At 46.3% G+C, this 57,671-nt stretch carries 43 protein-coding genes, 1 other RNA gene and 2 pseudogenes (1 of these 46 running past the window's edge); 28 read left to right on the plus strand and 18 right to left on the minus strand.

Features of this window, described 5'->3' with window-relative positions; all coding sequences use genetic code 11:
• From H6F66_RS13815 to H6F66_RS13825, 3 genes and pseudogenes are all read right to left on the minus strand, one after another.
• A pseudogene (locus H6F66_RS13815) lies at positions 1–245 on the minus strand (photosystem II q(b) protein); the annotation flags it as partial.
• 240 nt (positions 246–485) lie between these two features.
• Entirely contained in the window at positions 486–2,066 is a 1,581-nt protein-coding gene (locus H6F66_RS13820; RefSeq protein ID WP_190422168.1) for an MBOAT family protein, read from the minus strand.
• A 55-nt stretch (positions 2,067–2,121) separates the two neighbouring features.
• The gene (locus tag H6F66_RS13825) at positions 2,122–5,226 is read right to left on the minus strand and encodes a DUF1574 family protein (RefSeq protein ID WP_190422170.1); all 3,105 of its coding nucleotides are present in this window, start codon (positions 5,224–5,226) and stop codon (positions 2,122–2,124) included.
• A 503-nt stretch (positions 5,227–5,729) separates the two neighbouring features.
• Between H6F66_RS13825 and H6F66_RS13830 the strand changes: the two genes are divergently transcribed.
• The 3 genes from H6F66_RS13830 to H6F66_RS13840 all read left to right on the plus strand — a co-directional run bounded on the left by H6F66_RS13830 (position 5,730) and on the right by H6F66_RS13840 (position 9,569).
• The gene (locus H6F66_RS13830) at positions 5,730–5,975 is read left to right on the plus strand and encodes a hypothetical protein (protein ID WP_190422250.1); all 246 of its coding nucleotides are present in this window, start codon (positions 5,730–5,732) and stop codon (positions 5,973–5,975) included.
• 168 nt (positions 5,976–6,143) lie between these two features.
• Positions 6,144–9,212 (plus strand): phosphoenolpyruvate carboxylase, encoded by a 3,069-nt coding sequence (gene ppc / locus H6F66_RS13835; RefSeq protein WP_190422172.1) that lies wholly within the window; start codon positions 6,144–6,146, stop codon positions 9,210–9,212.
• A gap of 66 nt (positions 9,213–9,278) precedes the next feature.
• Complete coding sequence (locus H6F66_RS13840; protein WP_190422174.1) at positions 9,279–9,569, plus strand: hypothetical protein; 291 nt, start codon at positions 9,279–9,281, stop codon at positions 9,567–9,569.
• 62 nt (positions 9,570–9,631) lie between these two features.
• Here H6F66_RS13840 and H6F66_RS13845 read toward each other — a convergent pair whose 3' ends face one another.
• Positions 9,632–13,186, minus strand: coding sequence for an NACHT domain-containing protein (locus H6F66_RS13845; protein ID WP_190422176.1), 3,555 nt, complete (start codon positions 13,184–13,186; stop codon positions 9,632–9,634).
• A gap of 168 nt (positions 13,187–13,354) precedes the next feature.
• Between H6F66_RS13845 and H6F66_RS13850 the strand changes: the two genes are divergently transcribed.
• From H6F66_RS13850 to H6F66_RS13870, 5 genes are all read left to right on the plus strand, one after another.
• Positions 13,355–13,627, plus strand: coding sequence for a hypothetical protein (locus H6F66_RS13850; RefSeq protein WP_190422178.1), 273 nt, complete (start codon positions 13,355–13,357; stop codon positions 13,625–13,627).
• Between the two features lie 287 nt (positions 13,628–13,914).
• Positions 13,915–14,607 carry an arylesterase gene (locus tag H6F66_RS13855; RefSeq protein ID WP_190422180.1) on the plus strand — a complete coding sequence of 231 codons (693 nt, stop codon included), beginning with the start codon at positions 13,915–13,917 and terminating at the stop codon, positions 14,605–14,607.
• Positions 14,608–14,903: 296 nt separating this feature from the next.
• Positions 14,904–17,018: a TIGR00300 family protein gene (locus tag H6F66_RS13860; RefSeq protein WP_190422182.1), complete on the plus strand. Its 2,115-nt coding sequence runs from the start codon at positions 14,904–14,906 to the stop codon at positions 17,016–17,018.
• Positions 17,019–17,241: 223 nt separating this feature from the next.
• Positions 17,242–18,036 carry an Rpn family recombination-promoting nuclease/putative transposase gene (locus H6F66_RS13865; protein WP_190422184.1) on the plus strand — a complete coding sequence of 265 codons (795 nt, stop codon included), beginning with the start codon at positions 17,242–17,244 and terminating at the stop codon, positions 18,034–18,036.
• Positions 18,037–18,388: 352 nt separating this feature from the next.
• Complete coding sequence (locus H6F66_RS13870; RefSeq protein ID WP_190422186.1) at positions 18,389–18,826, plus strand: hypothetical protein; 438 nt, start codon at positions 18,389–18,391, stop codon at positions 18,824–18,826.
• A gap of 4 nt (positions 18,827–18,830) precedes the next feature.
• Here the strand turns inward: H6F66_RS13870 and H6F66_RS13875 are convergent, their stop codons facing one another.
• Positions 18,831–20,693: an N-acetylmuramoyl-L-alanine amidase gene (locus tag H6F66_RS13875; RefSeq protein WP_190422188.1), complete on the minus strand. Its 1,863-nt coding sequence runs from the start codon at positions 20,691–20,693 to the stop codon at positions 18,831–18,833.
• Positions 20,694–20,761: 68 nt separating this feature from the next.
• Positions 20,762–21,307, minus strand: coding sequence for a pyridoxamine 5'-phosphate oxidase family protein (locus tag H6F66_RS13880; protein WP_190422190.1), 546 nt, complete (start codon positions 21,305–21,307; stop codon positions 20,762–20,764).
• A 495-nt stretch (positions 21,308–21,802) separates the two neighbouring features.
• Between H6F66_RS13880 and H6F66_RS13885 the strand changes: the two genes are divergently transcribed.
• Positions 21,803–23,482 carry a CTP synthase gene (locus H6F66_RS13885; protein WP_190422192.1) on the plus strand — a complete coding sequence of 560 codons (1,680 nt, stop codon included), beginning with the start codon at positions 21,803–21,805 and terminating at the stop codon, positions 23,480–23,482.
• Positions 23,483–23,600: 118 nt separating this feature from the next.
• Positions 23,601–24,020: a hypothetical protein gene (locus tag H6F66_RS13890; RefSeq protein WP_190422194.1), complete on the plus strand. Its 420-nt coding sequence runs from the start codon at positions 23,601–23,603 to the stop codon at positions 24,018–24,020.
• 42 nt (positions 24,021–24,062) lie between these two features.
• Here the strand turns inward: H6F66_RS13890 and H6F66_RS13895 are convergent, their stop codons facing one another.
• The gene (locus H6F66_RS13895) at positions 24,063–24,956 is read right to left on the minus strand and encodes an ROK family protein (RefSeq protein WP_190422246.1); all 894 of its coding nucleotides are present in this window, start codon (positions 24,954–24,956) and stop codon (positions 24,063–24,065) included.
• Positions 24,957–25,272: 316 nt separating this feature from the next.
• On the opposite strand from H6F66_RS13895, the gene H6F66_RS13900 reads away from it, so the two are divergent.
• Positions 25,273–31,428, plus strand: coding sequence for a filamentous hemagglutinin N-terminal domain-containing protein (locus tag H6F66_RS13900; protein ID WP_190422196.1), 6,156 nt, complete (start codon positions 25,273–25,275; stop codon positions 31,426–31,428).
• A 271-nt stretch (positions 31,429–31,699) separates the two neighbouring features.
• Positions 31,700–31,918, plus strand: coding sequence for a hypothetical protein (locus H6F66_RS28395; protein WP_242019195.1), 219 nt, complete (start codon positions 31,700–31,702; stop codon positions 31,916–31,918).
• Positions 31,919–31,930: 12 nt separating this feature from the next.
• Here the strand turns inward: H6F66_RS28395 and H6F66_RS13905 are convergent.
• Both H6F66_RS13905 and H6F66_RS13910 read right to left on the minus strand, forming a co-directional pair.
• Positions 31,931–32,725, minus strand: a pseudogene (locus H6F66_RS13905) (ADP-ribosylglycohydrolase family protein); the annotation flags it as partial.
• Between the two features lie 62 nt (positions 32,726–32,787).
• Complete coding sequence (locus H6F66_RS13910; protein WP_206755793.1) at positions 32,788–33,132, minus strand: hypothetical protein; 345 nt, start codon at positions 33,130–33,132, stop codon at positions 32,788–32,790.
• Between the two features lie 82 nt (positions 33,133–33,214).
• Between H6F66_RS13910 and H6F66_RS28010 the strand changes: the two genes are divergently transcribed.
• Positions 33,215–33,370: a hypothetical protein gene (locus tag H6F66_RS28010; protein WP_190447881.1), complete on the plus strand. Its 156-nt coding sequence runs from the start codon at positions 33,215–33,217 to the stop codon at positions 33,368–33,370.
• Positions 33,371–33,395: 25 nt separating this feature from the next.
• Here H6F66_RS28010 and H6F66_RS13915 read toward each other — a convergent pair whose 3' ends face one another.
• Together H6F66_RS13915 and trxB are read right to left on the minus strand one after the other, a co-directional pair.
• A complete protein-coding gene (locus H6F66_RS13915; protein ID WP_190422198.1) occupies positions 33,396–34,292 on the minus strand; it encodes an ABC transporter permease in 897 nt (298 codons plus the stop codon).
• 201 nt (positions 34,293–34,493) lie between these two features.
• Entirely contained in the window at positions 34,494–35,876 is a 1,383-nt protein-coding gene (trxB, locus tag H6F66_RS13920; protein WP_190422200.1) for a thioredoxin-disulfide reductase, read from the minus strand.
• A gap of 188 nt (positions 35,877–36,064) precedes the next feature.
• On the opposite strand from trxB, the gene H6F66_RS13925 reads away from it, so the two are divergent.
• The 5 genes from H6F66_RS13925 to H6F66_RS13945 all read left to right on the plus strand — a co-directional run bounded on the left by H6F66_RS13925 (position 36,065) and on the right by H6F66_RS13945 (position 42,001).
• Positions 36,065–37,387 carry a class I SAM-dependent methyltransferase gene (locus H6F66_RS13925; protein WP_190422202.1) on the plus strand — a complete coding sequence of 441 codons (1,323 nt, stop codon included), beginning with the start codon at positions 36,065–36,067 and terminating at the stop codon, positions 37,385–37,387.
• 122 nt (positions 37,388–37,509) lie between these two features.
• A complete protein-coding gene (locus H6F66_RS13930) occupies positions 37,510–38,076 on the plus strand; it encodes a type IV pilin-like G/H family protein (RefSeq protein ID WP_190422204.1) in 567 nt (188 codons plus the stop codon).
• Positions 38,077–38,276: 200 nt separating this feature from the next.
• Complete coding sequence (locus H6F66_RS13935) at positions 38,277–40,508, plus strand: O-linked N-acetylglucosamine transferase, SPINDLY family protein (RefSeq protein WP_190422206.1); 2,232 nt, start codon at positions 38,277–38,279, stop codon at positions 40,506–40,508.
• Positions 40,509–40,544: 36 nt separating this feature from the next.
• Positions 40,545–41,090 carry a methyltransferase domain-containing protein gene (locus H6F66_RS13940; RefSeq protein ID WP_190422208.1) on the plus strand — a complete coding sequence of 182 codons (546 nt, stop codon included), beginning with the start codon at positions 40,545–40,547 and terminating at the stop codon, positions 41,088–41,090.
• Between the two features lie 110 nt (positions 41,091–41,200).
• The gene (locus H6F66_RS13945) at positions 41,201–42,001 is read left to right on the plus strand and encodes a hypothetical protein (protein WP_190422210.1); all 801 of its coding nucleotides are present in this window, start codon (positions 41,201–41,203) and stop codon (positions 41,999–42,001) included.
• A 170-nt stretch (positions 42,002–42,171) separates the two neighbouring features.
• On the opposite strand, the gene H6F66_RS13950 is transcribed toward H6F66_RS13945, so the two are convergent.
• Both H6F66_RS13950 and apcD read right to left on the minus strand, forming a co-directional pair.
• The gene (locus H6F66_RS13950; protein WP_190422212.1) at positions 42,172–42,594 is read right to left on the minus strand and encodes a hypothetical protein; all 423 of its coding nucleotides are present in this window, start codon (positions 42,592–42,594) and stop codon (positions 42,172–42,174) included.
• A 423-nt stretch (positions 42,595–43,017) separates the two neighbouring features.
• Positions 43,018–43,503 carry an allophycocyanin subunit alpha-B gene (apcD, locus tag H6F66_RS13955; protein WP_190422248.1) on the minus strand — a complete coding sequence of 162 codons (486 nt, stop codon included), beginning with the start codon at positions 43,501–43,503 and terminating at the stop codon, positions 43,018–43,020.
• Positions 43,504–43,578: 75 nt separating this feature from the next.
• On the opposite strand from apcD, the gene rlmD reads away from it, so the two are divergent.
• The gene (gene rlmD / locus H6F66_RS13960) at positions 43,579–44,994 is read left to right on the plus strand and encodes a 23S rRNA (uracil(1939)-C(5))-methyltransferase RlmD (protein ID WP_190422214.1); all 1,416 of its coding nucleotides are present in this window, start codon (positions 43,579–43,581) and stop codon (positions 44,992–44,994) included.
• Between the two features lie 430 nt (positions 44,995–45,424).
• On the plus strand, positions 45,425–45,874 hold the full coding sequence (locus tag H6F66_RS13965; RefSeq protein ID WP_190422216.1) for an ATP-binding protein: 450 nt from the start codon (positions 45,425–45,427) through the stop codon (positions 45,872–45,874).
• A 93-nt stretch (positions 45,875–45,967) separates the two neighbouring features.
• Here the strand turns inward: H6F66_RS13965 and H6F66_RS13970 are convergent, their stop codons facing one another.
• Positions 45,968–46,243 (minus strand): DUF6439 family protein, encoded by a 276-nt coding sequence (locus H6F66_RS13970; protein ID WP_190422218.1) that lies wholly within the window; start codon positions 46,241–46,243, stop codon positions 45,968–45,970.
• Positions 46,244–46,386: 143 nt separating this feature from the next.
• Here H6F66_RS13970 and H6F66_RS13975 point away from each other — a divergent pair, with 143 nt between their 5' ends.
• The 4 genes from H6F66_RS13975 to H6F66_RS13985 are packed head-to-tail and all read left to right on the plus strand — an operon-like array spanning position 46,387 to position 48,803.
• Entirely contained in the window at positions 46,387–46,749 is a 363-nt protein-coding gene (locus H6F66_RS13975; RefSeq protein WP_190422220.1) for a DUF2203 domain-containing protein, read from the plus strand.
• Positions 46,750–46,773: 24 nt separating this feature from the next.
• Positions 46,774–48,162 carry an asparagine--tRNA ligase gene (gene asnS, locus H6F66_RS13980; RefSeq protein WP_190422222.1) on the plus strand — a complete coding sequence of 463 codons (1,389 nt, stop codon included), beginning with the start codon at positions 46,774–46,776 and terminating at the stop codon, positions 48,160–48,162.
• A gap of 3 nt (positions 48,163–48,165) precedes the next feature.
• Complete coding sequence (locus H6F66_RS27695) at positions 48,166–48,363, plus strand: hypothetical protein (protein ID WP_199295236.1); 198 nt, start codon at positions 48,166–48,168, stop codon at positions 48,361–48,363.
• Positions 48,364–48,383: 20 nt separating this feature from the next.
• Entirely contained in the window at positions 48,384–48,803 is a 420-nt protein-coding gene (locus H6F66_RS13985; protein ID WP_199295237.1) for a type I restriction endonuclease, read from the plus strand.
• A 183-nt stretch (positions 48,804–48,986) separates the two neighbouring features.
• Here the strand turns inward: H6F66_RS13985 and H6F66_RS13990 are convergent, their stop codons facing one another.
• Entirely contained in the window at positions 48,987–49,697 is a 711-nt protein-coding gene (locus H6F66_RS13990; RefSeq protein WP_190422224.1) for a RibD family protein, read from the minus strand.
• Positions 49,698–49,965: 268 nt separating this feature from the next.
• On the opposite strand from H6F66_RS13990, the gene H6F66_RS13995 reads away from it, so the two are divergent.
• A complete protein-coding gene (locus H6F66_RS13995; protein ID WP_190422226.1) occupies positions 49,966–52,044 on the plus strand; it encodes a hybrid sensor histidine kinase/response regulator in 2,079 nt (692 codons plus the stop codon).
• Between the two features lie 21 nt (positions 52,045–52,065).
• On the opposite strand, the gene H6F66_RS14000 is transcribed toward H6F66_RS13995, so the two are convergent.
• From H6F66_RS14000 to rnpB, 3 genes are all read right to left on the minus strand, one after another.
• On the minus strand, positions 52,066–53,178 hold the full coding sequence (locus H6F66_RS14000; protein ID WP_190422228.1) for a Gfo/Idh/MocA family oxidoreductase: 1,113 nt from the start codon (positions 53,176–53,178) through the stop codon (positions 52,066–52,068).
• A 154-nt stretch (positions 53,179–53,332) separates the two neighbouring features.
• Entirely contained in the window at positions 53,333–54,046 is a 714-nt protein-coding gene (gene rnc / locus H6F66_RS14005) for a ribonuclease III (protein ID WP_190422230.1), read from the minus strand.
• A 103-nt stretch (positions 54,047–54,149) separates the two neighbouring features.
• Positions 54,150–54,545: RNase P RNA component class A (gene rnpB, locus H6F66_RS14010), an RNA gene on the minus strand.
• Positions 54,546–54,730: 185 nt separating this feature from the next.
• On the opposite strand from rnpB, the gene H6F66_RS14015 reads away from it, so the two are divergent.
• The 3 genes from H6F66_RS14015 to H6F66_RS14025 form a co-directional block, all read left to right on the plus strand.
• Positions 54,731–55,609 carry a 6-carboxytetrahydropterin synthase gene (locus H6F66_RS14015; protein WP_190422232.1) on the plus strand — a complete coding sequence of 293 codons (879 nt, stop codon included), beginning with the start codon at positions 54,731–54,733 and terminating at the stop codon, positions 55,607–55,609.
• A 217-nt stretch (positions 55,610–55,826) separates the two neighbouring features.
• Positions 55,827–56,903, plus strand: coding sequence for a tetratricopeptide repeat protein (locus H6F66_RS14020; protein WP_190422234.1), 1,077 nt, complete (start codon positions 55,827–55,829; stop codon positions 56,901–56,903).
• A 362-nt stretch (positions 56,904–57,265) separates the two neighbouring features.
• Positions 57,266–57,671, plus strand: partial view of a CAAD domain-containing protein gene (locus H6F66_RS14025; RefSeq protein WP_347269384.1) — the 5' portion only. Its footprint extends 44 nt past the window's final position; the window shows 406 of its 450 coding nt (coding positions 1–406); its start codon is at positions 57,266–57,268; the stop codon falls past the right edge of the window.

Consider the following 57,671-nt stretch of genomic DNA (forward strand, 5'->3'; position numbering starts at 1 on the left):
ACTGCACCAGAGATGATGTTGTTTCCGTACATCAAGGAACCTGCAACTGGTTCGCGGATACCGTCGATGTCCACTGGGGGAGCGGCGATGAAGGCGATGATGAAGCAGATGGTTGCGGATAGCAGGGTGGGGATCATCAGAACGCCGAACCAGCCTACATACAGGCGGTTGTCGGTCGATGTAACCCATTCGCAGAACCGCTGCCATACGTTGGCGCTTTCGCGACGTTGAATGGTTGTGGTCATTGGTTTATGATTGCGTGATTTAGTTTTGAAGGTTCGTATGAATGAGGCAGGTTTAACCTTGCCTATGTAACTAATAATATTTACATTCCTTAGTATTTGTCCAGTTTTTTTGGTTAAGTATTATAAATAGGTAACGTCAGGTTTACTTATGTGTAGCAGAGCGATCGCTGGTTATGGTAGGACGTGAAGCTGATCGACGGCACATTAAGAGATAGAGGGCGCGATCGCACCCTCTATCTTCTAGAAATCGAAATAAATGTAAGGTAGACCGCCTTGGGGCGCAAATACCCAAACCACGTAGAGACACAGTGGCACCAGCAGCAGCTTCACAGGCCAATTCAGCTGTAACTTTAGACCCCGGTGTACTGTATATACGAAGAACATCAGTGCCACCAGAATCCAAAGCAAAAAAGTCAATTGGGATTGATCCAAACCAATTGCCTCGCCGTAGACCTTGGCGGCAAACTGGGCATCAGCTGGATGACCCCAGAGACGTTGAATTACCAAACCCGATTGTTTCAGATTCGGCAGTCGGAAAAAGACCCAAGACACGAACACCATTGTCTGAGTTAACAGCCATGCAACAACTAGACCAGGAAAGCTTTGCCACCACTTCCTTGCTTTCTCCGACCGATGGGAGTGGTCTTCTGTGAGTCTGTGAACAACCAGGGAGATACCATGAATTGCACCCCAAACGACATATCCCCAGGCGGCACCATGCCAAATCCCGGCAATCAGCATCACAATTAGTAAGTTGAGGCAGGTGCGTCTCAGTCCTTGCCGGGAACCGCCCAAGGGAAAATAAAGGTAATTCCGCAACCAATCGCCGAGAGTAATATGCCAACGCCGCCAAAATTCCGCAATGCTGGTACTGAAGTAGGGAAAGTCAAAATTTTCTGGCAGATGAAATCCCAACAGAATTGCACTGCCACGAGCAATGTCTACATATCCGCTAAAATCTAAATAAAGTTGCAGTCCGTAGGCAGCGATCGCTAACCACAAATCCCCGCTGCCAGCCCGTTCTAAGTTGCCAAAACACAAATCAACAAAAATTCCCAATCTGTCTGCAATGAGTGCTTTTTTTACTGCACCGCAGGCAATCAGCCAGAGTCCTTCTGTAATCTGGTTTAGTGTCGGAAATTGTAGCGTTTTCAGCTGAGCTGAGAATTGATGATAACGAGTAATCGGCCCAGCAATCAACTTGGGAAAAAATAATTTATAGGCGGCAAAATTCAAAAAACGCTCTTGTGCTGGCGCACCGCGATACACATCAATTAAGTAAGCAATGCACTCAAAAGAGAAGAAACTCAAGCCTAAGGGTGCTATTAAGTTAGTGCTGACCCAACTGGCAGTATTTGCCGCAACTGGTAGAGGTGCTCCGGTCAATTGACCGTAAAAGCCTGCCACCGAATTTAATAAAAAAGGTATGTACTTAAAGCTCAATAGCAGTAAAACATTTAGTACAATTCCTAACCATAAAAGCTTCAGTCGCTGGCGATTCCAAAAAGCTTGATCGAACTGCCAATCTTCATTAGGGTCTGTGGCGTAAAGTCCTAATGCTGTATTTTCTCCAATTGCCTTTCCCAGACGGAAGTTAATTAGAGTAATAACCAAAAGCAGGGGAACGTAAGCGACTTGTGGCGATGCTAAAAGTTGCAGCCAGGTTTGCTCTTTTACTAACGTCGGCGCTTGCAGTGAGGTATAGAAAACCAAACTGACAATTAGCAGCGCCCACATTTGCGATTTTTGCTGCTGTAATGACCAATAAATGCCCAGAACGCTGACCAGGAAAAGTGCGTAAGTAAGCGAAATGAATGTCATAGTTTATTAGAAATTAAAAATTAAAAAGCAGTTTTTAATTTTTAATTTTGCCTTTTTAATCTTTTTTTATCCAAGGAATCATTGGGTCTTGAGCAAGCTGATTGGAGACTTCATAGGCACCGTAGCGGTTGAGGTGGCTGGGGTCAGAAAAGTAGTCATGTTTGGTGGGATAAAGCTGGCTTAAGTCTCTGAAAATCAGTCCTTTTTGTAGGGATAGCGATCGCATATATTGCTGAAATGCTTGCTCATGTTCTGTGCGTACTGGGTCTAAGTAATCTTGGGTGAGGGGCAGATTCACAAAAACAATCGGAATTTGCTTATCTTGGCTAAATTTCAGCAGCTTCTCCATCGCTTCGGCTTGGGTGCCGTCCATTTTAAAGCTTTCATAGTCGCTGTCATAGCTGCCGCTGACTCTGGCATACCGCTGATAGTAAGTGGCGGGATTAAACCGAACTGAGAGGGGTAGGAAGCCATCAAAGTCAATGGCGGCTTCACGGGCTTCGGCTTCTTGGGGGGTTTCGGTATCTTTCTCAACGGTTGTTTTCAGCGTTGCTGGTTTCACCCAGGCAGCATACTGATCCCGAAGCCACGCTTTCATCTGGTCGCGCTGGGTATAACCTTGGGAAACTGTTCCCAGCTTTTCATTTAGCCAGCTATTGACTGCTTGGTAACTTTGTGATAAAGAAGCACTTGCGCCTTCTTCGGTTGCGGGCGCGATCGCAGTTTGACCCGGACGGGCAGCAGTTGAACTTTGTTTGGGGAAGGTTCCGGCGAGCAATTGCTTGAATCCTCTGGAAGCAGCGATCGCGCTGAAGGTGGTATCCACGCGACCGCTATTAAATGCCCGCGCCCCATCCGCCCAAATAATTAATTTTGGCAATTGCTCTGAGGTCAAAACTTGGCGCAGTTGAAAGTCTACAACTTGTGCAGTCGCACCGTTGATGCCAAAGTTAAACACCTTAACACCTGGATATCCTTGTGCAGCCAGAGCATCTTCGAGTGCTGTCGGGTCGATACCCCGCATTGCCCTAGAACTACCGACAATTAAAACATCTGGAGGAACGCCTCGGCGTTGGGTCAGCAACTGTTGGTAAAGAGCCAACTTTTCGTCTAACAGACGGTTGTTAAAAGAAGGATTTGGCGATCGCGCAGCTGCCAGAATTGCCACCGATGAAGCATTAGCTCTATTTAACTTACTCACCGTGACACTACTATCACCGTCGCGAGTAAAGCCTTGGGAGTTGAATGCACGGGCGTTCGCGCCGGGGGATTTTTGCAAAGACAGCTTCGGCAAAGTTGCGTCTGTTGTCTGTTGACCTTGGCCTATTTTTCTACCACTAAAAGCGGACGAAGCAAGCTGCGGCTTTGACTTCAGCAATTGAGTCAAAAGCCAATCTGTTTGCACCGTCAGCAATAATCCCAGCACGCCCCAAACCAAGGCAACTTTGAAACCTTGGTAATAATTGTAAATTGAGGTACTGGTTTTACTCGCTGCGGCTGGTGCCAAGTCTTTTATTTCCAAGGTGGGAATAAACAACTGGGAGGCGGACAACATTTGTTGAACCAGCCTGATTAAATTCCCAGATGCGGCAGAAGCAGCAGCTTTTACATCTTCTGTGGTGACATCGGGACGCAGAACTGGTTCGTCTGTGGGAGAGAGAAGTTCTCCCAGATAAGCATCGCTGGCGGCAAATTCTGGGGTAGCTTCTGGCACCAATCGCTTGCGAGCCACAAAATCAGCGCCCATCTGCCATAAGGGGGATGATTTACCAGCGCGACGGCCATATATTCTCACTCCAGCAATTCCCGGAATCGCTAGTTGGCGAACGAACTTAGCAATCGGCGGCCCCACAACCGACTGTTGTGGACAGATGAGGGACTCGCTCATAAAGTGCAACAAATCTTGTTTGCGACGCAGGGATAAACTAATGCCACCTGTTTCTAATCGTTCGTCCAGATCCGGATTCAGTAGGCGTTCCAATAAAAACTGAATTGCCTTCAAGTCGCCATGTTGAGCCAGTTTCAAGGTAGATTCTGTTAAGACTGGTTGCACTGTCGCTGGTAAATTTAGCCAGTCGATCCAAATCGGGGTTTCCTGTTCTGGTACTGACGACAAGCCGTGGGTTTCGACACCATAAACTGTTGCAGCTTGGATGCCTTGCGGTGCCAAAATTTCTAATACAGGCGCGATCGCTCCCATAGCAGTTTGTTTGTCTGGTGCGGTTTCTTCTCCGGCTCCCGTTTTGCTACAGAATAAATGCAGCGTTACATCTTTGAGAACAGCGGAAATTTGCATTCCATCAGGCTGTAACGCTTGATTAAGCAAGCGGGCGATCGCTTGAATGTCTCCCCAACGCGCCCAATCTTTGAGCATTTCTTCTGGGGGAGTTAGATCCACTCGCAGCAGCCAATCGCGGGTTTTTTCTCCCCTCACCTGAGAGCAAATTACTGCATCCAGAAATCCTTCCAGCTTCAAATTCCGCAACTGTTGAGCCACAGGTTGCGCCAGCAATGACTCATCAGGGCTGTAGTCGGACTCACAAAGAACCCAAAGACGGCGGATTGGGGATTGGGGATTGGGGACTGGGGATTGGGAATTGGGGATTGGGGACAAGGAACCCACCTTGTCTACCTCTGTTCCCTTTTCCCGCGCCGGAAGATTCTTGATTGCTACTTTGACACCGACCCCCAGAGGAGTGAGAATTTCGCCCAAATATTGCGCGATCGCTTCTGGTTGACCAGACCGGGCTAGACTGCGATTAGAAACTGTCAACTCATCTTCAGTCGTCGCTTGTGGCTGGTCGCTTGTTTCGACCTTACTGGCAGCAGTTGACTGATGCGGGTTAAGCTCTTGTAGAGGAATTTGCTTTACCCAGTCTGGACGATGGCAACCTAAAGCGCGACCGTAGAAGATTACCTGGTCGATGGGATCTGCTTGTGCGGGAAACCCAGATGCCTCATCTTTAACCTTGAGTGCTTGCACAAACCGACTGACAACTGTCCCCGAAGGCGGGCATTCAGAGCCTTCACAAAGAATATGCAGGTTATTTCCCCGCAGGCGAAATCGGAGGCGCACTTCCGGAAGACCGATAGCGCGGTGAACCCACTGGGCGAGGGAGGATTGACTCCCTGTATGGGCGATCTGATCGGTATCCAACATCACAAACTTGTACCCTGGACTTGCAAATGAAGACGGTAGAGATGAAGCATGAACAATGGCCCTAGCCCTTGTCGTTTAGGGAAGGTTACGGTAGCACTACAGTTGTATATCACCAAATCGGGAAAACTGGATTTAACCCAAAATTTTAAGGTATAATTCACACTTCACACTTCATATTTAATACTTCATACTTTCTACTTCAGCAAGTATTAACAGCCCCGAAAGTCTAAAGGGTCTGTACAATTGCTTCTAGCGCCAATAGTCAAAGCACAAGGCAGACACTCCTTAAGCTACACACGAAAAGCATTGGCAGCGCTTGAGGCGCTATTTCTCAGAAAACAGAAATGGTAAACGCACTTGCTCCATACTAATATTGCGGAGGCGATCGCTCTGATTTTCTGGGGAATAAACTAAAGATATCAGCGCCCCCAAGGTGTTGAAAATCTCACCTTGTTAATCTTATTTTCCCCAAAATCATCTGGAACTCATCTTTAACCCTCCCTATGCAAACTCCCACTAAAAAGGTACAGTCAAGCACAAGAGATGCAGATTCATCGGCACCATCACCGGGAATCTGGTTAAGTTTAGCCACAGTGCCAATGCTACTGGGGATTGTGGGCATCAAAGCTGCCAGCGATTTGCTATCGGCTATAGGTCAAGGTAGCGAGGAAATATTCCGAGGCGATCGCTTGCCAGTTCTCCACTTCCCTGATTCAGAAAAGCACTCACAAGTCGAAATTCTGGAGTAGACCACTGGAAGGAGGAAACCACTTTTTCTCCTTTCCTCCTCCCTATCCCCAATCCCCAATCCCCTATACCTTATTTTCTATTCTCCAGATAGTGTTCAGTGAAACCACTAGCTGAGACAATTACCCCTAAAATTAGTTGATTATTCTTCTTGAGCGAGAATAGACTCTATGAGTTCCCTAGTCCATTTGTCCGACCAGCAATTGACGATCGCTTCCACGTCTAACCTATTTTTGCGCCATCGCCTCAAAGTTGTTGAGGACTTGTGGGAGTCTGTTCTCCAACAAGAATGCGGTCAAGAACTGGTCGATTTGCTAAATCAACTACGTTCGATGTGTTCGCCGGAAGGGCAAGCCACAGAATCTCCAGAGTTGTCAGTTTCGCGCGTGATTGAAAAGCTGGACTTAAACGAAGCCATCAGAGCTTCACGCGCCTTTGCCCTATACTTCCAGCTGATTAACATCGTTGAACAGCACTACGAACAGCGCGATCAACAACTCTCCCGCCGTGCTACTTACAGCGACCCGCCCGGAGGAATAGCGCCGCGTAAAACCCTTAGTCCGCAAGGAGATGGGGACTCAGCAATTTTGTCCAGTGCGGCAATGGAGAAGGAAGCGCAAAACGGCGGACTCGGCGCAGATATGCTGGAAAAAAGCTGGTTTCAGGAGGCAGAGGCGAAACAAAGCAAAGGCACATTCCACTGGTTGTTTCCCCACTTGCGCCAGTTGAATATGCCACCGCAGCAAATCCAGCGACTGATTGACAATCTGGATATTCGGTTAGTATTCACTGCTCACCCCACCGAAATCGTCCGCCACACGATTCGAGGCAAACAGCAGCGCCTTGCGAAAATTTTGCAACAGCTAGATCAGGCAGAAGAAGAATTTCGAGCTTTAGGCTTAAGTTCTTCCTGGGAGGCGGAAGCGTGCGTCGAACAGCTTACGGAAGAAATTCGCCTCTGGTGGCGCACCGACGAACTGCACCAATTTAAGCCGACAGTGCTGGATGAGGTGGATTACACCCTGCATTACTTCCAAGAAGTTTTGTTTGATGCAATTCCCCAACTGTATCAGCGCCTGAAACACGCTTTGAAAGATTCTTTTAAAGGGTTAACTCCTCCGACTAATAACTTCTGCAAGTTCGGTTCTTGGGTAGGGTCAGACCGGGATGGCAACCCTTCTGTAACGCCCTTAGTAACTTGGCAAACAGCTTGCTATCAGCGCGATTTGGTGTTAGAGAAATATGTCCAGTCGTTGCGACAGCTGACGAATCTATTGAGCCTGTCGTTGCACTGGAGCGATGTTTTGCCAGATTTGCTGGATTCCTTGGAGCAGGATCGGTCGCAAATGCCAGAAGTGTACGAGCAACTGGCAATTCGCTATCGGCAAGAACCTTATCGGCTGAAGCTGGCATACATCCAACGGCGGTTGGAAAATACCCGCGATCGCAATCGGCAAATTTCTGATGGATCAAACCTGCATGGGCAAGTTATTGGAAACCAAGACCCCACCATGTACCGCTCAGGAATAGAGTTTTTGGCAGAACTGCGGCTGATAGAGCACAACCTGAAGGAAACAGGTTTATCGTGCCGCGACCTGGAAAATTTGATTTGCCAGGTGGAAATTTATGGGTTTAAGTTGGCAGAACTGGATATGCGCCAGGAAAGCACTCGCCACTCGGACGCAATGAACGAGATTGCCGAGTACCTGCAAATTCTGCCCAAGTCCTACAATGAGATGACGGAAGCAGAGCGATCGCTCTGGTTAGCAACTGAACTGCAAACTAGGCGGCCGCTAATCCCAGCAGAACTGCCGTTTTCTGAGAAAGTTTGCGAGACGATTGAGACTTTCCGAATGCTGCGGCAATTACAGCAGGAGTTTGGCCCGCAAATTTGCCGAACTTACATCATCAGCATGAGTCGCGAAGCTAGCGACATTCTCGAAGTGCTGTTGCTGGCAAAAGAATCAGGTCTATATGACCCCGCCACAGGCTCCAGCAGCATCATGGTAGTGCCGCTGTTTGAAACGGTGGAAGACCTGAAGCGTTCGCCAACAGTCATGGCAAGCCTGTTTGAACTGCCTTTGTATCGCGCTTGCCTTGCCGGAGGCTACAACGGTTTAGAGAATGGGATGGTAACGTCTCTGCAAGAAGTGATGTTGGGTTATTCCGACAGCAACAAAGATTCCGGGTTCTTGAGCAGTAATTGGGAAATTCACAAGGCTCAGAAAATTCTTCAGAAAATCTCTGAGGAATACGGTGTCGCTTTACGCATCTTCCACGGACGCGGCGGCTCGGTAGGTCGTGGTGGTGGGCCAGCATACGAGGCGATATTGGCGCAACCAGGTCACAGTATCAACGGTCGGATCAAAATTACCGAACAGGGGGAAGTTCTAGCTTCTAAATACTCGTTGCCAGAGTTAGCCCTTTACAATCTGGAAGCAGTAACGACGGCTGTAATTCAGGCAAGTTTGTTGCAGACGGGGTTTGATGATATTCAGCCCTGGAATGAAATTATGGAAGAGTTAGCGACGCGATCGCGATCGCATTATCGCGCTCTGATTTACGAGCAACCAGACTTAGTGGATTTCTTCCACCAGGTAACGCCTATCGAAGAAATCAGCCAATTGCAAATCAGCTCTCGCCCAGCCCGTCGTGGTGGTAAAAAAGATTTAGCTAGTCTGCGTGCCATTCCTTGGGTGTTTAGCTGGACGCAAAGCCGCTTCCTGCTACCGAGTTGGTACGGTGTCGGTACAGCGTTGCAAGAGTTCTTGAGCGAGGAGCCAGAGGAAAATCTGAAGCTGCTGCGCTACTTCTACTTCAAATGGCCTTTCTTCAAAATGGTCATTTCCAAGGCAGAAATGACTCTCTCGAAGGTAGACTTGCAGATTGCTCACCACTACGTGCGCGAGTTATCTCGACCGGAAGATCGCGATCGCTTTGAAGCTTTGTATGAACAAATTGCCCAAGAATTTCACCTTACTTGCGATTTAGTTCTCAGCATCACAGGTCATCAAAAGCTTTTGGATGGCGATCCAGTCCTCCAGCGTTCGGTGCAGTTACGCAACGGCACCATCGTCCCCCTAGGCTTCTTGCAAGTCTCTCTGCTCAAACGCCTGCGCCATCATGGGAAACAAGCCGCATCCGGCGTTGTTCACTCTCGTTACAGTAAAGGCGAATTGCTGCGCGGCGCGCTGTTAACTATTAACGGCATCGCCGCCGGAATGCGGAATACAGGTTGATCTAAAAAGGCTAATAGCTAAAAGGCAAAATTCAATATTTTACCTTTTAGCTATTAGCAATTAGCTATGAACAAGCTACCTCAAAACCGAACCCTAATTTGCACATTTATAGCACTGACATCGGGCTTTTTCGGTGCCTACGCGGGCGGACAACTTAGCTGGGCTGCCCACTCCCAACAGTGCGAAAATGGGGCGCGTCATACCTTGCCTATACCGGGCTACAAGCCAGTTTGCAAAGCTTTGGTGATGCCAGGCTCGTTCATGCAAGGCAGCACGACTGGCTTGTGGACTGGGGCAATTTTAGGCGCTTTTATCGCTGGGTTAGCAACTCACAAGAAAGTTGAGGAAAGTGAGTAAGCGATCGCTACTCTTGTTGACACAGATTTTCCTTGGGTGGATGCCAGGTTAGCGATCGCGCTTTATTCTTCCATCATCTTCTCTCTAATCCAACTCACAATATCTGCAACTAAATTCGGCTGACTGGGAGAGAAAGTTTGGAGATTACAAGGCTGTTCGCTCACTACACAAATTCTCCTCGCGTTACGAAATTTGCTCAGAGATGAGAGGAAAGTTTGACTGAAGCTTTGGGGCGGTTCGCCGCTTGTATCTTCGTAAAAAATTAGGAAGATTCCCTGACATTTTAGCTGACAATAAACTTTGAGAGCTTGCATCGTTTCCGGTTCCCCATTCTGACGTTCGGGACAGCCTTGCATTACCATCTCGGCGTAAATTTCTGAGGCGGGGTTATCTGGGTTATCGAATTTGCTGGCATCGATACAAATGAGGTGAATGGTGTCGTTGAGGTTGGAGTTATTAGCGATCGCTGTGTTGAGGAGTTGGAGGAAATTCGCCAAGTCGAAGCTTTGCGTTGAGGAGTTGGAAGCAACAGCAGTGGTTTCTTGACTTTCTGGATGGGTGGAAATTGGATTGCACCAAGCTTGGTAAAAGTCTACGTAAGTCATGTTTTGAGTGCAGTACAAAAGTGTCCAGTAGCAATGTATGTAAAAACCGCGATCATTCTCATAGATGGAATTATTTAAATAACCCTTCAGATTTACAACTGCTTGCCGAAACAAATCTCCTTGAAGAATATTTTGTAAGCTCAAAGCAGTTTGATGATAAAGTCGCTTCTCCCGTTGATGTACTATCTTAATTAAAATATTGAAAGCATCTTGGCTACCTATACCGATCGCTATTAACGCTAATACGGCTTTAAACTTAATTGCATAATGTCTATAATCTAAATTTCTCTGCAATACTTCCTTTAGAACATTAATAGCCTCTAAACTACCCGCTCCAATTTTTGGTAAGCATTCAAGAGCTATAAAAAGGGGATAATAATCAGCTTCTCCATCTTCCATAAGAGATTGGTTTATAATATTAACAACAACCGGAAGTGCTGATAGATTGCCAGTAATTATTTTATCTAATTTAGATATAGTTTCGCAAAAAACTTTTGCATCATTCTCGCTGCTCTGCAATATGTTAATCAATATAGCAATTTCATCTATATCTTTAGGAATTGCTTTTTCTAAAGTATCAGTTATTTCCGTATTTTCTTGCCTATCATTGCTTAGATAAGCTACTAGCTGATTAAACTCTAATTTTACAGATTTTAAGTATTTGAATAAATCATTTTGAGAGGAGTTCACTAGATTATTGATGGCTTGAGTTGCTTGGGAATTGCTAGGTGAAAACTTTAATAAAGTTAAAGCTAATTGCTTAATATTTTCTTCTTCAGTTTGCTTTCCATTATTTTCAGCAACCTTCTTGCGTATCCGCTCCTCTTGACATAAACATAACCATTCACTAATTACAACAATAACGTGGCTGCGATTAGTCTCCCATAACACTGCCCTAGCGTATTTATGGATGGGATAAAAACCGCGATACATCCAAGCTTGCTTATCGATATCGAAGAAACCGAATGTCCACTCGACAATTTGTCTAACAATCTCATCAATACGACTACAACTTTCAAATTCAGTCATTCCTGCTGCTGCTAGAAAATAAGCTCGATATTGATAAAATCCCCAATAGGGCTTGAGGCAATTATCCTCAAATTCTAGCAACACCTTAATAAACTCCTCTTTCGGCTCCCTTTCCACATTCTCTCGCCCCAGCCACAGCAAAATCACCTCTTTCCACTGCGGCTCAAAAATGCGGTAAACATTCCCCGGTAACGGTTGAGGATTGTCATTGTCATGAGTCAAGAAAAAGTGCCAATCAGAAATCGTACACGCTGCGAAATATTCCTGAAACGTGGGATGGAAAAACGCATAAACAGCGCGATCGCTATCTTCTTCCTGTGCTAATGGCAATCCCACCCGGTTCAGCCACCCCAGCTTCAGCGCCCACCAAAACAAGGAAAACTCTTGATTGGGTTCGCCTAAGAAACTCTTGATAAAAGTTTCCCGTAATCGAAAGCGGAAGTCTTTGTTGTCAATCGCTTGCTTTGCCAATTCCCCAAATGCCTGATTTAGTTCTTTTTGCTTCTCAGGAGAAATGGCAAATTCTTGGTTTTCATCCTTCCATATATAGTGTGCCTCGACAAGTCGCTCATAAAGTCCCGCCTTGGTATCTGGCAATTTGCTTCCCTTTTTCCAAGTGCGACACAATAAAGCTAACCTAAGCGGATTTTTGATGAGATCGTTAATGCGTTCTCGGTTGGGTTGTGCTAACTCTTGCAGCAAACCCTTGCATTCTTGGTTATCAGCAAACCAATTCTGAATAAACTCCTTAACCTGCTTCTCATCAAAATCCAAATTGCGATAAACATCAAAATCCCGCAGTGCGTTTTTGTCCGCATCCCAGACATTCAGCCGACAGGTTAGCACCACCCGCACCTTATTTGCCCAACCTTCCGCCAATTGCCGATTAATTGCTGCCAACGAAGAGGCGACAGGCATTTCATCCACCCCATCCAACAGCAACCACACATCGCCACTTTTCACCAATTCCCTAAACGCTGTCTTCCATTCCGGCGGTGCTGCTTCCACTTCATCAGCAGCATGACACAGCCAATCTTCCAATAAAAACTGCCCCAGAGATTTGCTGCCAATATCCGCGAGGCGAATCAAAATCGGCACGCCCAGATTTTGCTTTAATATCCATTTGGCAATTTGGTAGCAAAGGGTAGTTTTCCCCGCACCCGGTTCACCAGTAATTCCCAAGCGCCGCCCCTGACTATTTTTGCTTTGCCCTTGGCGCAAGACTTCTTCAAAAAACTCCTTTGGCTGGTTATAAGTCTTGGTGATTTGTGTCTCTGAGAGTTGGTAAAACCGCGAACCCTCCTCTGGCGATACATCACACCTGTGTCGAATTTCCTCCTTCGGCTTCGGTTCCACCAATCCCAGCGGCACATAGAAGTCAGGCTGATTTCCACAGGTAAGGGGATTATTTAGGAGGCGCTTTTGGTTGTCGAGGCGGGTTTGGCACACTTCGCGCCAGTTGATGTTAGTTGGTGGCGGTGGCGGTTCTTCTGGATTTTGCCCCTTCCACTTCAGCTGAATCTCTGCCAGATTCTCTTTCAAAGACGCTGTTTGGTGCTTCAGCTTCAGAGTGAATTTCCAATAACCTTGGTTCTTTCTCGTATTGTTGGGATCTTCCTCGAATACCCCCAACTCTCTCAAGCAGTCGAAAACAGTTTGAACCGCTTCTGCTTCCCTGTCTTCTCTGCTGCTGCCTTCTCCCTGTTGACGCTGTGGAAATTCTAAACTTTTCCCGGCTTTCTCTACCAGCTTTACTAAAGCTTTCTTCGTGGTGCCGATTTCAACTGTTGTTTCCCTTTTTCCCCGTTTCTGCTTAACTTTCCCCGTCACCCGCAGCTTATTCTCTGAAACCCACTCAACTTGAACTGCTGCCTTTAACTCACAGTCATCTAACTCCCATCCATCCGCAAGAGACAGCAAGGCTTCCAGCAATTTGATTGCATTACTCTTAGCAGGTTCTCGCCAGCCAATGTTTCTTGGCATTACTCAAATGAAAAAAAATATTAAGAACTTTTAGCAGCCCAACCCAGCAAGCTTCCCCAAGCTTGTAACCCGCATTATACAAACATTTCCGGCTGCGCTTGGGGAACGTGCGTGGGGAAAAGCCCAAAAAAACAATTCACCTCGTTAACCCACAAACGGGGTGAATCAGTGATTACGCACTCTGAAAAAGATCAACTTCAGCAGCAGGAAACCGATAAGCAAAAAGACAAAGTTCAGCAACGGGAAGCAGTAGAAAATTTGCATGACAACTTCCTTGCACCACAGCTACAAGCTCAAAGACAGGTTCAGCATCAGTCACAGTCAATACAATACGAGACTGTTGTGCAAACATCTCCCAGCGTGTTATTAGTTTTGCTGTTATGGTTCTTTTGTCTGGGGCTTCACATCCGCTATTTGCGCCGGATGAACAATCAGAAATAGCGCGATCGCACATAGTCGCGATTACAAATCGCCGCTACACAATCAAAACCCGACGAGACCAGGTTAAGAAAGTCCGCGATCGCATCCTTCGTTTGTATACCAATTCAAGGGTTGGGTGCGATACATATATAGGGATGCCATGTCCCTACCAAGATGGGGAGAACGTCAGAACCGCGATATATTCCGCCCAACTGAGAAACGCTATATAGCCCCAAGTTTCAACCTGCGGGTTGGATGAATTTGGCAGAATTAAGAGAGTGCCAAAATAGCTTCTCACTCTCCCAAAAATGAAACACCGCCGATGGTATTGGTTCTTTAGTATGCTGTTTGCTTCGTTTTTCGCCGTTACCAGCTGCGCTAGTCAACCCGAAACTGTCAAAAACCTTAAAGCTGGCGCTGGTACGCAAATCATTGCTTTAGGCGATAGCATCACCGCGGGATATGGCGTGGCGCAAACCGAAGCTTATCCCAGCGTTCTCTCTCGTCAGTTGGGTATACCAATTGTAAATCGCGGTGTCAGCGGCGATACAACTGCAATGGCACTTAGTCGCTTGCAAAAAGATGTGATTTCCGCCCAACCTTGGATAGTTATTGTGGGAATAGGTGGAAATGATTTCTTGGGAAGAATTCCCAAAACTGAGACAGAACAGAATTTGCGGCAAATAGTGACAACAATTCAACAACAAAAAGCAATTGTTGTGTTGTTGGGAATGAACCTTAGTTTACCGGAGCTGGGGTTAGCTAGAGATGAATACAACGAACTTGTCCAGCGCGTTGCTAAAGATACACAAGCGTACTTAATTCCAGACGTGCTGAAGGGAATAATCGATAATCCGCAATATCGCCAAGACGATATTATTCATCCAAACGCAGCCGGACAGAAGCTTTTAGCCGTTCGCGTTGCCCAAGGTTTACAGCCATTATTAGCAGATGCTACTTTTCCGAACGCTTTATTGCAATATCGAAAAAGTAATGAATAATTGATAATTGGCATCTCTTAACTAGGTGAGTGTAATTAAACTTACAACTCCCTCTCCTCAAGGAAAACCCGGTTTTTTAGAAGAACCGGGTTTCTCTATTTTTGGTTTAATTTAACAATGAGTTTTTTTAACCAGTAGCTCCTATTTAGTCGCTAAAGTAATAGAATAGGTAGTTGCCTCTGGAGGCGACTTTCATAGCTCAGAGGCAAAAGTTTTGTAGCAAAATTGACAGAATTGGAGCATGGAAAGTCTGTATCCAATAGTATTTCGCATCTAATCCACCTGAGATTTTTTTTATGAGTTCCCCGATCCGCTTTTTGATGTGCGCTCCCGATCATTACGATGTGGATTATGTGATTAATCCCTGGATGGAGGGCAATATTCACAAGTCGTCACGCGATCGCGCCGTCGAGCAATGGCAAAAGCTTCACTACGTCCTCAAAGACCACGCCATTGTCGATTTGGTTAAACCGCAACCCGGTGTGCCTGATATGGTGTTCACAGCCAACGCTGGGCTAGTTCTGGGAGATACTGTCGTTCTCAGTCGCTTCTTCCACAAAGAGCGACAAGGGGAAGAGCCATACTTTAAAGAGTGGTTCGAGTCGCAGGGCTGCACCGTGCATGAATTGCCCAAAGACTTGCCCTTTGAAGGTGCTGGCGATGCGCTGCTGGATCGGGAAGGGCGCTGGCTGTGGGCGGGGTACGGTTTCCGTTCGGAACTCGACTCGCACCCGTATCTAGCAAAGTGGTTAGATATCGAAGTGCTTTCGCTGCGACTGATGGATGAGCGCTTCTATCACTTGGATACCTGCTTTTGTCCCTTGAATGGCGGCTATCTGCTGTATTATCCCCCTGCGTTTGATTCTTACTCCAACCGCGTCATTGAAATGCGAGTCGCGCCGGAGAAGCGAATTGCGATCGCAGAAGCGGATGCGGTGAATTTCGCCTGCAACGCCGTGAATATTGATAGCGTTGTAGTGATGAATAAGGCGAGTGAAAGCCTGAAAAAACGCCTTACCGATGTTGGTTTCCAGGTAATTGAAACGCCGCTAACGGAATTCTTGAAAGCGGGTGGTGCAGCTAAGTGCTTGACGCTGCGGGTGACGGAACCTGTGCGAACGGAAGTTCATGAAGCTGTCTCCGTGGAAAGCCGCACGGTTCGCATAGAAGGACATTTGCTGGACACTGGCTTAATCAACCGGGCTTTAGATTTAGTTGTGGAAAATGGGGGTAGTTTCCAGGTTCTCAATTTCCAACTGGGAGCACAGCGACAAAGTACCTCAAGTGCTGAGGTGAAGGTGTCGGCTCCTTCCCACGAAGTGATGGAAGCGATTTTATCGCAGTTGATTGATTTGGGGGCGGTGGATCTGCCTCAAGACGAGCGCGATGCAAAACTGGAACCAGTGGTGCAAGCGGGTGTAGCTCCCGATGATTTCTACGTATCAACTATTTATCCGACACAAGTACGGGTAAATGGAGAATGGATCAAGGTGCTGGGACAGCGCATGGATGGCGCGATCGCTATTACCGACACTTCCAACGGGATTGTTGCGCGGTGTAAGCTGCTGCGAGATTTAGAAGTTGGCGATCGCGTAGTTGTCGATGTCGTCGGTATCCGCACCGTGCGTAAAACAGAATCGCGGGAAGTGCGAAATACCCAAGAATTCAGCTTTATGTCTGCTGGCGTTTCCAGCGAACGCCGCGTGGAATTGGTGGTTGAGCAAGTTGCTTGGGAACTTCGCCAAGTCCGCGATCAAGGTGGCAAAGTGGTTGTGACGGCTGGGCCTGTTGTGATTCACACTGGCGGCGGCGAACACTTGGCGCATCTGATTCGCCAAGGTTACGTGCAGGCGTTGCTGGGAGGAAATGCGATCGCAGTCCACGACATCGAACAGTCGATGATGGGAACCTCCCTTGGTGTGGATATGAAACGCGGCGTTTCTGTGCGCGGCGGACACCGCCATCACCTGAAGGTAATTAACATGATTCGTCGTTGTGGCAGCATCGAGAAAGCGGTTGAGCAAGGTGTTGTTACCAGTGGCGTTTTATATGAGTGTGTCCGTGCTGGCGTGCCATTCTCCCTCGCTGGTTCCATCCGCGATGATGGCCCTTTGCCAGATACTCAGACGGATATGATTAAGGCGCAGGAAGAATATGCCCGGTTGTTAGAAGGCGCAGACATGATTCTAATGCTGTCGTCTATGCTTCATTCCATCGGTGTCGGAAATATGACCCCAGCCGGGGTGAAAATGGTCTGCGTCGATATTAACCCAGCAGTGGTGACGAAATTAAGCGATCGCGGTTCTGTGGAATCTGTCGGCGTTGTCACCGATGTGGGTTTATTCCTCAGCTTGTTAGTGCAACAGTTGGATAAGTTGACGAGTCCTTATCAAACTGCTCACACTGTTTAATTTACTTGTGGGGTGGACAATAAAAAGGCAAAAGGAAAATATCAAGACTTCTTTTGCCTTTTTATATCAAATGCGGTTTATTGCTGATAAAAAAAGAACCCCAACCCCTGTTTGCAAGCAAACAGGGGAGCCAGAGCCGCAGGCGATGGACAGGTGGGGTTCTTCTTAATTACGGGTAATCAACCGGATTTGATATTATTGCTCATCTTTATTTCTAAAACTGGTGAAAACCGACTCGATTTTCTATCAACTATTTCAACAGTTTCCCGGCATCTTCTTTGAACTCATCGGACAACCTCCCTCAACAGGCGATGCCTATGAATTCAAATCAGTAGAAGTTAAACAAACTGCCTTTCGCATCGATGGCGTATTTCTACCTGCTGAAGATTTGCCCGACCAGCCTATTTACTTTGTAGAAGTACAATTTCAACGCGATACCAGATTCTATCAGCGTTTTTTTGGCGAAACATTTCTCTACCTTTCTCAATATGAACAATCTAACGATTGGCGGGGAGTAGTTCTGTTTAAAACTAGAAGCCAAGATCCAGGCGTAAAGCCACAGTATCGGGAGTTACTGACAAGTCCGCGAATCAGGCGGATATATTTAAATGAATTAGGGGAAGCGGCAGAACAATCCCTTGGCGTGGGGGTGGTGAAATTAATCGTAGAAACTAGGAAAAAAGCAATTGATACGGCAAGACAGCTATTAAACAAAGCTGGACAGGAAATTGCCGATGCAACCCTGAGAAAGCAAATTATAGAATTGATAGAGACAATAGTCTTGTACAAGTTGCCAAAAATGACTCGTCAGGAGTTAGAAGCTATGTTTGGATTTAGTGAGTTAAAGCAAACGAGAATCTATCAAGAAGCCGTCGAAGAAGGTGAAATGAAAGCCAAGTTAGAATCAGTACCCCGGTTACTGGCAATGGGGTTGACTGTGGAACAGGTGGCTCACGGTTTGGGATTGACAGAGGAACAAGTAAGGCAGGCATTTTCCTCTGAGCAAACTTCTGATTAATGTTGTGCCAAATGAGTCGAGATTTTAGGAAGTGATCGCATTCCCTCCCAAACGCGATCGCTTCCTCATCCTCTCGCTACCCCATTAGTATCACCTACAACAGGCATGATTATTTTTTACACTGCTTTTCAGCCATAACCCGCTTTGCTAGTAAATAAATATGTGCTTCATAAATTGCTTTAAATTTGGCTCTATGTAAATTTTGGTAATTATTAAAATATTTAACCAAAACTTTAATTTTAAATTAATGGAAATACCTACTAATTTAAAGTAGGCAATCGAGGGATTCTACTGAATTAAAATTAATAAATATAGAGGAAAATATAAAAAGTAATTTTATGAAGATCATTGTATGTTAAAGCTTTCTACTCTAACTTTAGCTTTGACCGCAGCCTATGTTTTTTTACCAGGTAAGGTTGGTTTTACTCAAACTCCCGCCCCTGTTAATAACTCCCGCCCTGAGACACCATATTGCTATATGCAAACTCAGGCGGGGTCAACTCTGGATTTAAGCAAATTGTGTGTCTCTAATACTCCTATTCCTAATAGAAGGATTTATACTCCTCCTATTCCTAATAGAAGAATTTATACTCCTCCTATTCCTAATAGAAACATTAATACTGGAGGTGCTGCTGCCAGTAGTGCTAGTGGTTTCAGTAGGAGAGGTGGGATGAATTGTGTAACTGCTGCCAGTTCTGCCAGTGCTTCGAGTAGTGTAAGCCGTGGAGGTGTTACAAGTAGCACCAGTGCTGCCAGCAGTTCCAGCGCTTACAGCTGCGTCGGTTACTGAGTATTCATCGAGTCGCTTTGAACCATTGAGTAATGCCATTTGCGATCGCTTGCGCCATTCTCTGCTGTTCGCTGGGATTCGTAATCCATTCAAATTCCTCTGGATTGCTCATAAAACCGAGTTCTAGCAACACTGACGGTGCGGAGGCGGGACGAGCAAGCGCTAGGTTATTCCAAAAAACACCATAGGAAGGACGACCCCCTTCCTGCACTATGTGGTTATGTAGAAATACCGCTAAATCCTGAGCTTGGGGATGATACCAAAAAGTCCCGAATCCTTTGGTGTTTTGAGGATCGCCATCGTCGGGGAGAGAATTGTAATGGATGGAAAGCGCGATCGCGGGTTTCACTGCATCAATGAGCGCCGTCCGTTGGGGCAACGACAATTCCTTATCCGTCTCGCGGGTAAGATACACAGTAGCCCCCCGTGCAATCAGCTGATTTGCGATCAGCTTCGACACATATAAATTGGCATCTTTTTCCGCATAACCTGTAGGCCCCGCCGCACCCGATTCTTTACCGCCATGTCCGGGATCGAGAAGAATTTTGATCCCAGATAAAGGCTTGCTAGAGGACGCAGAACTCAAGCGAGGCGGATGGCGCAGAGAAAGCACCAAACTCGTCCCCTCGTATCTGACTGTATAACCCCATTGCTGCGCTTGTTTCAGGTTAAAGGTATATTGCACCATTCCCGGCATTACCTGTTCCCAGTCGAGGCGAGAAATCACGGGATCGGGATCGAGGCGAATAATGTCTGTTTGGGCGGTAGTGTTGTAAAGTGTTAATCTCAAAGCGCGATCGCCTTGCTGCACAACTAGCGGTACTGGCACTTGCAAGGGAAAAATCACCTCTGTCGCACCAGGAACCTGACGCGCCCGGATACTGCGAATGAAGGTGCGCGGCGGTACTGCACCTTTAACAATCTGAACTTCCTGACTATTAATCCAACCGCCGTAGTCTAAGCGCACCCATTCCCCTTCTCTACCTGTAACCGTTGCTTGGGTTCCTTTCGGTAGCGGCGTGAGGCGAGAATAATCTGTACTTGGCCCAGTTCTGGCGACACCAGCATCAACAATCACAGAAGCAACCTCTAGATTGGCTGGATTCAAAATCTGCACCTTACCTGGCCCCGTCTGAGTCGTAGAAGCAGGTGTTTTTGTGGTAGTGGGTTTTGGTTTGTCGTTTTCAGCAGGCTTTTGTGTAACCTGTAGGGGTTCTTGGGGAAGAGGAATGGGAAGACCAGGATTTGCTGTTTTTGGATTCATCGTCAATTGAAATTGAGGATGTCCTAAATCTGCTGCTGCTGCTGCTGCTGCACAACCTAGATATTGTCCGGCTCCAGCAATAGCATAAGGTTGATTTTGTTCGGTCAACGCCGCCGAATTTGCTGGTAATTGTACCACCTGCGGCTGTTCCATCAGGGGAATAGTTTGACCGCCCAGCATGACAGAAACATCGCCATTTTCCGGAGCGATCGCGCCAAAACAAATTAGCTCTCCGGGCAGCCTAGCAATATCCACTGTTGGAGTCAGAGAATCTTTCGCAAATCCCAACCCTTTCGGTGGAGTTGGCTGTGTTGAAGTCCGCGTGACTTTTATTTTGACTTCTTGATTCTGATATCGAACCGTCAATAAATTCTCTCCCGGCTTCAGCCCAAAGCTAGGCGCAAAATGCCCCTTTTTACTCCGTACAATAGCCTTTCCATTCACCAAAACCTCGCCTGTCGGTGGAGCCGTGCCTATCAGGAAAATCTTGTCAGATGTGGTTTTGTGGTTAGTTGGAGGATAGGAAATGTGGAGAGATTGTTTCGCCGATGCTGGCGCTGCCATGACCAAACTTAATACAGCAATTCCCAGGATGTTTTTCATTTGTCCTTCTTCCCTAGTTTATTGCTAATGGCTCATTGTCTCTCTTCCATTAGCAAATGACTAATATCTCAATCTTCTAAAAGTTTTGTTTCTAGTCCGTCAATACTTTTTTTATTCTTCGCTTGCCAATATTCAAATATACCCTGTTCTCCTTTTTTATCCGCCCATTCTCGAATAGTTTTTCTTTCTTCTTGCAGTTCATAAACTGGTACGCCATAACCGCAAGATGTTTGCACAGAGTTAATATTTAATACCATTATTTGGCGTTCCCCTAAGATGGGAGTGAAAAAACCATAAAAATGTTCCCATTCTTGATTTCTGGGTAAAATAACTCTCCCCTCACCGTATAAACGCAGAATCATCGGCTTTTCAGAAAAGCTGCAAAACATAATTGTCATTCGACCATTTTCATTAAGATGTGCTGCTGTTTCGTTGCCACTACCAGTTAAATCAAGATAAGCCACTGTCACATTATTAATACAGCGGAAAGTATCTACTCCTTTTGGGGATAGATTAATCCGGCCTTCTTTTGGTGCAGTAGCGGTAAAGAAGATTTTCTGTTCTTCGATAAACTCTCTTAATGATGGATTCAATTCGGTGTAAAATTTAGCCATTTATAATTACAAAATCTATAAGACAGCAATCAAAGTTATCAAATCCTTATTAATTTTAAAACCGCCAAGCATTACCAGCTATCAGTAGTTTAGAATTTCACCAGTCAACTCTTGCGCTTTTGTTACCTTGTAATAGAGATGCTATCCTAGCCTCTGGCTTGGCGTAATCCGCTAACCTGCCATTACCAGAATCCTAGCAGCGATCGCAGGCAAACTCTGGAATAGCGTAAGACAGGGTTTTAACTCTAGGATAGTAGCGATCGCCACTCAGTTGGAACTTGTCCCTATTCCGAGTCATTTGAGCGATTTAAAGGTTTGTAGCAGTTAGCGTTGCGCGTTCCTAAAGGATAAGGTAAATTCAACAAAAGCCAATGCAGCTACCCAAAACAGGATTGCTCACCACTGACAACTGATTGCTACCGACAAACAAGTCGTTAACTCTGTGGCACAATTAACGGGGTGGGTTGCTGATCTGGGTCTTCTTTTTAGCATTTTATGACTAAGTTTGTCTTTGTTACTGGGGGCGTAGTTTCTAGCATCGGCAAAGGGATTGTAGCAGCAAGCTTAGGCCGATTGCTAAAGTCGCGTGACTATTCAGTTTCGATTTTGAAACTAGACCCGTATATTAACGTCGATCCGGGAACGATGAGTCCTTTTCAGCACGGCGAGGTTTTCGTAACGGCAGATGGTGCCGAGACGGATCTAGACTTAGGACACTACGAACGCTTCACGGATACGTCGATGTCTCGCCTGAATAGCGTCACGACGGGATCTATTTATCAGGCGGTGCTGAATAAAGAGCGTCGCGGCGATTATATGGGGGGGACGGTGCAGGTGATTCCCCATATTACCAATGAGATTAAAGATCGTATTCAGCGGGTAGCAAGAAATACTAACCCTGATGTGGTAATTACTGAGATTGGGGGCACGGTGGGGGATATTGAATCGCTGCCGTTTTTGGAAGCGATTCGCCAAATCCGCAAAGATGTGGGACGGCACAACGTACTATATATGCACGTAACGCTGGTGCCGTGGATTCCTTCAGCGGGGGAGATGAAAACTAAGCCGACGCAGCACTCTGTAAAGGAATTGCGATCGATAGGGATACAACCAGATGTTTTGGTTTGTAGATGCGATCGCCTACTCGCACCGGGAATGAAAGAAAAACTCTCGGAATTCTGCGATGTTCCCGTAGAAAGCGTCATTACAGCGATTGATGCCAAGAGTATCTATGAAGTGCCGCTGATTTTAGAACAGGAAGGACTGGCGCAACAGACACTGGAGTTGCTGCAATTAGAAAAACGCCAACCCGAATTGAGCCAGTGGCAAACTCTCGTCAATCGTCTGTATAATCCAACTCATCAGGTAGAGATTGCCATCGTTGGCAAATATGTAAGGCTAACTGATGCCTATCTCTCAGTAGTGGAAGCTTTGCGCCATGCAGCGATCGCTATGGATTGCGAACTTAACGTGCGTTGGGTCAGCGCCGAAAACCTGGAATTAGAAGGTGCTGAACCATACCTCGCCGGGGTAAATGGCATCATCGTCCCCGGTGGTTTTGGTTCGCGGGGTGTCGATGGCAAAATTATCGCCATTGAGTACGCCAGAACCCATCAGATTCCCTTCTTGGGGTTGTGTTTGGGGATGCAATGTTCTGTAATAGAATGGGCGCGGCACCTTGCCGGATTAGAAGATGCCAACAGTGCAGAATTTGATCCTAATGGAACAAATCCAGTAATTAACTTGTTACCGGAACAGCAAGATGTCGTAGATTTGGGAGGAACAATGCGAGTGGGTTTATATCCCTGCCGCCTGACACCCAATACTCTCGCTTTGGGCCTTTATCAAGATGAAGTGGTTTACGAACGGCACAGACATCGGTATGAGTTTAACAATGCTTATCGCAACCTGTTTTTAGAATCAGGTTATGTAATCAGTGGCACCTCACCTGATGGTCGGTTGGTGGAAATCATAGAACTACCCAACCATCCGTTCTTTATTGCCACCCAGTTCCACCCAGAATTCCGCTCTCGACCCAATACGCCTCACCCCCTGTTCCAGGGATTGATTCAAGCAGCGTTAGGTAAGCTTGACCGTGGAATTGCCCATCCTGACGACTCCAGAGAGCAGACCAAGGAAGATGCGACAACCCTCCAAGCAGCTGAGGTATCTTAACTGTTGCTTCAAGTTACAGCGGGACGTATTGCGATCGCAACACGTCCTGCTTTGGCGCGGGAGCTTGAATGGGAGAGTGTTGTCAGTGACAAAACTCACCTTTATGTGAGGAGGCCTTGTGGCGTATTGGATAAAAGTTAGTTATGAGCGAAATGAATATGTAGTTGATCTTGACCGCATCAGTGCTTTTGCTTGCACCCAAAACGGTAAGGTAACGTTTTGGTTGCCTGATAGTGCCATCCCGATTATTATCAACCGGCAAAGTAATGCGGATGGCTATCAACAAGTCATGGACTATGTGCAGCAGGTAAGCTTCCATTCGATAGCGGCATCGTGGATCAAAGTTATTTATGAGCGCAATGAGTATGTAGTCGATCTCAACCGTATCAGCAGCTTTTCCTATTCTCAAAGCGGTAGGATAACGTTTTGGTTGCCTAATTGTGCCATTCCTATCATTATCAATAAGCAAAGCGATCCAGATTCCTATGAGAAAATTCTCGACTACATTAAACGGAAAACTGGACACGCATTCCTTTAAAAAAGGCTAATAGCTAATGGCTAAAAGTAACAAAAAAAGCAATTAGCAATTAGCTTTTCCCCAAGCCAATTTTGCCGCACCCACCATTCCAGCAGAGTTGCCTAACTCAGCTTTCAACAGCTGCAAACCAGCACGAGAACTAGGCAGCACTCGTCGTTCAATTTCTGCCAGAACAGCTGGGAAGAAAAATTCTGCACTAGCACTAACCCCGCCGCCAATCGCGATCGCTTGGGGTGTCAAAACATAAATCAGACTCGCCAACCCAACACCCAAGTCGCGTCCGTAGCTTTCCCAAAATTTCAAAGCTTCTGCGTCGCCTGAAGAAGCCAACTTACCTAGTTCCTCTGGTTCTAAACCAGTGCGGCGGCGAATAGCTGGTACTGATAAATATTGTTCTAAAGAACCTTGATTGCCACTATTACACGCAGGGCCATCTGGGTTCAAGGTAATTAATCCCAACTCGCCAGCAGCACCTTGATTACCGACGAACAGCTTACCATCCAGAATAATCGCACCGCCGACACCAGTTCCCAGTGTCAGCAAAATCATATCGCGGTAGTGACGACCTGCCCCTAACCAAGCTTCTCCTAGACCAGCACAGTTGGCATCATTAGCGAGAACTGTCGGTAAACCAGTTTTTGCCTCTAACCATTCTGCCAGGGGAACATCGTGCCAACCTGTGAGATTAATCGCTACTCTGGCAATTCTACCAGCAGCATCGGCGGGGCCGGGGGTGCCAAGACCAATAGCGATCGCGCATTTTTGGGGATCGAGGCGGGAAATAGCGGATGCGATCGCTTCCATTACCGCTTCCGGTGTCGCAGGTTGCGGTGTCGCCACACTAAAAGACTGCAAGCAAGTCCCATCCTCGCGGAATCTCCCCAACTTAATCGCCGTTCCCCCCAAATCGATACCAATTACTTCCCGATTCACCACAATCGTTCTCACATCCCAAATTTCATCCCATTCCACTATATTGCCGCTATGTGCAACTTTTACCCCACCGAGAGGCAATCCGTATATTCAACCAGTTAACTTTTAAGTTGTAACCAATTTTAAAGTTTCTGAGCCCCCCACTCCAGGTATTAATACGGGTATTTTTTGTCTCAATTGTAAAGTAAGGATGAAGTAAGGGGGAATTTGTATGAAGCTTTGGAGAATTATTTAATTTATGGGCAGTTTTTTCCGGTTAGGACTATGAATATTTCCCAAAAAATTCATACAATAAGCACTTATTTTAAAAGAGGGTGTTATGCTGCCAGCAAGAATTTGCCTCAGCTTATTTCTATCTAGCTTGTTCTCAAAAAACAGCAGAAAAGGGAAAAATTACTTACTTTTGCTGTTAATTTTTAGTTTTTGGTCAAATCAAGCAAAAGCTCAGAATATCACACCTGCACCGGATGGTACAGGAACGGTTGTAACTCCAGAAGGTTCGCGGATCGATATTACAGGCGGTACATTCTCCAGGGATGGCAAGAATCTATTTCACAGTTTCAGTCAGTTTGGTGTGCAAGCTGAACAAATTGCTAACTTTTTATCAAATCCCAGTATCCGCAATATTTTGGGGCGGGTAACAGGAGGCGATCGCTCAATTATTAATGGGCTAATACAGGTAAGTGGCGGTAATTCTAATCTTTATTTAGTTAATCCCACCGGGATAATATTTGGCGCAAATGCTCAATTAAATGTTCCCGCATCTTTCACTGCTACTACCGCCACAGGCATTGGTTTTGGTAATAACAATTGGTTAAATGCCACCGGAGCCAGTAATTATTCTGAGTTAGTAGGAACACCGAGCGATTTTGCCTTTAATGTTAGCGTCCCTGGAAGCATCGTTAACGTTGGGAATTTAACAGTTAGTTCAGGACAGAATCTGGCTTTAGTCGGCGGTAATGTAATTAGTACCGGGGCGCTGACAGCACCAGGAGGAAATATCACCATTGCCGGCGTGCCTGGATCGAGCAATGTGAAAATTTCCCAACCTGGACATCTGTTGAGTTTAGAGATTGACCCTTCAGCGCTTGGTCCAAGTGGGATTAATTCCGCTTCCCTGCCTCAGTTGCTGACAGGAGATGGTGGCAGTGCAGCGACAGGAGTGACAGTTGATAGTAGTAACCAATTGGTACTGACAGCTTCAGGAACCAGAGTACCAATTGACGGAGGCGCACATACACCATTAGCGATCGCTTCTGGCTCCCTAAATGTATCAGGAGCAACTGGCGGCACAGTCCAGGTGCTAGGTGACAAAGTAGGGCTAATCGGTGCCAATATCAACGCCTCCGGCACAGCTGGCGGCGGTACAGTGCTGATTGGCGGAGATTATCAAGGTAAAGGAAGCGCAATAAATGCCTCCAGTACATTTGTCAGCAGTGACTCCGCGATTGATGCTTCGGCATCGCAAAATGGTAACGCTGGTCGTGTCATTGTGTGGGCAAATGAGACGACTCGGTTCTTGGGCAACATCAGCGCCCGTGGCGGCGAAAATTCTGGCAATGGCGGCTTTGTCGAAGTATCCGGCAAGAACAACCTAGAATTTGCTGGAATTGTCGATACTACAGCAACCGCTGGTGAGAAGGGAACGCTGCTACTAGACCCCAAAAATATTCTGATTCAAGCCAACGGCACTGATCCAGTCGCCGGGCAATTATTTACCTCAATCCCGGATGGCACGGCAACTATCAGCGGAGCAAACCTTTCGGCAGCAATTGATTTGAACGATGTCACCTTGCAGGCAAATAATGACATCACCATTAACGATAATATTACTGCCACAACACCAGGCAAAGGTCTAACCTTGCAAGCTGGGCGTTCAATTATTCTTAACTTCAATCGAGTTATTGACCTCAAGGGCGGCAGCTTTATCGCCAAGATTAATGACGAAAATGCCAGCCCAGACCAGCGAGACGTTGGAAATGCCCAGTTTTTTATGAACACTGGCTCGAAGATTTTGACCAACGGCGGCAACGTTACGATTGCTCCTGGGGCGTTCGGAGGCAGTGCCATTGGTTCTGTGTCTATATTCGCATCAACCATCAATTCTGATTCGGGTAACATTTCAATTACTGGTACCGCAAGCCCTGGTGGTAGCGACAACATCGGCATCTTTCTGGAAAAAGGCAGCGTACTTGAAGCAACAGGGGCGGGGAATATTACCCTAATAGGTACTGGCGGTGCTGGGATTGATGACAATCGAGGGATATGGCTTGATGAAGGCTCCAGCGTAAGTTCGGTTAATGGAAATATCAACCTAACTGGCACTGGTCAAGGAACTGGAGAAAGCAACCAGGGAATTTATATTCTCGACAACAGCGCGGTGCGTTCGACCGGGAGAGGGAATATTTCACTCAGAGGTACAGGCTCCAATACCGGGATTAATAACAACAATGACGGCATTGCAATGATCGACGGTGGCTTCGTGGAAGCAACGGCAACCGGGAGTATTACCTTAATAGGCACTAGCGGTACCGGAGGAGACGATAATAACGGGATAAACGTTGCTAACACCAGTATTAAGTCGGCGGATGGCAATATTAGCCTGACAGGAATTGTCAATGGGACTGGAAGCAACAATATAGGTGTTTCTGTTTTCAACAACAGCGCGGTGCGTTCAACCGGAAAAGGAAATATCACCATTACTGGACAAAGTACGGCGACTGGAGTTCAAGAAAATCAAGGTGTTAGAGTTAGTACCTTTAGCCGGGTGGAATCAACCGGAACAGGGAATATTAGTTTGACGGGTACTGCTGCCAATGGTTTAGAAGGGATTGTCGTGAAGACCAACTCTTTTATTAACCAGCCTGGAACAGGTAGTAAAATCACACTGACATCTGATGAAATCCAATTCGACGAGACGAGCCAAATCAGGGGCAAGGGCGTTGTCCAGTTACAGCCGCTTACTCCCGGTTTGGGGATAACTGTCGGTGATGTTACCGCCGATGCACGTTTAAATCTAGACACAGCTAAATTAAACAGGCTGCAAAACGGGTTTTCTCAAATTATTATTGGACGAGATAATGGTAGAGGCGCGATCGCTATCAATTCCCACAGCTTTAGCGATCCGGTAAAGATTCAATCACCAGTAGGAAATAGCACCATCACCTCAACAGGTGCGATCGCAGGTACAGGCGATGCTTCAATTACTCTACTTGCCAAAACTGTCAACGTTAACGGCACTATCGCATCCCCCGCAGGTATTACTCTCACCGCTGATGAAATTAATTTGCGTGGCGGAGCAAATTCTGTCAGCAGCAACAACGCGATCGCCCTACAACCATTAACACCAAGTCTAAACATCACCATCGGGGGAATCGGCAACGATGCCAGCTTAAATCTGAATAATATCGATTTAGCCGCCTTGAAAGATGGTAGCAACATCAACATCGGACTGGTAAATGGTACAGGCACCATCACCGTAGACAGCACTGCCACCTTTAACGGCTCGGTAAATGTTGTCGGAGGTTCCAACCTAGTTGCTGCCAACAGAAGCAACACCTGGAACATCACAGGCACCAATGCTGGCAACCTTAATTACCCTAACGGCTTCAGCTTCGCTAATATTGAGAACCTTACAGGCGGAAACCTCGACGACACCTTTAAGGTAAACAACGGTGGTTCCATCAGTGGCAACATCAACGGATTAAACGCCATCGACACCCTTGACTACTCCGCTTATAGTAGTCCCGTCACCGTGAGATTGGGAACTGGAAACCAAGTCACCGCCACAGGCATTGGTGGCACTGTTATTAACATTGAAACCCTGATTGGCGGTGCTACCCAAAATAACAACTTGATTGGTGCCAACACCGTCAATAACTGGAATATCACAGACACCAACTCAGGCAATATCGGTAGTGTTAACTTCCGTGGTTTCCAAAATCTCACAGGCGGCAGTAACACCGATAACTTCAACCTTGGTACTGGTGGCAGCGTTGTCAATATTAACGGTAATGCTGGCAACAACACCATTATTGGTGCCAATATCAACAACACTTGGAACATCACGGGTAACAACACCGGAAACCTCAATGGTGCCAACACTTACGCCAACATCCAAACCCTCACAGGCGGCAGCGAAACCGACACCTTTAAGATAAATAATGGTGGTTTCTTCAGCGGCAACATCAACGGATTAAACGGCAGCGATGCCCTTGACTACTCCGCTTATAGTAGTCCCGTCACCGTGACCCTGGGAACTGGAAACCAAGTTACTGCCACAGGCATTGGCGGCACTGTCTTCAACATTGAAACCCTAATTGGCGGTACTACAAGTAACAACACTGTAATTGGTGCCAACACTGCCAACAACTGGAATATCACAGACACTAACTCAGGCAATATCGGTAGTGTCAACTTCCGTGGCTTCCAAAATCTCACAGGCGGCACTGATACCGACAACTTCACCCTCAGTCCTGAAGGCAGCGTTGTTACTATTGACGGCACGGCTGGCAATAACACCATTATTGGTGCCAATATCAACAACACCTGGAACATTACGGGTAACAACACCGGAAACCTCAATGGTGCCAACACTTACAGCAATATCCAAACTGTGATCGGCGGCAGCAATGTTGACACCTTTAAGGTAAACAACGGTGTCAACATTGCTGGCATCATTGATGGCAGTGCAGGCGACGACACCATAGATTACTCCGCCAACACCAGTCCTGCCACTTTAACTCTGGCAAATCTAGTCAACATCGAAAATGCCATTGGTAGTGCTGCCAGCGACACAATTATCGCCACTAACACCGCCAACAACTGGAACATCACTGGCACCAACTCAGGCGATGTGAAGGGCTTCAAATTCTCAGATTTTGAGAACCTCACAGGTGGCACTGACACCGACAACTTCACCCTCGGCAATAGAGGCAATGTATCCAGCATTGACGGTAATGCTGGCAACAACACCATTATTGGTGCCAACAAAGTCAACACCTGGAATATTACAGGTAACAACACCGGAAACGTTAATGATGCCAACGCTTACACCAATATCCAAAACCTCACAGGTGGCAACAGCAATGACACTTTCAAATTCAACTCAGGCGCTTACATCAGTGGCAACATTGATGGCGTTAACAAAAAGGACACCCTCGACTACTCCGCCTACAGCAGTCCAGTAGAGGTGACGCTAGGGATTAATAATCAAATAACAGCCACAGGCGTTGGCGGCACCATCCTCAGTATTGAAAACCTGATTGGTGGAACTTCTGGCGATAACAACCTGATTGGTGCAAATACCGTCAATAGCTGGAATATCACTGACACTAATTCCGGCAATATCAGCGACATCACCTTCAGTGGCTTCCAAAAACTCACAGGCGGCAGCGATACCGATAACTTCATAGTTAGCGATCGCGCAAACATTACTGGCACGATTATTGATGGCAGTGCAGGTAACGACACCATAGATTACTCCGCCAGCACCAGTGCCGTCACTCTGACTTTAGAGAATTTAGTCAACGTCGAAAATGGCATCGGTAGCGCTGCTGACAACGACACCATTATCGCTACCAACACCGCCAACAACTGGAACATCACAGGCACCAACTCAGGCGATGCGAACGGCTTCAATTTCTCCAACTTTGAAAATGTCACAGGCGGCAATGACAGCGACACCTTCACTCTTGGCACTGATGGCAGTGTTGCCAAAATTGATGGAAGTGGTGGCAACAATACCTTAGTTGGTGCCAACACCGTCAATAACTGGAACCTGGAAGATACTAACTCAGGCAATGTTAATGATGCTAATCCTTTCACCAATATCCAAAATCTCACAGGTGGCACAGAAACTGACACCTTCAAGGTAAAAGAGGGCGCAACCATCGCCAACAACATCGACGGTAACGCTGGCACCGATACCCTAGATTACTCTACCCACAGCGCCAAAATCACGGTAGATATGGGCGCACGTAAAGCCACAGGCGTCGGCGGCACCATCAGCAACATTGAAGGCAAAGTTGGCGGTACTAATACCGAGAATACCCTAGTCGCCACCGACACCAAAAACGTCTGGAACCTCACCAGTAACAACAGTGGCGAAGTTAACGGTGTCACCTTCTCCAACTTCCAAAACCTGACTGGTGGTAAGCTGACTGATACCTTCAAATTTAGCGATGCCGTACAAATCTCTGGCATCATTGATGGCGGTGCCGGGTTTGATGACCTCGACTACACCGCCTACACTACCCCAGTCACGGTAGATATACCAACGGGTACAGCGACAGGTACAGGCGGCATCAAAAACATCGATCCGCTGCCCACCTCAGACTTTTCCACCGATCTGCAAGGCGAAACACCACCTCCTGTATCGGTAGAAAATCAGCCGGATAACACTCCTGTATTGTGTATGGATGGAAGCCTAGAACAACAGATCCCAGAAACCCAAAATCTGCCCCGTTGTCAGTAATAGCACCCCAACAGCCCTCGCCCCCAATTAAGGCAGGGCTGTTTCATCGCGGGCTGCTTCTCTCTTCCTTGTCTTTCCTCAGCGCAGGCTACGCCAACGTGTCCTTTGCGTCTAACGCTTCGCTTCCCCTTCGGCTGATGCGGTTCATTTTTCCGATCATCTTTGCCTACCCACTCAGGAATCCCAAGAATCAAACAAACCTACGATTAAGGCTATCAAGCCTTATCTAAAAAGTCTGGACTCAATAGGGCGGTAATAATCGGCGGAATCCATGCAAAATCACTACCAGCATAAAGAAGAGATTCCGCAAAAAAAGTATCATAACTGGCAGTGGCAATGCTTTTTGTCCAATACCCCTAGAAGACACATCAGCCAATCTTCTGCCAAGCTTCTCCATCCACTTTACACTTCTCGGCGATTCCCACAAACCATCGAGCCACTGTTGAGGAATGCCTGTTTTCCCTACACCTGCGCCGATGATCCCACCTAAAATTGCTGCTGTTGTGTCTGTATCGCCGCCACAACGGATGATTTATCTAACCCCGACTTGATAATCTTTTGGATATTTAAACCAGGCATGAATCACAACTGGAACTGTGTGATAAACATATCCGCTGACACCTGATTTTAGTCCCAACTGCTCTGCAAATGATTCCGTTGTTTGCTCTCGCGCTGCACTTTCCACAGCTTTTTTGATTAGTTCCAGAAATTCCTTCGCCTCTTCTCCTAAAACTTCTTGAAGAGTTTGATAATAACTCTGAGGATAAATAGCCTCTTGACAACTAGAGATATAAGCTGCGATCGCAACAGCTAATGCCCCATATTCTGCTTTTGGATCGGTATGTGTAAGCCGGGTAGATGCCCTAACTAATTCGCGTAATTTTTGACTGTTATTTCCATAACAAACGCCAATAATTGCGCTTCTCATAGCAGGGCCATTTCCTGCGGATAATACACCACTGCGACTACTGGGAAATCCTAACCATAACTTTAAGATTGCTCGTAAAGTGGCGTATCCGATACCAGCTGGCAAACCAAGTAACCAAAAACGCGATCGCATCGCCAGCTGGTTCGTAAATATCTCAGTATCGCCAGCTGAAACTATTAAGGCTTGGGCGACCATGCAACTATGCTCTGTGTCATCGGACACCATCCCCCTACCAAATAGAAATTTGTGTCCTTTTTCACCATAGATTCTGCGTTGCCTGCACTTTGACAAGCCTTCAAAAGGCAGCCCGATAGCATCTCCAATCGCTGTTCCAAGTAAACAACCAATCGCAGAATCTACTTTTTCCAAGGTTACTTCACTGCTCTAAGGTTAACCCATGAAAGAACCTAATTGTAAATTGCAAAAAAATTTCAAACCCTTTGAAATTCCTCTTTAGCTTGCCGATATTTGGCTGCTTTCTTAGCTAACACCTCTTTAGTAATTTCATTGTTTTCATAATCCTTCTTAGCTAATTTATAATCCAGCTTTTTCAACTGATAATCTTGTTGCTTTAACGTACCCTCAACCGAGCTAAGCCAGTTAATAAACCCCAAATATTGAACGGCCCAATCAGGATTTCCCGTCCCAGAAATTGCTTTGGAAGACAAAGCATTATTTAACACTCTGTTAGGGATAACGCGCATGGCATCCGAAGAAACCTTCTTATTAAAGGTATTTTTAACTGGTGCCTCAGAACTCACAGTTTTGAGCTGCAACTGAGTTACTTGAGATGAACTAGAACTGGGTTGCGCCTGCAAGGATTGTACAGGAGCAGCCCTCAGTATTCCAGCAACGGCGATGGAAATCATAAAACCACCAGCAGCGGCGGCAATTAAGGAAATATTATCTTTCATAACTCACAAAAGTTGTATTGTCAGAGTTGAGTGGTCAGGGGTCAGCGATCCGTTGCGAATGACTGTTAGTGGTCAGTGGTTAGCAATCCGTTACGAATGACTAATGACCACTAAAATATTTGACTCTACTCAGGGGATTTTTGGTTCCAATTTTCTCTCCGCAATCGGGGATTGACAAACTCGCTCAATCCTTCTCCTAGTAGAGACAAGCCTACCACCATCAGCGTCATCGCCAAACCAGGGAACAAAGTTGTCCACCAAATCCCCGTAGGTAGAGCATCCAGAGCCTGACGTAGATCGTAGCCCCATTCTGGAACCTGATCGGCAAGTCCCAGTCCGAGAAATCCCAAACTACCTAAAATCAAAATTGCATCAGCAGCATTCAGGGTGAACAACACTGGTACGCTCTGAATCACGTTGAGAAACAGGTAGCGAGAGAGAACCGTCCAGGTGTCTGCGCCCATTGCTTGTGCAGCTTCGATGAACAGTTCATTTTTCACGCTGGCGGTGTGGTTGCGGACAACGCGATAATATTGAGGAATGTAAGATATGCTGAGCGCGATCGCTGCATTGAAAACCCCCCGCCCCACCACAAATGCCAGCGTCACTGACAGTAGCAATCCCGGCAAAGTATAAATTGTATCCATGAAAAAGAGCAGCACCCGATCTGGTCTGCCGCCCAAATAACCGCTGACTAAGCCCAGTGGCACCCCAATGACAACACTCAAGAGTGTTGCCAAAATGACTACTTGCAACGCTGCTTGGCTTCCAAACAGTGTGCGCGAAAAAACATCGTAGCCTTGGCGACTCGTACCAAACCAATGACGTAACGAGGGCGGTTCGTGAATTGGGTTAGCCAGAGACTCCAGCGGATTTTGCAGCCATCCCCAAGCTTGAAACGCGGGAGCAAAAATAGCTGTAACCACGAAAATCAGCGTAATAACTAGCCCCACCCACATCATCTGCATAGACAGACTGGGGCGACCAGATAAACGCAAAAATGGAAGTTTGGTAAGGGTCATAGGCTTCTGTTCAACTTGGCACATCAACGCCCTGAGGCTACACAAAAGAAGTTATACCAATTTGCCCTACAATGCTAACTATTTGCTCCCGCCAATAGAGCTAAAAAAGGAAAGAACAGAATTTGTTGTCTGAAACTGGAAAAATGCTATTAGCCCGCGAAGGCGGGCTAAGTTTGTGTAGGTGCGACTTGAGTCGTCAGACTACATATATTGTTCAATCATTTGACGAAACTGGCTCTTTTGCTTAACGCCCTTCATTTCGCCGACTAATTCCTTATTTTTGAAGAATTGCACCGTGGGCGTTCCGGTAACACCAGCATTCTCGGCAATTTCTCTATCTTCGGAGATATCAATCTCCACAAAGTGAATTTTGCCGTCGAACTCATCCACCACCTTATTTAAAATCGGCTTCAGAGTGTGACAAGGGCCGCAGTTGGGAGAAACGTATTTCACCATCAGCAGGCGATCGCTATTATGATACAACTTCCGCAGTGCATAACCACCCTCATGTCGCGTCGCTTGCGGGTTAAACGCCTCCTCTGGGTTAATTTCAGCTACTTTATCCCCAGGCGCATCTGCTGGCGTATCCGCGTCTTCAGACGTGTGTATCTGCTGACGATACTCCTGAATCAAACCATTAACAGAAAGCCACCGTTCCGCCAACATCGCCGCCATACAGCCAGTACCAGCAGCAGTAATCGCCTGACGAAACTCATGATCTTGAACATCGCCAGCAGCAAAAACGCCCTCAACGCTGGTTTCCACAGAACCCGGTTTCGTCACAACGTAACCAACCTCATCCAGTTCCAACTGTCCCTCAAATAGAGATGTGTTCGGCTTATGTCCAATCGCGTAGAATAAACCCTTAACAGGTAAAACGCTCTCTTCCCCAGTCTGAGTATTCTGGAGTTTGACACCCATCATGCGATCGCTTTCACCGACAACATCCACAGGCTGACTATTCCAGTGAACCGTAATTTTGGGGTTATTCAAAACCCGATCCTGCATCGCCTTACTTGCCCGCATCTTCTCTGTGCGTACTAACATATGAACGCGAGATCCATACTTAGTCAAGTAAACCGATTCTTCCGCCGCCGAGTCGCCACCCCCAATCACAGCCAGTTCCGCACCGTGGAAAATCGGTGTCGCACCATCACAGATAGCACAAGCCGAAATTCCCCGACTCCAAAATTCATGCTCGCTAGGCAATCCCAAGCGTTTCGCCGTCGCCCCAGTAGCAATTACAATACTATGAGTTCTAACTTCCCGTTCCTCAGAACGCACAGTAAAAGGACGTTGACTCAAATCCACCGCGATCGCATCCTCAGTGTATAATTCAGCCCCCCAACGCTCAGCCTGAGCCTTCATCCGATCCATCAACTGCGGCCCTGTAATCCCTTCCGGAAACCCCGGAAAGTTCTCCACCTCCGTCGTTGTCATCAACTGTCCCCCAGGTAGTCCTCCAGCCTGAAACCCTTCAAAAACAACAGGTTTCAGATTCGCCCGCGCCGCATAGATAGCAGAAGTATATCCAGCAGGGCCAGAGCCGATAATCACTAAGTTCTCTACGATTGGTTTGCTCATAAAGTTATACAAACTCATAACGACTACGTTTTATTATAACTAGGTGAACAGGCGAGCGCCAGAAACTTTTGCTCATTTAGTATATTTCTGCCCTAAAAGTGGGAACACTTGAATAGCAGCGCTGACATCAACTATATTTTGACCCACTTCCAAGACAGGCAAAAACTCAGCATCAGGATAAATTTCCAATGAACGACCAAACATCAGATTTACTAGAAAAAATCCGTCAGCAATTTGAAACTTCTCCTTATCCTAGAGTTCCACTAGATAAATCACCAAAGTCTGACCCTAATTTGCTTTATATTCATAACCTAGTAACCCCTTACTATTTAAGAAACCAAAAGGTTATAGACACTAAAGGTAAAGTGATTTTAGATGCAGGTTGTGGCAGCGGCTACAAATCCTTAATTCTAGCTGAAGCTAATCCTGGCGCAAAAATTGTAGGAATTGATTTATCAGAGGAGTCTGTAAAACTATCGCGTCAACGCTTGCAACACCACGGATTTGAGAATGCCGAATTCTATACCCTCTTGATAGAGGATTTGCCAACTTTAGGCATAGAGTTTGACTACATTAACAATGATGAAGTCCTTTATCTCCTACCTGATGCAGTTTTAGGATTGCAGGCAATGAAAGCCGTTTTAAAACCAGAAGGAATCATTCGTACTAACCTGCATAGTTCACTACAGAGGAGCATTTTCTTTCGCGCTCAAGAAGTTTTTAAAATGATGGGTTTTATGGATGAGAACCCCCAAGAGATGGAAATCGGTTTTGTTCGAGAAACTATGGGGGCTATGAAAGATCAAGTTCTTCTCAAGTTGCAGACCTGGAATCCTAATTCTGAAATAGAAGACGAGCGGATTCTAGCAAATCACTTACTTCTAGGTGATAAAGGTTCTACTATACCTCAAATGTTCTCGGCTTTGAGAGCTGCTGATTTAGAGTTCATCAGCATGGTGCAGTGGCGACGATGGGACTTAATGGATTTGTTTAATAATCCTGACGATTTACCTGCATTTCTGGCACTAGCTCTCCCCGAAACTTCTGTGGAAGAGCAACTGCATCTGTTTGAACTTTTACATCCTGTCCATCGTCTGATTGACCTCTGGTGCGGTCATATAAACCAAGCCAAGCCTTTTGTATCAATTTCTGAGTGGACGACCTGTCACTGGCAAGAAGCGCAGGTGTCTCTGCATCCTCAACTGAGAACCCCGAAATTAAGAGAAGACCTTGTAGCTTGTATTTCTGAGCTAAGAATGTTTGAAATTAGCCAGCATCTTCCCATTCATGAGGGGTTTGTCAATATAGACAGCTCAAGTGCAGTGTGCCTGCTACCATTGTTGGACGAGTCTCAGTCGATGATGTCTCTGGTGAAGCGCTGGAAGCAAGTCAGACCTGTTCATCCTGTAACTTTAGAGCCTACAGATGAGGGAGAGGCTTTTGAGATAGTCAAACAGCTCCTGACTCGGCTGGAGAGCCTTGGTTACGTGCTGCTGGAGTGCTGCGCCTAAGGTTGCTGGGATGTATCCCTAAAATTTTTTTTTCACAGGGTGATATGAAAGTAAGCGGAAGTGGGTAAGTTAAATCCAACAGATAGAAGTTAAGCATCCCCCACCTCAAGGAGAGATCCCTCATGAAGACCGAACTAAAAGCTAAGTTCCTGCAACACCTAAATCAGAAAAAGCAAGACGAAGGTTTCACTCTGATTGAACTTCTCGTCGTTATCATCATCATTGGTATCTTAGCTGCCATTGCCCTCCCATCCTTCCTTAACCAAGCCAACAAAGCTAAGCAGTCTGAAGCTAAGACATATGTCGGCTCAATGAATCGGTCACAGCAAGCTTACTATCTAGAGAAAAATACTTTTGCGGCTAATGATGGCTTCGGTAAGCTGGGTCTTGGCGTCGCAACCCAGACGACTAACTATAAATACGTGATTCAGCCTGCAACTGCTCCGGGCACTGGTATCTCCAATGTCACCAACCAGGCACAGCAGGTATTAGCAGCGGCTCCAATCAAAGCATACATTGGTGGCGTAGGTGTAGGAACAGTGCTAGCTACAAGTGAGGCAACCACGCTGGCCCTATTGTGCGAAGGTCAGAAGGCTCTTGTAACCGGCGGTGTGAATGGCCAGCAACTTGTAGCTCCTCCAGCTGCTGGCGGACAAACCTGCCCCGCCGGTTATGACGCCATTAAGTAGTAGAGAAGAAAGTCTCGCTCTGCTGGCGCTCTACTGGTGTTAGTAAGGCTTAATTAAAAAGTCTTGATTACAGCTTTTGCTAGAGTGGGTAGTATATTCTACCCACTTTGTTTTATTGACATAATAGCGAGGAAAGTGCTCTCGCAGAGTTTTAATTGGAAGAATGCGAGTGGTATGCTCACTGCAAAAAACAATCTTTTATGACTGGTGAAAAATCTCCTGCTGATCTGACAAACTGGCAGCAGCAAGCCTATCAATATCTAATCCAAGAGGACTATCGAGAGGCCGCCAACCTCTATGAACAGCAGCTCGAAGCTGAACCTGATATCAGATCCCACTACTGGCATTTGGGGCTACTATTGCTATTGCAGGAGCAAGAGACAGAGGCTCAGACAACCTGGATGCTGGCAATGGCAGAAGCAACGCCAGAACAGGTTGAACTTGCAACAACGGAACTGCTCCAAGTTTTGCAAACCGAAGCCGAACGGCGCGAGGCGCTTGCGGACTATTCAGTTGCTTGGGCAATCCGACAGCATATCAGGGAGATAAACCCCAGCGATATCAATAATTTATTACATCTGCTTCGACTCTCAATCGAACTTGACACCCTTACTAGAGAAGATTTCACTTCCCTGGGACTGATCCAGATGCTCCAGTCAGGGGAAGCAACAGGAGTTAACCCTGATTTAATGCTGGAGGTGTTACGGAGCATATTGGATTACGCACCGCATGAACCACTATCGATTGAGTTCACAGAAGCCTGTTTATCTTATGTTCATGAATCTCAAGCTTTGCTCGATGTACTCCTGTCTGCATCGATCAAAATTGGTTATTCGATGAAGCTGTTCGCCCTGGCAGCTCATATTGCTAATTTAGCCCTATCCTTAAATGCTAAAAATCAGGAGGTTTTGAGGCATTTAGCTACTTTTTATCAGAATGCTGGTCAATATGATGAAGGTATAGAAACGGCTAGGTTGTGCTACTCTCTAATGCAAACCTTACCTGATAAGATTTTTGCTAATCATTTAATTTTGAGAGGGTTAATGAGTGCTGGTGGTTATTGGGAAGAAGCAGTTGCTGCTTTTGGTCAGCACGAATCATTACTCCTGTCACTGATTAAGGAAAATCCTCTTCCTCTCGACCAGACGCCGACACTTCGTCTGTTTACACCGTCATTTTTCTTTCCTTATTTTAAAGACGATCCCAGAAGTAACCGTTCAATTCAGAATGGAGTAGTTCAAGTTTGTCAGTCTAATGTTCATCTTTATGCTAAAGAACAAGCGGAACAATATCATAAACGCTCATTGCTTAATCTGAGAAATGTTCCTACTAAACCTCTCAAAATTGGATATTTATCCCATTGCCTAAAAACCCATTCTGTAGGCTGGCTAGCACGCTGGATTTTTCAGCATCACGATCAACAGCGATTTGAGGTCAATGCTTATTTGGTAAACTATCAACCATATATAAATGACCCTTTAGAAGAAAAACTTATTGAGCAGGTGAACAAAGCCCATAAATTGGGAATTGATGGTCTTGCAATTGCCGAACAAATTTATCAGGATGAAATCGATATATTAATTGATCTTGATAGTATCACCCTGGATATCAGTTGTGAGGTGATGGCGTTGAAACCTGCGCCTGTTCAAGTTACTTGGTTAGGCTGGGATGCATCGGGACTACCTGCAATTGATTATTTCATCGCTGACCCCTATGTTTTACCAGAATCTGCTCAAGATTACTACTCAGAGAAAATCTGGCGTTTGCCCCAAACCTATATAGCTGTCGATGGTTTTGAGGTGGCTGTGCCAACTCTACGCCGGGATCATCTGGATATTCCCAACGATGCAGTGATATATTTCAGCGCTCAAAGGGGCTTTAAGCGTCATCGTGATACAGCACGGTTGCAAATGAAGATTCTTAAAGAAGTGCCAGATAGTTATTTCTTAATCAAAGGTTTATCTGACCAAGAATCAATCAAAATCTTCTTTAACCAGATTGCCGAAGAAGAGGGCGTAAATAGCGATCGCCTGCGATTCCTCCCAGAGGTCGGCTTAGAATCTATCCACCGTGCCAACTTGGGCATTGCTGACGTGGTACTAGATACCTATCCCTACAACGGAGCTACCACTACATTGGAAACTCTTTGGATGGGGATTCCATTGGTAACGCGAGTTGGGGAGCAATTTGCCGCGCGTAACAGTTATACCATGCTGATGAATGTAGGCGTAACCGAGGGAATTGCGTGGACAGATGAAGAATATGTGGAATGGGGTGTCCGCTTGGGGAAAGAAGCTGCTTTGCGCCAAAAAATAGCTTGGCGGTTAAAACAATCAAGGCAAACATCTCCATTATGGAATGCTAAGCAGTTTACCCGCGAAATGGAAAAAGCCTATGAGCAGATGTGGGCTAAGTATCTTGAAAGCAGATAGAATTTAATTGAAATTGAAATTGATGAGGCTGTTGACATGACAACACTTAAGCTCCATATTGGAGGCACAGAACCGCATCCCGACTGGAAGATATTAGATATTGAGGCTCGTCCAGAAGTTGATTTCGTGGGCGACGCTGCCCACTTAACTCAATTTGAAGATAATTCTATTGAAGCAATCTATGCAAGTCATGTTCTGGAACATTTTTATTATGGACTTAATGATGAATTAATTAACGTTCTTAGAGAATGGTATCGCGTACTTCAACAAAACGGAAAGCTTTTTATCAGCGTACCTGATTTAAAAGTTTTATGCTGGCTTTATCTTCATCCTAGCTTGATGCCGATGGAGCGATACCAAATCATGCGAATTATCTTTGGTGGTCAAACTAATCAGTATGATGTTCATAAGGTAGGTTTTGATGTTGATATTTTAGCTTTGTACTTAGAGGAAGCTGGCTTTCAAAACTATCAAGCAGTACCAGAGTTTGGTTTATTTAAGGACTGTAGCAGCCTTCGGCTTGTAGATACTTTAATTAGTCTCAATGTAGTGGCAACAAAGGCTGAAACATTTAAAAGCTAGACGATTACTCACTAATTACAGTTTCCTGCACTTCATTTTGAGCTAAGGTTTAAAGTAGCACAAACTGTGATAATGTCTACCTTCTTGCCATAACTTAGGAAGTTTACTAGATGTTCTTTCTATCTCGTCACAACTTAAGCCAATTGATAAGTGGTTTCATCGTTTCTATATTATGTATGTTAACAATTGGCTTTCTGCAAGTACCTCAACTAAACAAACTCAGGACGAAGGCGAAAATTGCTTCAACGGAATATTCAAAAAGAGAAGTTGAGTCAGAAAAATTACGCCTCAATCTGCTTCAAAATCTTCCTAGTTTTAGTTTTAATAATATTTTTGCAAACTGGACATTTTTGGAATTTTTGACGTATTTCGGTGATGAAGTGGCACGGGAAAAGACTGGTTATAGTCTTAGTCAAGAATATTTTGAGATAATTGTGGAGCGAGATCCGCGTTTCTTAAAAATGTATCAGTTTCTTCCTACCAGTATTTCTATGTATGCAGGTATGCCAGAAAAATCTGTTGCGCTTATGGAGAAAGGGTTAAGGTCGATTGCCAAGAAGCCGCTTCCAAAGTCTTATTATGTCTGGCGTTATAAAGGGACTGATGAATTGTTGTTTTTAGGAGATTCCCAAGCTGCTAGGAAATCATTTGAAAAGGCAGCGGAGTGGGCGAGTGTTTATGCTGACCCAGAGAGTCAGAATGTAGCCGCTATTTCTCGCCAAACTGCACAATTTTTATCCCGCAATCCTAACAGCAAGTATGCTCAAGTGGGTGCTTGGTCAATGGTTTTACAGAATGCGGTTGATGATCGCACACGCCAGATTGCCATAAGTCGCATTGAGGGGTTGGGTGGCAAAGTTGTGGTTACGCCGGAAGGAGAGGTGCGGATTCAGCTACCGGAAAAAGATTAAAGGGATACTGGGCTTCAAAATAAAACTGCCCTACAGCAAAACCACTGTAGAGCAAGAGGACAGTTAAACGCTTTCTTTAGTTTCCGGAAATTTCGCATCCAGCGACTTACCCTTTGTGACGGTATTTACAGTGTCCATTGTCAGCTGAATAGAGGCGGCCTGTTTGTTTGCTAAATCAGCTGGTTTAACAATACGCCTAGACTAAACCCGGTCATCGATACAATGGCGATAATCCAAAATGATTGCGTTCCACTGAACCCAGCAGTCTGAAGGTCTAGTCTGGTTAATGCTCCTGCTGAGAGTAGAACAAGAATATGAGCAAAAAAACTAAACCATGTCATGATGAAAACTCCAGCTAAAGCACTTGCAATCACGCAGAGGAAAGCTCTGGTGTCGGAGTTCATCCACTGGGAGAAAAAGGCTCTCAGGAGTGTTAGGGGAGCGGTTAAAAGCAAAGCAATGAGTATGACTAAAGCTGTTTCAATCAGCCAAAAATTCCACGAGAAATTAGAGGAAAACAACCAGCCGAATACGCTATATGTAACCAGAAGCAGTGCCAGAGTTGCCCAAGGCAATTTCTTCAGGAAAGACATTCATTAGTGGCGCTCATTTTAGCGACGGATTTGTTTAACACGACATTACACTGAAATGGTAAACTTTCGGCATTTTTTTCAGAATTTTTATAGGCTGCCGAGGAAGCTTTGCGAGTTATTTTCTTCTGTGATTAGGATCACAGGAAAGGATGATCGATATCGTCTTCAACAAGTTCCTGAATGGGCATACTAAGAGACGACTGAACTCTAGCCGAGTCATCAATAGGGAACACACGACCAGCCGACAGGTTCTGTAGAGGGACTGTCGGTTTTTTGTTTGTAATTATTAGGAATCCAGATTAGCAATTGAGGCGATAGGGAATTCTGGGAATGGGCAACTTTTTATTGCCTATCAGCAGAATTACTTATCGCCTCCCTACTACGCTTATCGCCCACTTGGGCTAAGGGCTAAAAACGCTAGAATTAAGACATGGCTTGAATGATGTAATCAAAGTAGGGAGCGGCTGCGATCGCATCTTCCTCTCCCAGTAAGTCAAGAGATGCTTTTTTCAAGCAACGGATTGACTCAACCATGCCTGGAACAGGAACGCCGAGGGAGTTATACATTTCCCGCACACCAATCAAACCAATTTTTTCAATCGGTTCTTTGTCACCTGCGAGGACTCCGTAGGTGATTAGACGCAAGTACCAGCCATAATCGCGCAGGCATAGCGCCCGTTGGCGCTCCCCGTAGGCATTACCGCCAGGGGCGATAAAGTCGGGGCGTTTCTGCCAGAGTTGCTTGCTGGCTTCTTGAACAATTTTTTTCTCATTTTCGGCTAGCGTGGCAGCAATCCGCGTCCGCTGTAGCCCTGTTTCCAAAAATTCTTTGATGCTCTTGAGTTCGCCGCTGCTGGGATAACGCAGTTCGTCGTCGGCTTTGAGAATAACTTGGCTTATTACACTCATGGTATTGGGATATATCGGGATATCATTCGTTAGTTTAACGACTTGGTGGGACACAAATAAAGGGAAGGAAATACTATGTCACTAACAAAAGTGCTGGATACGGGTGCCAACGGGGCTAATGAAGCTCAGTGGAAACAAGGTGAATTGGTAGAAGCGGTCATTAGCGATCTCGGTGATAGCGGTGAAGGAGTGGGACGAATCGGCGACAGAGTGGTATTTGTAGCAGATACTGTTCCCGGCGATCGCGTCCTAGTTCGATTAGTACGAGTCAAACCCCAATACGCTCATGGTAAGCTGCACGAGATACTAGAAGCGTCCGCTTCGCGCATCCGCCCTGGCTGTATCGTCGCAGATAAGTGCGGCGGCTGTCAGTGGCAACATATTAACTATGAGTTTCAGCTTGAAGCCAAGCGCAATCAAGTCATTCAAGCCCTACAACGCATCGGCGGATTCAACCAACCACCAGTCGATCCCCTCCTGGCAGCGGAATCTCCTTTAGGTTATCGCAACAAAGCCACCTATCCCCTAAAAAGGTCATCCACAGGTCAAGTACAAACAGGATACTACCAAAAAGGCAGCCATCACCTGATTAACCTGAATCAGTGTCCAGTGCAAGATCCCCGCTTAAATCCCCTGCTTGCTGAAGTCAAGCAAGACATCCAAAAACGGGGTTGGGGAATTTACGACGAAAAACTGCACCGGGGGAAAGTGCGTCACCTATCCCTGCGGATTGGGCGACGCACTGGCGAAATCTTGCTGACTTTGGTAGTAAAAGACTGGAACTTGGTAGATATTGAGGCTCAAGCGCAAGAATGGCTAACTCGCTATCCACAGTTAGTAGGTGTCTCGCTGAATCTCAACCCAGACCGCACAAATGCCATTTTTGGGACAGAAACTCGTTGTATTGCTGGTCAATCTTACTTGTGCGAGGAATTCGCTGGCTTACAGTTCCAGGTGCGCCCGGATACATTTTTCCAGGTATATACAGAGCAAGCTGAAGGATTGTTGCAGGTCATTGTAGACCAGTTGAATCTGCAAGGCAACGAGGTGCTAGTTGATGCCTACTGCGGCATTGGCACCTTAACTCTGCCCTTGGCGCAGCGGGTGCGGCAAGCAATTGGCTTGGAGGTGCAACCAGAAGCCGTTGAACAAGCAACTCTGAATGCTCAGTTGAATAATATTACCAATGTGACGTTTCAGACGGGAGCAGTGGAGACATTACTACCGCAGCTAGATGTCACGCCAGATATTGTGTTAATTGATCCCCCGCGCCAGGGATGCGATCGCGCTGTACTCGAAACCCTCCTCAAAACTAAGCCCCGCCAGATTGTCTACGTCAGTTGTAAACCTGCTACCCTAGCCCGCGACCTCAAATTATTGTCTCAAGGAAATAGCGACTATCAATTAACCCGTGTACAACCCGCTGACTTCTTCCCGCAAACGTCTCACGTCGAGTGCGCCGCCTTCTTGGTACTAAGCGATCCCACCTAACCAAGCTTTTTGTTCACCTTAAAGGTAGCTTTTTTCGCAGATTTTGTTACAATAAAGGAGGTGGTTTTCCCTACTACTTATGGGCTAGAAACCACACCTCTAGAGGTCACAAGGCAAGCGAATTAGTCGCTTTTTGTTGGCAAACTTGCCAAAACCAGCAGCGAACCAACAAAAATGCAATTAATCTCATGTTAATAAAAATGAGATTACCGCGCTTTTCATACGAAATACAAAGCTTGTGGCGTAGGTGTATAAAGCCTGGACATCATCTCGAAGATACCTATGATGCTGTTTTTTCCCTTACGGAAAGATGAGTCCAAAACTACAAGCCTCAAAACTTACAAGTCTCAAAGGTGTATAGCGCTAACGCGCATACCCGTCAGGATCGGACTGTTAATTCTATTGAATGAAAGTCTAGAGGTTTTTTTGAGTGATTGCTATCTCACAGCGTCCGATGGGACGAACTTCGGGCATGATTAGCTTCGCTTCTACCCTCTATCTTTGCCCCGTTCTGGATCTGCTGCTAGCAGAGATTCCCGAAAGGTGGCAAGCGGAAATTAGACTAGGGCTGCAAGAAGCGCTAGTCAATGCGGCGAAACACGGGAATAAGCTAGATCCTAGTAAAACGGTTTCGGTACGCTTTTCGGTGGTAGAAGGTCAGTATTGGTGGGTAATCTCAGACGAAGGAGTGGGCTTTTCTCCTCCCTGTGACTGCCGTTGCGATCCCGAAGAATTCCTCCCTCACGACGAGTCTGAAAGCGGTAGAGGGATGTGTATCCTACACCAAATCTTCGATCAAGTTCACTGGAACAATCAGGGAACGGAACTGAGACTCTGCAAGCAAGTCAAAAATCGCTTCCGCAACCCTCTGATTCGGTAAAAAAGGCAAAAGTAAAAAACAAAAAAATAAGTTTAATAACTAATTTAACTTTTTTGTTTAACTTTTCTTTTCTATCTTTACTTTTGCCTTCCTTTAGCGACCATGTGTTGGACAAGGCGGTGCTGAGATAGATTTGTCTAGCCATCCGGAAGCCTGCTGGAAGCGAACCAAGGCTTCTTCGGGCTGATCTTTCAGGAGAAATACCAGTGCGGCGGCGGCTTGTTCGCCAGCGCGAACTTTGCGGTTAGACTTGAGACGATGCCAATCATTGGGAGTAATGGCAAGACGTTCTGCTAGGGCTTGAGCTAGTTCTAAGGTAGTAAATTCGTTCAAAATGGCGGTTTTAGAAAGCTGGGTGGGTTGAGACATACTGTAAAGTTGGTAATGGGTAATTGGGAAAAGTTAGGAGCCTGGAGTCAAGAGTTGTTCATTTAAAACTCATAACTCAAAACGCGATATATTGCGTCTCTACAAAACCCTTGAAAGTATCGTATTTATCCCTACTGTAGTGTATGTCGCCCGAAGCGCCCCTGCCATCGTCCAGCGATGAAGTAGATTTAAGCCAAGAAATCGCAGAAGTTGAGCAAAATCTTGCCCTCCTCAAAGAACGTTATGCTCAAGTGCAGCAAGACACGCAGCGTCAGGGTGAACTTCAGCAGCGTTTAAACTCTGTGCAGAAAGAATTACGTCGCAACCGATCCCAGGAAGTGCAAGCCGAGTTACAGCGCCTCAAACAAGAACTCGAAACCATAGAATTTAACCTAGAAAGCCGTCTATTTTCTTGGGACGCTTTTAAAGAACCTTTTTGGCAAGCTGTCCGCTTTGCAGGACTGGGCATTGCTGTAGGCTGGATACTAAAGTCCTGTGCTGGATAGATTGGTTTTGGGCGAGGTAGAAATATGGTGAAGCGGATTGTAGATATTTTACGAAATGGTCAACCTGAAGAATCTGTCACAGTTCAGGGCTGGGTACGCACGAAACGGGAATCGAAGGAATTTGCCTTTCTGGAAGTCAATGATGGCTCATCAATGGCTAACCTGCAAATTGTACTCAATCAGGATTTGCCAAACTACGCCGAGGTAATTAAGCAGCTAAATACTGGCGCATCCGTAGAAATTGCTGGGGTGCTAGTACCTTCTCTGGGGAAAGGACAGCGGATTGAGTTAAAGGCCCAAACGGTGAAAGTCTACGGGGAGGCTGATCCCGAAAGTTATCCCTTGCAAAAGAAACGCCACTCGTTCGAGTTTTTGCGGACAATTGGACACTTGCGATCGCGTACTAATTCCTTTGGGGCAGTTTTCCGCATCCGCAACGCCTGCTCTTACGCCATCCACCAATTTTTTCAAGAGCGGGGATTCCTCTGGATTCACACTCCCATCATCAGCGCTAGCGACTGTGAAGGCGCGGGAGAGATGTTTACCGTCACCAGCCTCAACCTGAGGAATGTTCCCCGTACAGAGGCTCAAGAGGTTGATTACAGCCAAGATTTCTTCGGTCGTCCCGCTTACCTCACCGTCAGCGGACAACTGGAAGCCGAAGTTATGGCGATGGCTTTTAGCAATGTATATACTTTTGGCCCCACTTTCCGGGCAGAAAACTCTAACACTTCTCGCCATTTGGCAGAATTTTGGATGGTGGAGCCTGAGATGGCTTTTTGCGACTTGGAAGGCGACATGGATTTAGCAGAAGCCTTCCTGAAGCACATTTTCAAGTATGTGATGGAAACTTGCCACGAAGACATGGAGTTTTTCAATCAGCGAATTGATAACTCCGTTCTCGCCACTGCTGAAAATATTATCAATAACCAGTTTGAGCGCCTGACTTATACGGATGCGATCGCGCTCCTGGAAAAAACTGATCAAACCTTCGAGTATCCCGTCAAATGGGGCTTGGATTTGCAGTCAGAACACGAACGTTATCTGGCAGAAGAAGTATTCAAGAAACCCGTTATACTCACCGATTACCCAACAGAAATAAAAGCCTTTTATATGCGCCTGAACGACGACGAAAAAACCGTCCGGGCAATGGATATCCTCGCACCAAAAATAGGTGAAATTATTGGGGGTTCGCAGCGAGAAGAACGTTTGGAAGTTTTACAGCGCAGGATAGAAGCTCAAGGTTTAAATCCGGCTGATTATTGGTGGTATCTCGACTTACGCCGATACGGAACTGTACCTCATGCTGGCTTTGGTTTAGGCTTTGAAAGATTGGTGCAATTTATGACCGGAATGGGCAATATCCGAGATGTAATTCCTTTCCCGCGTGCGCCTTTGACTGTGGATTTTTAAGCAGTGGCTGCAATAATTACTATTGCCGAAAACATCACTACTTTTGCTCAGGTAGAGGATAAATTTAACCTCACGCAAGCAGACAGCGACGAATTTTTCTCTGAAGGGTTTGAGGGTTTGCCTGAAATTACCGACCAGGAAACAGAAACCTTGGATAGGGGAAAAAAAGATACTACTACCACAGGAAAGGAGGGCCTTTAGCGGAAGGAGCCGTTAATTTAATGGTTTTGTCTCCGCTACTGGAACTCGCTGGTTTTTACGATTATCCCTTTACAATAAGTGCGGAACCAACGGTACAAATCTCCGTTGAAGACAAAGAGGAAATCTATCGGGGACGTATTGATGTTTTAGTGCTGCAAGAGCAATTATGGGTTTTGGTAGTTGAGTCGAAGCGTACAAACTTCGCCTTCTCTTTGGCAATACCACAGGCTCTAACCTATATGATGCCTAGTCCCAATTCTGACAGACCAACTTTTGGAATGGTGACTAATGGCGAAACTTTCATGTTCATAAAGTTGCTTAAGCAAGGCAAACCGCAGTATGCTTTGTCAGATGATTTCTCCCTCTACCGTCGTCGCAATGAATTGTATGATGTAGTGCGGGTGTTAAGGCGAATTGGCAGAGCGATCGCGCATTCCTGATTCGCTTGATTTTAGGCTCAAGATTTACGGATGGCGGACGTTTGTGAGCCTCAGTCGAACGATGAAATGTGGTTTAAAGCAAAATGTTTTAAGTCGTGGATATAGCAATTTGTTTATGGCTGCTGAACGCCCATAAAACCGATAAATTTATCGAAACCGGGTTGAAAGATAGCATTTTTACAACTATAAATTAACTGGATCGCGTTGTCGCCGATAGTGTAAAAAAACTTCCTGTTCAATTGTATGAACTGACAATAATTCCAGACGAGGTGCCAAATCTGGCAAAAATCCCGAACCTTCCACAGGTGTAGGCGCTGTTGCACCCCCCAGAATCATTGGACACACAGTTAGCCACAATTCATCGATCAAATCAACTGCAAACAGCGATGCTACCAGTTCCCCGCCCCCCAAAACAGCCAAATTTTGCAACCCCAACTCCCAAAACTGGGCAAAAGCAGCAATCCAGTTGAATCCCTCTCTTGTAGCCTCAACCACCAACACCCGCTCAAATTCTGCGCGTCCTTCCCAGCGTCTAGCACCAGCCTCTGTAGTAAGCAACCAACGGGGTACAGGTTGACGAAAAAAGCGCCATTCGGGATCTAAATCCCCTAAAGAGGAGCAAACAATTTGCACAGGCTGCGGCGATTTGCCACACTGTAGTCGTAAGGTGAGTAGTTCTGGATTAGAAACGCTCAATGTTGTTCCATAAGCGCGGAGAGTACCTGCACCAAACAAAACGCCATCAGCTTGAGAAACTTGTTTTTCCAAGTGAGTGCGATCGCTACCAGAAGAAAACCTTGCGCGATCGCGCCGCACATCCGCAATCTTGCCATCAGCACTCATGGCTAAAACAACGGTCGTCGAAGGGCGTTTCCCGGCAAGATTTGCAGTCATGGCTGCTGAAGGCGATAAAATAATTAATTTTACATTAATTATTTTTTATACTGAGGTATTTGGTGTAGAAATTCTGCAAAGTCAACCTCCCCAGGCTATACGAGAATCAAAGAACCGTTCTAGGATGTAATGGATCTGTCAGAAAGTATCGCTTGCCCGACACGATTAACCAAGAAAAAAAGTAGGCTAATCAATACCCCATTCGGGCAAGGTGAGTTATTTATAGTTGTTACAGCTTGGGTTTTACACCTCAAATTAGAGACTTCCTATGGCTAAGCCGGGTCAATCCTCCTTCCGTCGCATCCTGCTGTCACGCATTTTGCTTTTGAGCGTCCCGGTGCTACTGATGGGGGTGTATGTAACCTACAGAAAAGCACGATCTAGCATACTGGAAACAGCTCGCCAAAATCTTACCGAAAGCGCGGTTAAGAAAGGAGAGAGCATTAGCGAGTCAATCAAAACGCTCTCTACCAACCTGGTGAGTGCAAGTGAATCAGTGGTGCTGCAATCGGGATCGCCATACCAAAAGCAAGAATTTTTAGACCAACTCGCCAAACAATTGCCTACGCAAGTCCAGTGCCTTCAACTCATCAGCATCAACACCCAAAATCTTGCCGCTAGCACTTGCGGGGAACAGGCAATTAGTGCATTTTCAGCTTCTGAGTGGTCACAGCAAGAAACGGCATTACTCTTAGACCCCTCTCAAGTACAGGTGAAAGCGCTACTTCCGGGAACCTCACCGTTAGATTCTACGGCCAAGCCGAGTAAAAACGCCTCAAAAAGCCAACTCAGGTTGGTTTTAAGTGCGCCTGTTTATGACAGCGCAGGTTCCCTCCGTTATGCCCTGAGCGTCCAGTCAGCCTTGCTTAAACAAGAGCGTGGCAAGCCGGGGTCTTTGGTGGGCTATCCGGTAGTGATTGACCAGGATGGAACGATTTTGGCGCATCCAATTGCCCAGCGAGTGGGGCGAAATATTGAGCAGGAAGCAGATGGCGAAAGACTCAAAACGGTGATGAAGAATGCGATCGCCGATCAACCGCCGAACTTTCTCCACCTGTTCTCTTTTGAAAAAAATGGTGTAGAATTACTAGCTGGCTACTCCGCAATTTCCAGTCCCATTACCACCCAGCCAGATCACAAGTGGATTATCTTAGCCGTCACTCGCCTAGACAGCGCCCTTTCTGGTCTGACAGAAATTCAACAAGTTCTGATAGTTCTGACATTTGGCTTAATCGCCGCTAGTCTGTTGGCAACCCTGTATATATCTCGCGAACTGGCGCTACCTCTGGAGCAATTGCGAGATTACGCCGGAACTGAGGGACACCTACACTCGATAGACCGAGTTCCCCACAACTTCAAAATTCGAGAGTTCAATCAATTATCTGAAGCCCTCGATAGTATGGTAGAGCGGCTCAAAGCTTGGGCAGAAGAACTTGAAACCGCATGGAAAGAAGCACAAGCAGCTAACCAACTGAAAAATGAGTTTCTGGCGAATACTTCCCATGAATTAAGAACCCCTCTAAATGCCATCATTGGCTGCATCCGACTGGTACGGGATGACTGCTGCGATGATCGAGAAGAGGAAATGGATTTTTTACAGCGAGCCGATGATGCAGCGATTCACCTGCTGGGAATTATCAATGATGTTTTGGACATTGCCAAAATTGAAGCAGGCAAGCTTTCCGTAGTCTTAGAGCCACTTGATTTGCGAAAGTTGCTCAAGGATGTGATTGATTTACAGGCTGTTCAAATTCATCAGAAAGGGTTAGAGTTCATTACGCCAGACCTGCAAGAGCCGATTACTGTCCATGCTGATCCCGCAAAGCTCAAGCAGGTGCTGCTAAATGTCGTTGGCAACGCCACGAAGTTCACCGACAAAGGCAGCATCACTATTACCATCCGTATAGAGACCCATCATCGCAAAGAGGCTGTGGGTAGCCTCTCCTCCCCTAGCCCTTCCTTAGTAGGAGGGCAAGAGGCAAGACCTGAAGAATCCGTCTCTAGCCTTTCTCGCAGCCTCTCGCCAACAGCCTTGAGTTCTGCCAAAGAACGCCTTTCACCGCCTTTGCTTGTTGTTGTGACGGTTCAGGATACCGGGATAGGTATTGAACCGGCTCAACAGCATAAACTCTTTCGCCCCTTTGTGATGATTGATGGTACAACCACACGTAAGTTTGGCGGCACAGGCCTTGGTCTTGCTATTTCCCGAAACTTAATGGAATTAATGGGAGGTAGCATTACTTTGTCGAGTGCTGGGATAGGTTTTGGCACGGCGGTTGAGATTACTTTGCCTATATTAGATCCTTCAGCTTTGCCAATTGAATCTACCAATGGAGCTAAAAATTAAAAAGGAAAAATTGAACAATCCCTAATTTTTAATTGCCTGGGGAACTATAACTGTTCGTCCTCCCTGTTGCAAGGATTCGCTCAAACAACTGAGAATCTGTACTAGCTGGATACCAACCCAACCGGAAGAAATCTCAGAAGGTTGGTTTTGGCGGATAGATAAAAGAAAGCGATCGCAAACTCTCCCTAATGGTTCGCCCGGTTCCAGGCTGACCACTTCAAGGCTTTGATTAACTGGCGTGTAAGGACTACTATCGGTTTTTTCAAACCGTCCATGCTGAATAGTTAGGGGTGTCTCTGTCTGTAACTCATCAAAAATTAAAGTTCCCTCACTTCCCGCTACACACAAACGTCGCTGTTTATCAGGATTAAGCCAGCACAGATGAATAAATGCTTGAAAGCCACTGGGGTAGGTAAGCGTCACCCAAACTAAATCAGCCAAACCGCTTGTATTTTGACCCCCCTTTTTTAGCGGGGATTGAGGGGTATTGGATTGTGGATTTGGGATTTGGGATTCGGCTTCCTGTAGCCAGACAGTACCAGTGGCTTGCACTTGAGTAGGTGTTTCCGAAAGCCAGTTGTTAAAAATAGCGATGTCGTGAATGGCTAAGTCCCATAAAGCATCAACATCAAAGCGCACTGGCCCTAAATGGGTACGGGTGGCGTAACCATAACGCAAATCTCCCAAAATTCCTGAGAGAACCACAGCTTTGCCGCGCTCAACAGCTGGATGAAACAAATAGGTGTGGTCTACAAAAAGTTGCCGCTGCTGTTGTTGAGCTAACTCGCACAGTTGCAAAGATTCAGATGGGTCAAGGGTAAGAGGTTTTTCTGCCAGGACGTGATAGCCAAGACGTAAAGCATCAGCGATCAGATTGTAGTGCGAAGAAGCTGGGGTAGCGATCACTACTGCCTGAACTTCTGGCATCAAGCGCACTTGTGACCACTCAGTTGCCAGAACTACATCAGAGTTTAACTCAAACCGCTTTTTTACTGCCTCCAAGCGATCGCGGCTATGGTCTACCACCGCCACTAGGCGAGCTTGGGGATGCGCCAGAAAATTTCGCACCAAGTGTACTCCCCATCGCCCAGCGCCCAACACAGCAACCCCAATCCTCTCTAAGCTATCAGCCATTAATTTAAACTTTGAACAATCAGTTTAAACTCCAGAATAACTTCTGACCGAACTGGGGACTAGGGGCTAGGGACTGGGAACAGGAGGCTAGGTAAGACTTTTTCCCAATCCCCAATCCCCAGTCCCCAATTCCCAATCCCCAATCCCCAATCCCTCATTCTTCATCGCCTATGCTTAAAAAAGCCTCCTTAGCCGCAGCTTGTTCGGCAGCTTTTTTAGAGTGTCCTTTGCCTTGACCCAATAGCCGCCCCTGAAACCAAACCTCAGCTGCGAAACGCTCTGGATCGCCATGAAATCGTCTGTTTTCCTTGACGCGATATTCTGGAAGTGTTTGGTAATGGGCTTGCGTCCATTCTTGCAGGGCATCTTTATAATTTTGGTAGGCTGGGTCAGTGCGGATTTCTGATGACAGATATTTAAAGTGAGGGTCAAGCCACGGGCGCACCAGTTCCAATGTATGCGTACTTAGGTAGAGTGCGCCCAGCACAGCTTCAAAAGCGTCTGCCATCCGCGATGTCAAACCTGCTTTATCGCCAGCAGCACTTTCAGAAACCAGTAGGTAGCGATCCAGCCCATAACTATCAGCAATTCGGGCGAGAGTGCGATCGCTCACCAATACCTTCCGAATCGCCGAAAACTCACCCACCGAACAATTCGGATAAATTTCCCATAACAACTCAGAAGCAGCCATCCGCACTACGGCATCCCCCAAAAACTCCAGTTGCTCATAATTTCCCGATGGCGAGACTGTTGGGTGCGTCAGCGCTAAATCAAGAAGCGACCATTGCACTGGTGCCTGTTCTGGGAGTCCCAATTTTTGAATTAATTTCTCTAGTTGCTTCTGACGGCGAGGATCTTTGAAAGTCATAAACCGATATAGGGGCGAAGCATTGCCCCTGATAATTGCCTGAGATCAATTACAATTTTTGCTCACAAATGCTTTGCCCCAAAATCCCCTATCAAAAATAGAGGGAGAGAGTCGGACATAAGCCGGGTTCTGTTCTACCTAGCAGCTGTGCCGCCAGGAGGGCAGTTATCTATCTGGGACACCTGTTACCAGATGCCTCAAGCGGTTAAATTAGCGGAACCGGGAAAAGACCAACCGTGGTTCCTACCTTGCTCCCAACCGGGGTTTACCGAGCCAGCGACTCTCGACGCTGCTGGTGCGCTCTTACCGCACCTTTGCACCCTTACCAAGCAATTTTGAATCTAAAATCTAAAATCCAAAATTGGTTGGCGGTATCTTTCTGTGGCACTATCCTCACGGTCGCCCGCACTGGGCGTTACCCAGCAAGTTTGGTCTTTCGGGAGTCCGGACTTTCCTCAGACTCGGTATGAACGAGTCCGCAACCACCTGCGCCTACTCTCTCCCAAGATCCAGTGTTGCATAATCTCAAGCGCTATTCTATAACCGGAATTATCACTTTGCTTTCCGACATTTTTCAGCATAAATACTCAAATTTAGTAAAACTTAAAGAACAACAGCGGAAATTAGATTATCCTGATAAAAGAACTTTTAATGTAACTTTACAATTTGACTGATAAAGAAAATATGAGATGCATCATTAACCGCCGCGCTCAGTTTTCAGCAAGTCATCGGTACTGGTTGCCAGAACTGAGTGAAGCAGAGAATATTGAGCGCTTTGGTCGCTGCACTCAGTCGCCTGGACACGGACACAATTATGTTCTGTTTGTCTCCTTGGCGGGCGAACTGGATAAGTATGGGATGGTGCAGAACTTGTCACAGGTAAAACGAGTTATTAAGCAGGAAGTCACCAGCCAGTTAGACTTCTCTTATCTAAACGATGCCTGGTCGGAATTTCAACAAACTCTACCCACAACAGAAAATCTAGCGCGAACCATTTGGCAGCGACTCGCTCCTCACTTACCGCTGGTAAATATTCAACTATTTGAACATCCTGAACTCTGGGCTGACTATCAAGGAAACGGTATGGAAGCTTATCTGACAATTGGTACCCACTTTAGCGCTGCTCATCGGCTAGCGCTTCCCGATCTCAGTTATGAAGAAAACTGCGAGATTTATGGCAAATGCGCTCGTCCCAATGGTCACGGTCACAATTATCATCTGGAAGTGACGGTCAAAGGCGAAATTGACCCCCGCACTGGGATGCTTGTCGATTTAGGAGCTTTGCAAAAGGTAGTAGATGACTATGTGGTGGAGCCGTTCGATCATACGTTCCTGAACAAAGACATTGCCTATTTTGCCTTAGTTGTTCCCACGGCAGAAAACATCGCCGTGCATATTCGCAATCTTCTGTCTTCTCCGATTCGGGAACTAGGAGCTGAGCTGCATAAGATAAAACTGGTTGAAAGCCCGAATAATTCTTGTGAAGTTTACTGCACTGACACCGTTGCAGACGCAGCTGAGATGCAAAATAGCGATCGCGTTCTGACTCAGGTTTCCGCTTGAGGGTTCACCCGTCGCGATATAAATGAAAGCAGAATTAGGGAGGCTTTAGCCTCCCTTTGTTCTTCACACAAGCTTTTTGCTGTCTTTATCAAACTTTTTCCCAGAATTTGAGCAACTCATGGTAAATTAACTTGCCAATTCGGGAACTATAGAAAGAGACAACAATAGCCTCATGCCGTTTCGGGGTGCTAGCGAATCAAGGTCTTGAGAGAAAAAAATGGATTGCCCGGTTACATACCACAACTGCGAACCAGAAAGCATCATACCTCAGGAGGGGCGGGAAACCCTTGTGTCTACGAGTAATAACACCGCTGGTAGCGAGGTGCCGACAACGAAAAACCATTTACCAAAAGCACAAGCCGACCAACTGATCGAGCAAGGGGTGCAGCAGCACCAGTATGGTCAATTGGAGGAAGCCGTGCAGTCTTTTCAAGAGGCTCACGCAGCCTACTGCGAACTCAAAGACCGACGGGGAGCGGGAAGAACCCTTGGCAATCTCGGACTCGTGTATTATGCCTTGGGAGACTTTGCCAAAGCAATTGAGTATTCTAAGCAAAGTTTAGCGATCGCCCAAGTCATCCAAGACCGACGTTTAGAAAGTCAGGCACTAGGAAATATCGGTAATGCCTACCGTCACCTGGGCAACCACGCCAAAGCCGTTGAGCATCAGCAACAGAGTCTAATGGTGGTGCGAGAACTCAAAGACTCCACAGGAGAAGTGGCGGCGCTGAACAATCTCGGACTAGCTTACAAGGCTCTAGGAGATTACATTAACGCCATTGACTACCAGAATCAGGCTTTGACAGTAGCGCGGAATATCCAAGACGATCAGGCAGAGGGGCAGATCCTGAGAAATCTGGCGAATGCTTGCTATGCCGTAGGGGATTACACCAAGGCAATTGATTACTATCAGCAGCGGTTGGTACTGGTGCAGCAAAGTGGCGATCGCCGGGTCGAGGCACAAATTCTGAGAAACTTGGGGAATGCTTGCTATGCCATAGGTGACTACCAAGCGGCAATTGAGTATGCTAAACAGCGCCTTGCGATCGCTATTGCTATAAATGACCCCCGCGCCCAAGAGCAGGCACTTTCCCATCTAGGAGTAGCTTACGAGGCACTGGGAGACTACGCTACAGCAATTGAATACTACGAGCAACGCTTATTGATGGCACGAGTCCTCCAAGACCGCCGGATAGAGGGGCAGGCCCTAGGAAGTCTCAGAGTCGCTTGCTATGCTTTGGGCGACTACGCGAAAGTGATGGAATACGACCACCAAGGTTTAATGAATAGTTAAAAATTAATTAAAGTAACTTATTGATTCCAGGTTGATTCCAGGTATTTTTTTTGGCGTTGTCAAGAAATACCTCCACCGTATACCTCTAGGCTCTTGTTTCTCATTCATCTACCTGAAACTAATAGCCAGCAAAAAAGTTTTTTTATTTTTTTATTTTTTTATTTCCTCTAGTCCCGCTTTTGGGGGATGTATGACCGCCTCAGTCCGGATTATCACTAAGTTTTAACAGAAAAAATGCTGGAGTCAATGAAGTATTTCAGGGGTGTCTGATAATATGAGCAAAAGTAATTCACCCCGTAATTGTACCCAGCTGTGTTGCATAAACGATAAACAGTGGTACTTAAGACAACCATATGGAGGAAATGGATACCATGCAAACATCTGAATATTCTGATATCGCCCCAGATGCGGAAAAGACCAAGGTAGAAGTGAAAGTTGACGCACCGGGGGGCTTGGCAGCACTACCGCCAGCCAGCGAATCATCAGAAAAGTGGCGGCAAATTGGAGAACAAATTTCCGGATTCTTCGCAGAATTACCAGAGTACTTGGGTGAGTTTTTCTCCGAGTACCAGCGTCCGCTTACCACGTTGGGTCTGATATTGGCTAGTGTCATCACCGTTAAGGTGACGTTGGCGGTGCTAGATGCAATCAATGATATTCCCCTGCTAGCGCCTACTTTTGAACTGGTAGGAATTGGCTACTCAGCTTGGTTTGTGTACCGTTATCTACTGCGGGCCTCTAATCGTCAGGAGCTATCAGAAGAGTTTA

The organism is Trichocoleus sp. FACHB-6 (assembly GCF_014695815.1).
Classification (GTDB): domain Bacteria; phylum Cyanobacteriota; class Cyanobacteriia; order Cyanobacteriales; family FACHB-T130; genus Funiculus; species Funiculus sociatus.

Excerpts from the sequence above, each read along its gene's own strand:
- H6F66_RS13820 (WP_190422168.1), bottom strand. The coding sequence starts at position 2,066 with ATGACATTCATTTCGCTTACTTACGCACTTTTCCTGGTCAGCGTTCTG.
- H6F66_RS13825 (WP_190422170.1), bottom strand. The coding sequence starts at position 5,226 with ATGTTGGATACCGATCAGATCGCCCATACAGGGAGTCAATCCTCCCTC.
- H6F66_RS13830 (WP_190422250.1), top strand. The coding sequence starts at position 5,730 with ATGCAAACTCCCACTAAAAAGGTACAGTCAAGCACAAGAGATGCAGAT.
- ppc (WP_190422172.1), top strand. The coding sequence starts at position 6,144 with ATGAGTTCCCTAGTCCATTTGTCCGACCAGCAATTGACGATCGCTTCC.
- H6F66_RS13840 (WP_190422174.1), top strand. The coding sequence starts at position 9,279 with ATGAACAAGCTACCTCAAAACCGAACCCTAATTTGCACATTTATAGCA.
- H6F66_RS13845 (WP_190422176.1), bottom strand. The coding sequence starts at position 13,186 with ATGCCAAGAAACATTGGCTGGCGAGAACCTGCTAAGAGTAATGCAATC.
- H6F66_RS13855 (WP_190422180.1), top strand. The coding sequence starts at position 13,915 with ATGAAACACCGCCGATGGTATTGGTTCTTTAGTATGCTGTTTGCTTCG.
- H6F66_RS13860 (WP_190422182.1), top strand. The coding sequence starts at position 14,904 with ATGAGTTCCCCGATCCGCTTTTTGATGTGCGCTCCCGATCATTACGAT.
- H6F66_RS13870 (WP_190422186.1), top strand. The coding sequence starts at position 18,389 with ATGTTAAAGCTTTCTACTCTAACTTTAGCTTTGACCGCAGCCTATGTT.
- H6F66_RS13875 (WP_190422188.1), bottom strand. The coding sequence starts at position 20,693 with ATGAAAAACATCCTGGGAATTGCTGTATTAAGTTTGGTCATGGCAGCG.
- H6F66_RS13880 (WP_190422190.1), bottom strand. The coding sequence starts at position 21,307 with ATGGCTAAATTTTACACCGAATTGAATCCATCATTAAGAGAGTTTATC.
- H6F66_RS13885 (WP_190422192.1), top strand. The coding sequence starts at position 21,803 with ATGACTAAGTTTGTCTTTGTTACTGGGGGCGTAGTTTCTAGCATCGGC.
- H6F66_RS13900 (WP_190422196.1), top strand. The coding sequence starts at position 25,273 with ATGCTGCCAGCAAGAATTTGCCTCAGCTTATTTCTATCTAGCTTGTTC.
- H6F66_RS28395 (WP_242019195.1), top strand. The coding sequence starts at position 31,700 with ATGCAAAATCACTACCAGCATAAAGAAGAGATTCCGCAAAAAAAGTAT.
- H6F66_RS28010 (WP_190447881.1), top strand. The coding sequence starts at position 33,215 with ATGGAAATCATAAAACCACCAGCAGCGGCGGCAATTAAGGAAATATTA.
- H6F66_RS13915 (WP_190422198.1), bottom strand. The coding sequence starts at position 34,292 with ATGACCCTTACCAAACTTCCATTTTTGCGTTTATCTGGTCGCCCCAGT.
- trxB (WP_190422200.1), bottom strand. The coding sequence starts at position 35,876 with ATGAGCAAACCAATCGTAGAGAACTTAGTGATTATCGGCTCTGGCCCT.
- H6F66_RS13925 (WP_190422202.1), top strand. The coding sequence starts at position 36,065 with ATGAACGACCAAACATCAGATTTACTAGAAAAAATCCGTCAGCAATTT.
- H6F66_RS13930 (WP_190422204.1), top strand. The coding sequence starts at position 37,510 with ATGAAGACCGAACTAAAAGCTAAGTTCCTGCAACACCTAAATCAGAAA.
- H6F66_RS13935 (WP_190422206.1), top strand. The coding sequence starts at position 38,277 with ATGACTGGTGAAAAATCTCCTGCTGATCTGACAAACTGGCAGCAGCAA.
- H6F66_RS13940 (WP_190422208.1), top strand. The coding sequence starts at position 40,545 with ATGACAACACTTAAGCTCCATATTGGAGGCACAGAACCGCATCCCGAC.
- H6F66_RS13945 (WP_190422210.1), top strand. The coding sequence starts at position 41,201 with ATGTTCTTTCTATCTCGTCACAACTTAAGCCAATTGATAAGTGGTTTC.
- H6F66_RS13950 (WP_190422212.1), bottom strand. The coding sequence starts at position 42,594 with ATGTCTTTCCTGAAGAAATTGCCTTGGGCAACTCTGGCACTGCTTCTG.
- apcD (WP_190422248.1), bottom strand. The coding sequence starts at position 43,503 with ATGAGTGTAATAAGCCAAGTTATTCTCAAAGCCGACGACGAACTGCGT.
- rlmD (WP_190422214.1), top strand. The coding sequence starts at position 43,579 with ATGTCACTAACAAAAGTGCTGGATACGGGTGCCAACGGGGCTAATGAA.
- H6F66_RS13970 (WP_190422218.1), bottom strand. The coding sequence starts at position 46,243 with ATGTCTCAACCCACCCAGCTTTCTAAAACCGCCATTTTGAACGAATTT.
- H6F66_RS13975 (WP_190422220.1), top strand. The coding sequence starts at position 46,387 with ATGTCGCCCGAAGCGCCCCTGCCATCGTCCAGCGATGAAGTAGATTTA.
- asnS (WP_190422222.1), top strand. The coding sequence starts at position 46,774 with ATGGTGAAGCGGATTGTAGATATTTTACGAAATGGTCAACCTGAAGAA.
- H6F66_RS13985 (WP_199295237.1), top strand. The coding sequence starts at position 48,384 with ATGGTTTTGTCTCCGCTACTGGAACTCGCTGGTTTTTACGATTATCCC.
- H6F66_RS13990 (WP_190422224.1), bottom strand. The coding sequence starts at position 49,697 with ATGACTGCAAATCTTGCCGGGAAACGCCCTTCGACGACCGTTGTTTTA.
- H6F66_RS13995 (WP_190422226.1), top strand. The coding sequence starts at position 49,966 with ATGGCTAAGCCGGGTCAATCCTCCTTCCGTCGCATCCTGCTGTCACGC.
- H6F66_RS14000 (WP_190422228.1), bottom strand. The coding sequence starts at position 53,178 with ATGGCTGATAGCTTAGAGAGGATTGGGGTTGCTGTGTTGGGCGCTGGG.
- rnc (WP_190422230.1), bottom strand. The coding sequence starts at position 54,046 with ATGACTTTCAAAGATCCTCGCCGTCAGAAGCAACTAGAGAAATTAATT.
- H6F66_RS14015 (WP_190422232.1), top strand. The coding sequence starts at position 54,731 with ATGAGATGCATCATTAACCGCCGCGCTCAGTTTTCAGCAAGTCATCGG.
- H6F66_RS14020 (WP_190422234.1), top strand. The coding sequence starts at position 55,827 with ATGGATTGCCCGGTTACATACCACAACTGCGAACCAGAAAGCATCATA.